At 59.4% G+C, this 57,671-nt stretch carries 51 protein-coding genes and 2 tRNA genes (1 of these 53 running past the window's edge); 45 read left to right on the forward strand and 8 right to left on the reverse strand.

The features are described 5' to 3' along the window. Positions 1-298: 298 nt before the first annotated feature. The 3 genes from DWZ22_RS06255 to DWZ22_RS06265 all read right to left on the reverse strand — a co-directional run bounded on the left by DWZ22_RS06255 (position 299) and on the right by DWZ22_RS06265 (position 3,389). Positions 299-1,309, reverse strand: coding sequence for an IS256 family transposase (locus tag DWZ22_RS06255; RefSeq protein WP_233546464.1), 1,011 nt, complete (start codon positions 1,307-1,309; stop codon positions 299-301). Between the two features lie 96 nt (positions 1,310-1,405). Continuing rightward, the gene (locus DWZ22_RS06260) at positions 1,406-2,524 is read right to left on the reverse strand and encodes a transglutaminase domain-containing protein (RefSeq protein WP_118405702.1); all 1,119 of its coding nucleotides are present in this window, start codon (positions 2,522-2,524) and stop codon (positions 1,406-1,408) included. A gap of 193 nt (positions 2,525-2,717) precedes the next feature. Next, positions 2,718-3,389 (reverse strand): hypothetical protein, encoded by a 672-nt coding sequence (locus DWZ22_RS06265; protein WP_118098460.1) that lies wholly within the window; start codon positions 3,387-3,389, stop codon positions 2,718-2,720. A 386-nt stretch (positions 3,390-3,775) separates the two neighbouring features. On the opposite strand from DWZ22_RS06265, the gene DWZ22_RS06270 reads away from it, so the two are divergent. Further along, on the forward strand, positions 3,776-4,708 hold the full coding sequence (locus tag DWZ22_RS06270; protein WP_118405703.1) for an Abi family protein: 933 nt from the start codon (positions 3,776-3,778) through the stop codon (positions 4,706-4,708). Between the two features lie 103 nt (positions 4,709-4,811). On the opposite strand, the gene DWZ22_RS06275 is transcribed toward DWZ22_RS06270, so the two are convergent. Continuing rightward, entirely contained in the window at positions 4,812-5,483 is a 672-nt protein-coding gene (locus tag DWZ22_RS06275) for a hypothetical protein (protein WP_118405704.1), read from the reverse strand. Between the two features lie 292 nt (positions 5,484-5,775). On the opposite strand from DWZ22_RS06275, the gene DWZ22_RS10140 reads away from it, so the two are divergent. Then, positions 5,776-6,714 (forward strand): hypothetical protein, encoded by a 939-nt coding sequence (locus DWZ22_RS10140; RefSeq protein WP_147352273.1) that lies wholly within the window; start codon positions 5,776-5,778, stop codon positions 6,712-6,714. On the opposite strand, the gene DWZ22_RS06285 is transcribed toward DWZ22_RS10140, so the two are convergent. After that, the gene (locus tag DWZ22_RS06285) at positions 6,711-7,412 is read right to left on the reverse strand and encodes a hypothetical protein (protein ID WP_147352274.1); all 702 of its coding nucleotides are present in this window, start codon (positions 7,410-7,412) and stop codon (positions 6,711-6,713) included. The genes DWZ22_RS10140 and DWZ22_RS06285 overlap by 4 nt on opposite strands. Before the next feature lie 187 nt (positions 7,413-7,599). On the opposite strand from DWZ22_RS06285, the gene DWZ22_RS06290 reads away from it, so the two are divergent. The 11 genes from DWZ22_RS06290 to DWZ22_RS06340 all read left to right on the forward strand — a co-directional run bounded on the left by DWZ22_RS06290 (position 7,600) and on the right by DWZ22_RS06340 (position 19,723). Further along, positions 7,600-8,592, forward strand: a complete 993-nt coding sequence (locus DWZ22_RS06290) for an Abi family protein (protein ID WP_118405707.1) — start codon at positions 7,600-7,602, stop codon at positions 8,590-8,592. An 880-nt stretch (positions 8,593-9,472) separates the two neighbouring features. Then, positions 9,473-10,954 carry an AAA family ATPase gene (locus DWZ22_RS06295; RefSeq protein WP_158573307.1) on the forward strand — a complete coding sequence of 494 codons (1,482 nt, stop codon included), beginning with the start codon at positions 9,473-9,475 and terminating at the stop codon, positions 10,952-10,954. Next, positions 10,954-11,700 carry a hypothetical protein gene (locus DWZ22_RS06300; RefSeq protein ID WP_118405709.1) on the forward strand — a complete coding sequence of 249 codons (747 nt, stop codon included), beginning with the start codon at positions 10,954-10,956 and terminating at the stop codon, positions 11,698-11,700. Before DWZ22_RS06295 ends, DWZ22_RS06300 begins: the two co-directional genes overlap by 1 nt. Before the next feature lie 105 nt (positions 11,701-11,805). Further along, the gene (locus DWZ22_RS06305) at positions 11,806-12,177 is read left to right on the forward strand and encodes a hypothetical protein (protein WP_118405710.1); all 372 of its coding nucleotides are present in this window, start codon (positions 11,806-11,808) and stop codon (positions 12,175-12,177) included. A 260-nt stretch (positions 12,178-12,437) separates the two neighbouring features. Further along, on the forward strand, positions 12,438-13,142 hold the full coding sequence (locus tag DWZ22_RS06310; protein ID WP_118345396.1) for a hypothetical protein: 705 nt from the start codon (positions 12,438-12,440) through the stop codon (positions 13,140-13,142). Positions 13,143-13,363: 221 nt separating this feature from the next. Continuing rightward, complete coding sequence (locus DWZ22_RS06315; protein ID WP_118405711.1) at positions 13,364-13,717, forward strand: hypothetical protein; 354 nt, start codon at positions 13,364-13,366, stop codon at positions 13,715-13,717. 40 nt (positions 13,718-13,757) lie between these two features. After that, positions 13,758-14,057: a helix-turn-helix transcriptional regulator gene (locus DWZ22_RS06320; RefSeq protein WP_118405712.1), complete on the forward strand. Its 300-nt coding sequence runs from the start codon at positions 13,758-13,760 to the stop codon at positions 14,055-14,057. Between the two features lie 372 nt (positions 14,058-14,429). Then, positions 14,430-15,401: a LacI family DNA-binding transcriptional regulator gene (locus tag DWZ22_RS06325; protein WP_233546468.1), complete on the forward strand. Its 972-nt coding sequence runs from the start codon at positions 14,430-14,432 to the stop codon at positions 15,399-15,401. A gap of 184 nt (positions 15,402-15,585) precedes the next feature. Next, entirely contained in the window at positions 15,586-16,986 is a 1,401-nt protein-coding gene (locus tag DWZ22_RS06330) for a PTS transporter subunit EIIC (protein WP_117762896.1), read from the forward strand. Between the two features lie 107 nt (positions 16,987-17,093). Next, positions 17,094-18,635 carry a glycoside hydrolase family 32 protein gene (locus tag DWZ22_RS06335; RefSeq protein WP_118405714.1) on the forward strand — a complete coding sequence of 514 codons (1,542 nt, stop codon included), beginning with the start codon at positions 17,094-17,096 and terminating at the stop codon, positions 18,633-18,635. A 95-nt stretch (positions 18,636-18,730) separates the two neighbouring features. Then, entirely contained in the window at positions 18,731-19,723 is a 993-nt protein-coding gene (locus DWZ22_RS06340) for a PLP-dependent transferase (RefSeq protein ID WP_158573308.1), read from the forward strand. A gap of 100 nt (positions 19,724-19,823) precedes the next feature. On the opposite strand, the gene DWZ22_RS06345 is transcribed toward DWZ22_RS06340, so the two are convergent. Continuing rightward, a complete protein-coding gene (locus DWZ22_RS06345; RefSeq protein WP_118405716.1) occupies positions 19,824-20,168 on the reverse strand; it encodes a winged helix-turn-helix domain-containing protein in 345 nt (114 codons plus the stop codon). A gap of 193 nt (positions 20,169-20,361) precedes the next feature. Here DWZ22_RS06345 and DWZ22_RS06350 point away from each other — a divergent pair, with 193 nt between their 5' ends. From DWZ22_RS06350 to ffh, 27 genes are all read left to right on the forward strand, one after another. Then, complete coding sequence (locus tag DWZ22_RS06350; protein ID WP_117758167.1) at positions 20,362-21,873, forward strand: IMP dehydrogenase; 1,512 nt, start codon at positions 20,362-20,364, stop codon at positions 21,871-21,873. 370 nt (positions 21,874-22,243) lie between these two features. Beyond that, positions 22,244-24,820 (forward strand): leucine--tRNA ligase, encoded by a 2,577-nt coding sequence (gene leuS / locus DWZ22_RS06355; protein ID WP_118405717.1) that lies wholly within the window; start codon positions 22,244-22,246, stop codon positions 24,818-24,820. 258 nt (positions 24,821-25,078) lie between these two features. After that, positions 25,079-25,573: a ribosome maturation factor RimP gene (gene rimP / locus DWZ22_RS06360; protein ID WP_117742809.1), complete on the forward strand. Its 495-nt coding sequence runs from the start codon at positions 25,079-25,081 to the stop codon at positions 25,571-25,573. A 1-nt stretch (position 25,574) separates the two neighbouring features. After that, the gene (gene nusA / locus DWZ22_RS06365) at positions 25,575-26,822 is read left to right on the forward strand and encodes a transcription termination factor NusA (RefSeq protein ID WP_006234042.1); all 1,248 of its coding nucleotides are present in this window, start codon (positions 25,575-25,577) and stop codon (positions 26,820-26,822) included. Between the two features lie 91 nt (positions 26,823-26,913). After that, complete coding sequence (gene infB / locus DWZ22_RS06370) at positions 26,914-29,628, forward strand: translation initiation factor IF-2 (RefSeq protein ID WP_118405718.1); 2,715 nt, start codon at positions 26,914-26,916, stop codon at positions 29,626-29,628. An 11-nt stretch (positions 29,629-29,639) separates the two neighbouring features. Further along, complete coding sequence (rbfA, locus tag DWZ22_RS06375) at positions 29,640-30,050, forward strand: 30S ribosome-binding factor RbfA (protein WP_006234038.1); 411 nt, start codon at positions 29,640-29,642, stop codon at positions 30,048-30,050. After that, a complete protein-coding gene (locus DWZ22_RS06380) occupies positions 30,043-31,086 on the forward strand; it encodes a bifunctional oligoribonuclease/PAP phosphatase NrnA (protein WP_118273416.1) in 1,044 nt (347 codons plus the stop codon). Before rbfA ends, DWZ22_RS06380 begins: the two co-directional genes overlap by 8 nt. Before the next feature lie 15 nt (positions 31,087-31,101). Further along, positions 31,102-32,034: a tRNA pseudouridine(55) synthase TruB gene (gene truB, locus DWZ22_RS06385; RefSeq protein WP_117762904.1), complete on the forward strand. Its 933-nt coding sequence runs from the start codon at positions 31,102-31,104 to the stop codon at positions 32,032-32,034. Beyond that, positions 32,031-33,038: a riboflavin biosynthesis protein RibF gene (gene ribF, locus DWZ22_RS06390; RefSeq protein ID WP_233505046.1), complete on the forward strand. Its 1,008-nt coding sequence runs from the start codon at positions 32,031-32,033 to the stop codon at positions 33,036-33,038. The genes truB and ribF overlap by 4 nt, the downstream gene beginning before the upstream one ends. Beyond that, positions 33,031-35,160: a DNA primase gene (dnaG, locus tag DWZ22_RS06395; RefSeq protein WP_118405719.1), complete on the forward strand. Its 2,130-nt coding sequence runs from the start codon at positions 33,031-33,033 to the stop codon at positions 35,158-35,160. Before ribF ends, dnaG begins: the two co-directional genes overlap by 8 nt. Positions 35,161-35,270: 110 nt before the next feature. After that, the gene (gene rpoD / locus DWZ22_RS06400) at positions 35,271-36,620 is read left to right on the forward strand and encodes an RNA polymerase sigma factor RpoD (RefSeq protein ID WP_117742812.1); all 1,350 of its coding nucleotides are present in this window, start codon (positions 35,271-35,273) and stop codon (positions 36,618-36,620) included. A 165-nt stretch (positions 36,621-36,785) separates the two neighbouring features. Continuing rightward, positions 36,786-36,860: transfer RNA gene (locus tag DWZ22_RS06405), tRNA-Asn, on the forward strand. Positions 36,861-36,894: 34 nt separating this feature from the next. Beyond that, positions 36,895-36,969: transfer RNA gene (locus DWZ22_RS06410), tRNA-Asn, on the forward strand. A 161-nt stretch (positions 36,970-37,130) separates the two neighbouring features. Continuing rightward, positions 37,131-37,520, forward strand: coding sequence for an Asp23/Gls24 family envelope stress response protein (locus tag DWZ22_RS06415; protein ID WP_195919456.1), 390 nt, complete (start codon positions 37,131-37,133; stop codon positions 37,518-37,520). Between the two features lie 27 nt (positions 37,521-37,547). Then, a complete protein-coding gene (locus DWZ22_RS06420) occupies positions 37,548-39,209 on the forward strand; it encodes a DAK2 domain-containing protein (protein WP_118405720.1) in 1,662 nt (553 codons plus the stop codon). Between the two features lie 10 nt (positions 39,210-39,219). Then, a complete protein-coding gene (locus DWZ22_RS06425) occupies positions 39,220-41,397 on the forward strand; it encodes an ATP-dependent DNA helicase RecG (protein ID WP_118405721.1) in 2,178 nt (725 codons plus the stop codon). Further along, positions 41,394-42,050: a 16S rRNA (guanine(966)-N(2))-methyltransferase RsmD gene (rsmD, locus tag DWZ22_RS06430; protein ID WP_118405722.1), complete on the forward strand. Its 657-nt coding sequence runs from the start codon at positions 41,394-41,396 to the stop codon at positions 42,048-42,050. Before DWZ22_RS06425 ends, rsmD begins: the two co-directional genes overlap by 4 nt. Further along, a complete protein-coding gene (coaD, locus tag DWZ22_RS06435; protein ID WP_117742816.1) occupies positions 42,043-42,540 on the forward strand; it encodes a pantetheine-phosphate adenylyltransferase in 498 nt (165 codons plus the stop codon). The genes rsmD and coaD overlap by 8 nt, the downstream gene beginning before the upstream one ends. 68 nt (positions 42,541-42,608) lie before the next feature. Then, entirely contained in the window at positions 42,609-43,106 is a 498-nt protein-coding gene (locus DWZ22_RS06440) for an ATPase (RefSeq protein ID WP_040358176.1), read from the forward strand. Continuing rightward, the gene (locus DWZ22_RS06445; RefSeq protein WP_118098498.1) at positions 43,106-43,660 is read left to right on the forward strand and encodes a DUF177 domain-containing protein; all 555 of its coding nucleotides are present in this window, start codon (positions 43,106-43,108) and stop codon (positions 43,658-43,660) included. Before DWZ22_RS06440 ends, DWZ22_RS06445 begins: the two co-directional genes overlap by 1 nt. Positions 43,661-43,724: 64 nt before the next feature. Next, a complete protein-coding gene (gene rpmF / locus DWZ22_RS06450; protein WP_022094017.1) occupies positions 43,725-43,904 on the forward strand; it encodes a 50S ribosomal protein L32 in 180 nt (59 codons plus the stop codon). A gap of 87 nt (positions 43,905-43,991) precedes the next feature. Further along, positions 43,992-45,011 carry a phosphate acyltransferase PlsX gene (gene plsX / locus DWZ22_RS06455; protein ID WP_118405723.1) on the forward strand — a complete coding sequence of 340 codons (1,020 nt, stop codon included), beginning with the start codon at positions 43,992-43,994 and terminating at the stop codon, positions 45,009-45,011. Positions 45,012-45,135: 124 nt separating this feature from the next. Further along, on the forward strand, positions 45,136-45,378 hold the full coding sequence (locus tag DWZ22_RS06460) for an acyl carrier protein (RefSeq protein WP_055309519.1): 243 nt from the start codon (positions 45,136-45,138) through the stop codon (positions 45,376-45,378). A gap of 3 nt (positions 45,379-45,381) precedes the next feature. Further along, positions 45,382-46,107, forward strand: a complete 726-nt coding sequence (gene rnc, locus DWZ22_RS06465) for a ribonuclease III (RefSeq protein ID WP_117742819.1) — start codon at positions 45,382-45,384, stop codon at positions 46,105-46,107. A 10-nt stretch (positions 46,108-46,117) separates the two neighbouring features. Next, entirely contained in the window at positions 46,118-49,654 is a 3,537-nt protein-coding gene (gene smc, locus DWZ22_RS06470) for a chromosome segregation protein SMC (RefSeq protein WP_118405724.1), read from the forward strand. Further along, entirely contained in the window at positions 49,654-50,571 is a 918-nt protein-coding gene (ftsY, locus tag DWZ22_RS06475) for a signal recognition particle-docking protein FtsY (RefSeq protein ID WP_117794254.1), read from the forward strand. The genes smc and ftsY overlap by 1 nt, the downstream gene beginning before the upstream one ends. Positions 50,572-50,581: 10 nt before the next feature. Continuing rightward, complete coding sequence (ffh, locus tag DWZ22_RS06480; protein ID WP_117794255.1) at positions 50,582-52,057, forward strand: signal recognition particle protein; 1,476 nt, start codon at positions 50,582-50,584, stop codon at positions 52,055-52,057. A gap of 115 nt (positions 52,058-52,172) precedes the next feature. Here ffh and DWZ22_RS06485 read toward each other — a convergent pair whose 3' ends face one another. Continuing rightward, positions 52,173-52,937 (reverse strand): NifB/NifX family molybdenum-iron cluster-binding protein, encoded by a 765-nt coding sequence (locus DWZ22_RS06485; protein ID WP_118405725.1) that lies wholly within the window; start codon positions 52,935-52,937, stop codon positions 52,173-52,175. Between the two features lie 209 nt (positions 52,938-53,146). Here DWZ22_RS06485 and thyA point away from each other — a divergent pair, with 209 nt between their 5' ends. The 4 genes from thyA (at position 53,147) to DWZ22_RS06505 (ending at position 57,022) form a co-directional block, all read left to right on the forward strand. Further along, positions 53,147-53,995 carry a thymidylate synthase gene (thyA, locus tag DWZ22_RS06490; RefSeq protein ID WP_117735047.1) on the forward strand — a complete coding sequence of 283 codons (849 nt, stop codon included), beginning with the start codon at positions 53,147-53,149 and terminating at the stop codon, positions 53,993-53,995. 9 nt (positions 53,996-54,004) lie between these two features. After that, on the forward strand, positions 54,005-54,523 hold the full coding sequence (locus DWZ22_RS06495) for a dihydrofolate reductase (protein ID WP_118405726.1): 519 nt from the start codon (positions 54,005-54,007) through the stop codon (positions 54,521-54,523). A gap of 109 nt (positions 54,524-54,632) precedes the next feature. Next, positions 54,633-55,547 carry an RNA methyltransferase gene (locus tag DWZ22_RS06500; protein WP_118405727.1) on the forward strand — a complete coding sequence of 305 codons (915 nt, stop codon included), beginning with the start codon at positions 54,633-54,635 and terminating at the stop codon, positions 55,545-55,547. A 125-nt stretch (positions 55,548-55,672) separates the two neighbouring features. Beyond that, positions 55,673-57,022, forward strand: coding sequence for an MATE family efflux transporter (locus tag DWZ22_RS06505; protein WP_118405728.1), 1,350 nt, complete (start codon positions 55,673-55,675; stop codon positions 57,020-57,022). A gap of 32 nt (positions 57,023-57,054) precedes the next feature. Here DWZ22_RS06505 and DWZ22_RS06510 read toward each other — a convergent pair whose 3' ends face one another. Beyond that, positions 57,055-57,540: a cob(I)yrinic acid a,c-diamide adenosyltransferase gene (locus tag DWZ22_RS06510; RefSeq protein WP_118405729.1), complete on the reverse strand. Its 486-nt coding sequence runs from the start codon at positions 57,538-57,540 to the stop codon at positions 57,055-57,057. Positions 57,541-57,631: 91 nt separating this feature from the next. Between DWZ22_RS06510 and ftsH the strand changes: the two genes are divergently transcribed. Continuing rightward, positions 57,632-57,671 carry the start of an ATP-dependent zinc metalloprotease FtsH gene (ftsH, locus tag DWZ22_RS06515; RefSeq protein WP_199407087.1) on the forward strand. The gene runs 1,853 nt beyond the window's last position, so only the first 40 of its 1,893 coding nucleotides appear in the window; the start codon lies at positions 57,632-57,634; its stop codon lies off the right edge, out of view.

Consider the following 57,671-nt stretch of genomic DNA (forward strand, 5'->3'; position numbering starts at 1 on the left):
CTCGGCCGACTATATTTGGCTAAAATAATCCGACGCTAACATCGCCGAACGCGACCTCTCGGTGTATCATCTTCGCGCGATGGCGGGGCCGCGGACAGTGCACCGACGGGACGCAGGATGTGAGCGCGTTTCTGCCCCATGCTTCTATCAGGTCACGCAGGCTCCGCCTCGTGCGCGCAGGCAGCCGGGACAGGTCAGGAGAAAGACAGCCTGAACGTCAGATCGTTGTGGGGTCACCGGATGCCTAAGCGCATGCTATGTCCGGAATGACAGGCGTGTAACCCCGGGCAGGTTCGAATTATCGGTGCACGTTGTTGGTGCGCAACCGCTTCCAGTGGGTCGGAGGGAAGTCGAGGTAGGCCAGGGCGTCGGGCTCGGCCTCCTCAAGCACCGCCGCGGCCCTCGGGCAGCACCCCTCCAGCATGTCGCACGCCGCGTGGTACATGGCCGCCACCGTGGCGGCGTCGCGGGCGCGGAACACCTGCGACACGATCCTGCCCACGCGGCGCCTGAGCTGCCAGGAGCCGGCCTCGCGCATGCAGTCGCGCATGAGGTGGACGGCGCAGCGCCGCCACGCGGCGCCCTGGAAGACCTCGCCGAGGGCGCGGACGAGGCCCGGGTGGGCGTCCGAGACGACGAGCTCCGCCCCGGAGACGCCGCGGCCGCGGACCGTCCGCAGGAAGGCGAGCCACGAGTCGTACGACTCGGTATCCACCACGTCGACGCCCAGGACGCGCCTCCAGCCGCCCGCGTCGCAGCCGATGGCGGTGACAACGGCGGTGGACGCCACGCGGCCCCCGCGGCGGCACTTGACGTAGGTGGCGTCGAGCCAGACGTAGGGCACCGGCGAGCCGCCGAGCGGCCTTCCGCACAGGTCCTCGATGTCTGCGTTCAGGCTAGACGCGATGGCGCTCACCTGGTCCTTGGAGAGCCTGGAGACGCCCATCTTCTCGGCCACCCTCTGCACCTTGCGGGTGCTCGTGCCCGTGGCGTACATCTCGGCCACGGCGGCGACGAGGGCGCGGTCGACGCGCTGGTAGCGCTCGAGCACGTCCTCAGGGAAGAAGCTGCCGGAGCGCAGCTTGGGGATGCGCAGCGTCAGCGTGCCGACGCAGGTGGCGAGCGACCTCTCGCGGTAGCCGTTCCGGCTGTTCGCCCCGCCGCCGCACAGCTGGTCGGCCTCCGCGTCCATCACGGCGTTCACGACCTGCTCGGCGAGGCGCCTGAGCAGCTCCTGCATGTCGATGGCGCCGTCGTCGAACCGGGGCATGGCGAGCATGTCCGGCGTCGGGTCTGATAAGATTTCCATAGCGGCCTTCGTCCTTTCCTAGAACCTGTTGTTGTGGTGATTTCAGATTCTAGGACGAAGGCCGTTCTTCGTTAAACGGGCGCTAGGGCGCCGCCCTTACACCAACATTTTCGACGCGATCTCTCCGTACCAGTTGTCGCTGGTGTCGTCCCAGGTTAGGTCCATCTGGCACCATTTGCCGTCGATCTTTACGGCGTTCCAGGTGTGGCCGTTGCCGGTGATGCGGCCGTTGGCGATGCCCGCTGCGTCAAGGAGCTTGGAGTAGATGCGCTGGTAGCTCTCGCAGGTGCCCTGGTGGCGCGTGAGGCCGCTTTCGGCCGAGCACCAGTCGAGGCTGTGGTCGTACCCCGGCTGGTCGAGCGTCCAGTCGTGGAGCCACAGCGCCATGTCGTATTCCGAGCCGTTTGTCTGTTGCCTGCACTGGGCCACGGCGTCGTTGACGATCTGCGTGACACTTGGGCGGGCGGCGTCGTTTACGGTCACCTCCGCCGTGGTGCGCAGGTAGTAGATCCCCTTGTCGTTTTGGGGGTCGTATCTGTCGTTGTCCATAAAGTAGAAGTAGATGCGGTACGTGCCCGATGCCGTGAAGTCGAAGGTAAAGTCGTGGCCTGCGGTGCCCAGGCTGTAGTAGCTGGCCCATGCCGGGCGCGACGGGTCGCAGACGCTTTCCTGACTGCCGCCGTCCCAGTAGGTGGGCACGTCCATGCGCGCCTTGGCCTGGGACGAGCCGTTGGTTTGGGTTACGTGGAAGGTCGTCGCGGTGCCCGCGGGGGCATCGTTCCACGAGACGGTGAAGGTGACGCCGTTTTGGGTTGCGGTGGCGGAGTGGGCGTAGCCGGTTTGTGACGTGGTGGAGATTGCCTCGGGTGTGCCGTTGGCTTGGGCGCGGAGGGATGGTTGGGGGGTAGGGGCTGCCGGGGTGGCTGTGTCTGTTGCGGCGGCGGTGCCGTCATTGGTGCCGTCGGCGCTTTCCGTGTTGACGGCGCTGGTACCGGTGGACGTTGCGGTGCCGTTCTCTACGGTATCTGCTGCCGCATTTGTGCTGCTGTCGTCTTCAGCTTTGGCTGTGTCGCTGTTCGTGGCGTCGGCTTGTGCCTGCTGCTCGGCGGCTGCTTGAGGCTGGATGGCTTCCGCGATGGCTGCCATGGGCATCGTCGCGCCGATCATGGACGTGCACGCGATCGCGCAGAGCAGGTAGTAAAGGGGTCGTTTCATAGCGGAGCCTCTCGGTGAGCAGCCAATAGGGTCCGAAGGCAGCTCCAGGCCAGCACTCCGCACATATTTTGTTGAGTTTATTTTACGGGAACCCCAGTCTACATCAGCGAACTTTTTGGGGGATGTTGGGGAGGGGAGGGGCGGTGGCTTTCTGTTTCCCCATCTGGCGGCTATGCGGCATGCGTTGGGTTGTCTATGCGTGCTGCGGAAGCTTCAGTGCGAGTCTGTGTTGTTCCTCCGTGAGGCTCGACACGGGCGTCTTCCAAGAAAAGCCTGTGAGTTGGCTACCCAGATCCAGCTCTGCGTGGCCATATTCTTCGATTTTGCATCCAGGGTGCTTGGTATCGGGCCTCAGGCGGCACTCGACCGGGTTCGACCCGATGATTCGATATTCCTGCTGGTAAGCGTACTTGGGTGTTTTGATAAGTAGGTTGCAGATCGTGCCTTGGAAAATTTCCTCGATCCGCTTTGGTCCGGGGATGCCATAGGAGATGGCGCCGTGGGCGTATACCTCCTCGCCGCCGGTGGTGTGGCTGTCTATAAGGCGCGCGAAGCTGTCGTACCGCAGGATGCCGATCCATCCGTCTGCACATCCGAACTCCCGGATCATGCGCTTCGGGATTTGGACAGAACCGTCGACGATGTCGTTCTCGCGGACCGTGTACATGCAGTAGATGGGCAGACGGTAATTGCCGTAGATGCATGCCGGGAGGACCATGGACGCCTCGAGCGGATCGCCCTGTTCGCCAGGCAGGCCATGATAGTAGCCGGCTGCATTCATATAGAGATGTCCGTTCAGCAGGTCGTCGATGTACACCTCCTTGGATGCGAACTTTAGTAGGTAGGCGATGTTGTTGTTGGACATGGTGTTTCCTTTCTTGGGTAGTGATGCTCTGGGTCGCTTTGTGTGTCCGGGTTGCTTGCTACCAAGGTAAGGGTGTCAGGCGGGGCCCTCGTGCGGGAATGGTGCGCGCCTGGCGCTTGCTGGGGTTGTGATCGCCCTCGGCGCCGGGGTTGCATGTCTGTGGAGCGTTCCGGGGGCTGTTTCCGGGCAGGGGAGTGTCGGCTGCTGTCAGCTAATAACGACCTTTCAGCGCTGACATATGTCGGTCCCGCTCAGATTGGCGATATCAGATTGACGAACCCCGAGTTCTCCCTTAAAGTAATCGTTGTGATGAGGCCTTGCGACGGTACGTCCGGCTTGGTCCGTGGGAACCGCCGAAAGGCGGTTTTCGCGTTTAAGGGGCCCAAATGGATAAACCATTTAAATCTATTGATGAGCAGATTGCTATTCTTGAAAGCCGTGGACTCGAATGCGATAACAATACTCGTTTAGTTTTGGAACGCGAGGGATACTATCCGGTTATTAACGGCTACAAGGATTTGTTTCTCGACCAGTGTGGAGATTCTTGCCACGAGCTATTCGTAAAAGGTACGAAGTTTTCTGATATATATCGTTTATTCGAATTTGACCGTTCATTGCGTCTGCTCATGTTTGAGTACTTTAACAAGGCGGAAGCAGTGCTTAAAACCGTCTGTTCTTATCGTTTCGCGATGGCCCATAAAGATAGCCCGGAAGCATATCTGGATAGAAGATCCTACCGTGCCGATGCTAGTTATCGAAAAAAGATCGACACGCTTATTGGTGATTTCGAGAAGGTGCTATGTAGGTCTCAAAAATGGAAAAGCGATTATAAAAGGGACTACATTCGGCATTATGAGAATAATCATGACAATACGCCGGTATGGATTCTTATGAATTATTTGATGCTTGGTCAGACGTTCAAGTTTTACGAGTTTCAACCAGAAAGCATGAGAAATTCCATTGCCAAGTCGTTTTCCGATCTCTATTCCGAGACGCATGAAGTCGATAAGCGCATCAGCCCCCGAAGGCTAAGGCTCGCATACGATCACATCAAAGATTTTCGAAACATCTGCGCGCATGACGAGCGTCTGTTCTGCGCGAAGGTGTCTCCGTCTCGCGATGTCAATCTAGTAGGGGTTTTAAGCGATCTTGAGCTAGTGCTGACTGAGGATGACTATAAGATGTTACGCCGAAACATACTGCTTGATGCACTTAAGTTGAGTGACGAGCTCAGCAACGATGCCAGCGCAAAGGTGCTTTTCGCTATGGGCGTTAACGATTTGCCGAGCGTGTTTCCTAAGGAAATATTGGGGTCGTAATCGACGCGAGTGATGAATTTACCCTACAAGTTGGATGCGCATGAGATCGCGCAGAGCGGGCGGGACGTTGCCCATTGGTGGCGTCCCGCCCGCGCTTCGTTGGCTATACGCGATGCGGGAGCTCCAGCATGAGGCCGTCTTGCGACTCTTCGAGGCTCGGCACCGAAGCCTTCCAGGAAAAGTCTGCGAGGCTGCTGCTTAGGTCAAGCTCTGCATGGGCGTAGTTTTCAATTCTGCGGTCGGTGTGATCCTCGTCTGGTAAAAGGGGACATTCGACCGGTCGCGACCCGATGATTCGATACTCCTTCTGATATGCGTACTTGGGCGTTTTGATAACGAGATTGTGCGGGATGCCCTCAAAGATCTCGCGGATCAGTTTTGGCCCGGGGACGCCGTAGGAGATGGGGCCGTGAGCGTAGATGCTTCCGTCGTCGGCTATGTGTCTGTCGGCGAGGCGCGCGAAGCTGTCGTACTGCACAATACCGATCCGCCCGTCCGCGCACCCGAACTCCTGGATCATGCGCATCGGGATTTTCACGGTGTTGTCGACGATATCGTTCTCGCGGACCGTGTACATGCAGTAGATGGGCTGGCAGGCATTTCTGTAGAGGCACACCCCGGGAGCTATGGAAGCCTCGAGCGGATCGCCCTGCTCACCAGGCAGACCATGGTAGTAGCCGGCCGCGTTCATGTAGAGGTGACCATTCAGCAGGTCGACGATGTATGCCTCCTTGGGGGCGAACTTTAGCAGGTAGACGATGTCGTTGTTGGGCATGGTGTTTCATTTCTTGGGCAGTGATGTCCCGGGCCGCTTTGTGCGTTCGGGGTGCTTGCTACCAAGGTAATGGCGCTAGGCTGGACCCTCGTGCCGGGAGTGGTGTGTGGCGTTTGCCCGGGCTGTGTTATTTCGAGTTAACTGGGTGGTCAAGAAGTTAAGACCCGCGTCGACTCCATTTGTCATGTCCACAAAACCGTTGGCGTTTGGTGTTAGCATCCCTAGTGTTCGCCTTGCTAGGGACATTGTTAATTGCCGCAGGTATGGCTATTGCTCTATTGGGGGGATTCCCTTGGCAGATCTAGTCCATGTTTTGCCGTTCAAATCGGTGAGTGTCGAAGCTCAGAAAGCGCTCTCAAAGATTGAGTATCTCGAGGGGGATTCTGTAACCATAGTGAAAGAGTATGACGACGTTGTGCGGTCATTTTGGGAGGTTAACCAACTGTATGAACAGTTTCGATGGAACTATGGTGAACTGAGGCGCTTGGTTCCATGCGATCAGTTTGACTTCTTACCTGACGGCTTTGCCAATGGGGGTTTTGGCGAGAGGACTGTCGTTAACGCTGCCTTTGGAAATTATGTTTCCGCAGCCCGTGGTCTTGTCGATAGAATGCAGGCAGTTATGCGGAAGTATGACCGAGGTTCAAATAAAGAACTATATAAAGACTATTGGAAACTACCTTCTTCTTGGTATGACCAAGGTGGCCTCTATGTTTTTATGTATGAGATTCGAAATCCAGTTCAGCATGGTCAAACCGTTGTTTCGCTTGTCAGGGAAAATGATGCGACTAGGGTCAGATTTGATCTTGATCAAATTGTTGATATGCGCGAATACAATACCTCGCCAAAACTTCGCGCTTTTCTAAACAAGACAATTTCGAAAATCAAAGATCATGATTCATCCGATTGTCCGTATCTTTGTTTTCGATATACAAACATGAGGTACAATGAACTTGTTATTGAATTATTCTGTCATTTCCTGAAATGTGCTGAGCCTAGAATGCGCGCCGCTCGTAAGGATATGCAAAGTTTGCTATTACAACACAGCAAAGCAGTCGGCAAGCTGGGCGGCTCTTCCTTTGTTGCATGTGTTGATGGCGATATGACCCATGTTTATGATGAAGTTGATGTTGATCCAGTTAAGCAATTAAAAGATATACACCGAAAGGCACAGAAGCATCTAAAGGATGCTCGAAATGCAATTGCGGTTGAGCGAAGGTTAATTCGCTAGAGAAGATCACGCTCATGTTTCGAAGTTTTTCTTAGTCGACCGAGATGTCGATCGAGTTCGTATAATGCATCAATGTAGACTTGAGCTGAGTTGCGGATATCGCACATGTCTAGGCAACATTTTTCAAAATGTAGCTTGCCTATTTCTGCTTGAGTGCTGCGACAAGTCATTAGCGCGATTTCGTTGTCCTTGACATTGTCGGTTTTTTCGAATCCTCTTGGTGTGATGCGATAGATTACTGCGCCCGGATATGAGTCGAGAAAGCTTTTCCTTCGCACATCAATACAAATTCGCCCCGCTGGACCAAAGCCGTATTCTTCATGCCTCGTCGAATTTAAGGGGTGTGCAATTACGATTGAGCGAACCGCCTCAAGATAATTACGCGCCTCTGTGAGTTCATTCTGTCTTGAGAACTCGAATTTGGTTTTAATTTCTTCTTTCAAACAAGTGCAATTAATCTGCCAGTATGCATCTTTAATCCAGGTGGCGAGTGCTACCAGAAATACGGTGTCCTTAATGTTGGGAGAAAACCCGTCTTTGATGGCATCATTAAAGTCCTGAATGCTGTAGTTAGCCTTAAGAATAAGATCAGACATTAATTCATAGTGATCTAGGTCTTTCCAAGGCCACTTCTTCCAAATGCCGCCTTTGCCTTCGCCAAGATCGTCCGTGGTTTTTAGAGGTTCGATTGATTGCACGTTGTTCCCGTCTACTTGAGTTCTGCTCGGGCTCCTCATTGTTGTACGTTGTCAATTATCATAATGACACGACGGCAAAGCGAGGGGTTGGGTCACATTTTCGTTTTGCTGTAATTTTGTTGTGAGTGCCCACGTCTGTCTCCTTTTGCTTCATCGATTTAGCGCGTTACTATTAAGGTCCGAGCCTATGTATGAGATTGGAGATCTGATGACCGACGCCAATAGAAAGCCGTGGCTTACGGCGTCCGAGCAGATTGATCATCTCAAATCGAGAGGTGTCCATTCCTCGCTGATGAGCGAAGACGATGCCAGAGCTTATCTGGAGAAGAACAGCAACTATTTTCGTCTGCGCGCGTATCGACTTGGGTTTCCTAAAGTCGAAGAAGGAACCCGCAAAGGAGAGTATGCAAATCTAGATTTCAAGATGCTGGTCGATTTGTCGATTGTAGACATGCTTCTTCGTTATGAAATGTTGCCGCTTACGCTTGATGTGGAGCATTTTGCAAAGGTTAAACTCTTGAAGTGTATCGAGACGGAGGGGGAGGACGGCTATGCGGTCGTTTCGGATTTCATTTCCTCCTATGATGGCACGAAACCTGATGGAACGCCGTGCAATTCGCTCGAGGACGAGATTCTTAGATGCAAGAACAGCCCCTACACTGGTGGGTTGATTGCCAGGTACGCTGATTTCGAATTCCCCGCATGGGCTTTTATCGAAGTCATCTCCTTCGGCTCGTTTCTCTACTTCTATAAGTTTTGCGCCCAAAGGTTCAATGACCGCGAGATGCGTAACGAGTTTTATATTCTTCAAGCGGTAAAGTCATTGAGAAATGCCTGCGCTCATAATAGCTGCATTCTAAATAACCTACGTGCCGATAAGCCTCTTCATAAGCCAAGCTACGTTGTAACGCGGGAACTGTCGACCATACCCGGCCTTGGTCTCGACCAGCGAAAATCAAAGATGAGCAATGATCGTATTCAGCAGATTGTTACTACGCTCTATGCGCACAGGAAACTTGCTTCACAAGGCGTTTCGGAACATCGTGCAAAGAGCTTAGCGGTATTCGTTAAAAGAATGAATAGGCATGTCGATTACTATCGGGGCAATCTTCAGGTGTCTACTGGATTTGACTTCCTCACGAAGGTGATTAGTGCGTGGTTTCCAGTGGACGCTGATTAACGATGAATCTGTGACGAGCTTTGTCGCAACGCCTTAGATGCCTAAATTGATCTAAACTAAACTCACAACAAAAAACGGAAGCCTTTCATTGGCCGAAGTTTTGCAAGGGGGTTCCTTCCTAAGGGAGGGCATCCCCTATTTTTTATGATGCTGTTATTGGTGGTTCCACCTATGGCCGGCCTGTCGACAAGCAATTGTCTCTGACTAAAACAAGGTCAATTACGGTGGAAGCCTTCGGGCGACACCTGAAGAGCGTTGATGCGTCGGCCCTCTTTTTTTGTTTGTATGTAAGATTCGGCCTGTCTAAACTTACATCTCAATTGAGAAAAGACGAAATTGCGTGTGGTTTTCTGCTCACACGTAACTTTACTGACGCGTTGTTGCTCAGCCCTAATTCGCGACGGTTCCCCGGTAAAGGAGGAACTGGGATTTGCTTTTCCCTAAAGTCCCAACTCTGAAGAGGCCTTGCGACGGTACGTCCGGCTTGGTACGTTGGAACCGCCGAAAGGCGTTTTTTGCGTTTAAGGGACTGTTTTTGGTAAAGACTTCGTTGCGCTTTCCTGCTTAGAGCGCTCGGTTTTTTATCGTAGCTTTCGAAAGTATGCGGCAAATTCCGGAACCCCCGAGCACACCACCTTTATCGCACAAAGAAACCGCAGGTAAACGCGTTGTCGCCACTTGGCGTGGTCGACCTGTCTTGATTTTGCCGCATACTTCTGGTTTTAGCCATCTTTGCGGTCGATCGACCGTCAAAACAATTCGTTAAGCAAGACTTTCGAGGATAATCATTTCTAGATTTCGGAATAATTTATAACTAATTCGCAAAAATATATCGATATCTAGTATGATTATCAGCAACTTCCACGCTAGGAGACTGCTGATGGTTCGTATTGTTCAGATCGCGTTGCATGATTTTAAGAATATTGGCTTTGGCGAGATTGCCTTTACGAAATCGAAGCCCGGCTCTGCCTTTGTGCCCGGGGCGGACGTTATAGGCATTTATGGTCAAAATGGCTCCGGTAAGACTTCTGTAATTGAAGCGATTGATCTGGTCAAAACCCTGATGACGGGTGCCGCATATGACAGGCAGAAAGTCCTCGACTACTTTTATCCTGGCAAAGACTCTTTTTCAATAGACATTGAGTTTAACATTGATACCACGGATGAATCATTTCTTACGTTCTACACCGTCACTTTTTCGCGTAGAGCAGCCTCGGTCTGGATTTCGCACGAAAAAATGGCTGTAAAACAATTTAATGTCGATAAAGACAAATGGGGGTCTAAGAGGACTCTCATAGAGCTTGTTCAAGAGGCACCCGAGTCTGCCACGGCGGTTCTGCCCAGAAATCGCTGGTCCCATCTTTTGAACGCGAATCAGCAGCTCAAGATGTCAATGCTTGTCTCGTTGGGTGTTCTTCAGCGGGGCAACATGTCTCCCATGCTTTCCATACAGACTGTCAAATATATGATTTCGCTTTATGCCTGCGATTTCAATCTATATTTGCAGGAGGAACCTCCGGAGCAATTGCAGATTAATGAGGCTGTGTACAAGCTGCAATCGGCTTCTTTCAAGAGTGCTCATCAAGAGATTCTCACTCCGCTTTATTGTCTACTCGCCGAGCTTGGGTTTTATTTCCGTTACCGAGTCAATGTGTTTACGACGTTGGCAAATGCAACTTGCAGCTTAAACGTGCTATCGATGGATATTATCGATAATCGCGTGTTTGGGCAGAAGGGCCATCTTTCTGTCAATCTTTTTAAGCCCGCTGTTATAAAGGATGATGATTTCCCAGCCGTTTCGTCTGCGATTAAGCGTGTGAGCGAATTGATCGGTACGCTTGTACCGGGCCTTTCCATCAAGGTTAAAGTTGTCGGCTCTCAGCTTCTTGATAAGGGCGATTCACCTGCTAAGCAAGTCGAGTTTCTTTCTTGCCGCAATGGGGTCGAGATTCCACTGCGCTGTGAATCTGAGGGCGTAAGAAAACTCATTTCTTTCTCGCTGTGCCTTATGGAAGTCCATTCGTACTCCGACGCATTCCTTGCAATTGATGAGCTCGACTCGGGCGTATTCGAATTCCTCTTGGGGCAGCTTCTTTCCGTGCTTGAGTCGTTTGGCAAGGGCCAGCTCTTGTTTACTGCCCACAACCTACGTGTTCTTGAATTGCTGCCGGCATCGGAGATTCTTCTCACCACTGCAGATCCTGATAATAGGTTTGTTCGCTTTAAGGGCGTTAAGCCCACCAATAACATGCGTGATCAGTACTTGCGCGCGATTAGCCTTGGCGATAGCGGACAGCGTTTGTACGATTCTACGGACAGGTACTCGATCGATGCCGCGCTCTGCTTGGATGGAGACGAGTAATGGGTGCTACCAAGTTCGTTCTCTTTATCGTTGAAGGTGAAACTGATGAGCTCGCATTGGGCCGTGCTCTTACAAGTTTGTTTGCAAGCGGGGAACATCCTGGTCCTCGTTTTGGGATTGTGCGCGGCGACATCACATCGGTACATGCTCTCGGTGCGGGAAATCCCGCTTCGACTATTAAGAAGCGGCTGGTTGATGCTGTAAAGGAATTTCTCGCTAAGGACAAGCTACGTGTCACCGATTTAGACGCCATTGTGCTGCTGTCCGATACCGATGGTGCATTTATCGATGATTCGCTGGTTGTCTTTGATGAAGATGAGCCTCGTTGTTCCTATTTTGAAGATAGAATCGAAACGTCGAACGTCGCCTCGCTGCGTCAGAGAAATCAATGTAAATCTTCGTGTCTTAAGACGTTATCTAGGACGCATGAGCTGACCTGTAATAAAAGGAAGATTCCTTTCAAAGCTGCATATATGTCACGCAACCTTGAGCATGCTTTGTCCGATTGTTCGGGTAGGGTAACGCAGCAGAAAAAGTATGATCTGGCGCGCAAGTTTTCTAAAAAATACGGTACGGACGTTATTGGTTTCTTGGAGCTCCTTACGTTCCTTGCTCCCGTTGGCTCATATCAGGATAGCTGGGTTTATGTCGCGCGGGACAATAACTCTCTTTTGAGGGGTTCCAACATGAAGCAGACGCTCGAGGCTTTGCCCTCTAGTCCAATCAAAGCTGTCTCCTCCCTCTAAAGATGTTCTTAAAACAGCCTTAAGGATTTTGGACATATGCGTTGGCAGCGTACAATACGCGTGTTTGACTTTGGCAAAAGTAAGAATTTTGGGGAGGGGAACGCCATGGAGGTGCTGGTTGTTGGCAACACCGCATATGTTGACAATGACTTTTGCGCCAAGGCATTCCCCGGGGACCACGTTAAGGTTGTAGCCGCCAAGGATGCGCACCGCGATGAGTCGTCGCCTCATGCCTCGTGGAAAGAGCTGCTTCAGCACTTGGAGCAGGCCTACGAGTTCGACCGCGTGGTCTACCTGTCTAATTACCTTACCCCGCATACCGATACCGTGGGCGATATCGAGCTGCTGAGTTCGGTCTTTCGTACGTGCGCGGGTCGCCGGGTCCAACTGCTGTATGTAGCGGGGCCCGCGGGTGCCGAGGGTGCCGCCGATGCCGCGGGGCGAACGGGCAAGGGCGCCTCTATTGGCTTTCCGTAGGGATTGGGGCGGTCATGTCAGTCGTTTTGTCCAGTCATCATCGTCATCAGATTCTGTTTGCTGCTGTGGCCTGCCTATGCGTTTTGCTGGGCGGGTCTTCTTAGGCCGCGGGTGCGGATAGCCTCACCATCGCGGGCCAGACCTATGACGAGCCGGGTGTCTCGGGCCCCGGCTGGGCCTGGATTGATGCTGACCATCTGCAGCTTAATGGCTACGCGGGCGAGGCCATTGGCGCGGAAGGCGATCTGGCGGTAACGCTGGTGGGCCAAAACGTTCTGGACGAGGCGCAGGCCGAGGATGCGGACATGTGCACGAGCGGTCTTGAGGTGTGGGGCAACCTTACGCTTTGCGGCACGGGCTCGTTGCGCGCGACGGGTTCGCAGTGCGGCGTCTTTACACTGGGCGCGCTGGTAATCGACGGATGTTCGGTCGAAGCTTGGGCAGACGGCAAGGGCATGAACGATGCCTCGGTAGCCGGCGTGCGCGGGGCTACCGTTACCGTGCGGGGTGGCGCGCATGTCGTTGCTGCTAGCAGTGGATCGGGCGATGACTGCCGCTTCTTTGGCGTGTACGCCTCCGATGGCCAGTTTGCCGTGGACGCTTCTTGGGTGGGTGCGACCGGCGCCAGCGGGGGTGTTGCCTGCGAGAGCGGCTCACTTACGTCCGCGCAGTTTATGGCGCCGGCGGGCGGGGCCTTTGGTGCCGCCTGCGTGATGGACGCCAGCGGGGCCGTAGCGCAGCATGTGGTAATTGAACCCACAAGCGCCCAGCCGCCTGCGGGGGAGACTCAGCCTGGTACCGATGAACCCACTGGCGGTAATCCCGCGGGCGACACGAAGCCTGGCAGCGAAGAAAAGCCTGGCGATGAGACCAAGTCCGGCGACGGTGACTGGGCGGTTGCGTGCCTTGCCTTCGTCTATCTTGGTATGTTGTTGGTCACCATAAAAGTTTGGGCACTTCGCTGAGGGCCTTATTTGCCAATGTAGTTTCTGCCGCTTCTTTCCTACATTTCTCTGAGTCAATAATGCAGATTGCTTGAACTCGGCTTGGGGCTTGCCATGTATTTGAATTTGGCTAAACTTAACCTATAAGTTAACCACATTTGGTTTTATCTGAGGCGGAGGGGGTGGCCTTTGGTTAGTGACTATGAACTTGTCGAATATGCTGATCCCGAGGGACGACCTTTTTGGAACTAACTACCTCCCCTGAGAACTCTCAATTTCAGAAGATGATGTCTGATCCTAAAACGAAGTTTACCGCCCGTAAAATGATCAATCAGATTTCAAAAGTCTATGACTACGGGCTAAAGGATGTCAGTGGAACGTCAAAGCTTCGATGTATCGATCCTAAGATTGGACTATACGAACTCAAGGGTTTTGATGGGGTTAATCGAGAAATGGTCTACGCGATTTGCCAAGGCGTGGACAAGATTGTTTTGCTTTTTTGGTTTAAGGGCCATCAAGGCTCGGTAAATATTTCCAAAGAAATTAAACGCGCAAAACAGTTGGCCCCGATAGCAAAGCAGCTTTTGGAGTCATAGCGTCGGCTTTTTTTGCCCGCTTACGAAACGGAGACTTGTAATGGTTAAGGTCGATTTATCAGACTTTTACGCGGAAACGGAAACGAGCGAAACCCGTGCCTATGAGCACGCACTAGATATTGAGTTTATTGTTCATCGCGAGATGCAGCGCTCGGGCTTGAGTAAAAGTGAGCTGGCAAAGCGTATGGGCGTGAGTCTTCAGTCGCTTTCGAAATTGTTGAATTCTCAGCCCAACATGACGCTGAAAACAATCGCAAAGTTTGAGCTTGCGTTGGGTATCAAAATCATTCCTCAGGTCATTTCCAGTTATTCGAATGAGGCGCCGTTATCTTCTCTCTAATGCGATTTCCATGGCGTATGGTCACGCTAAGAGCTATCTGATGGTCGTTACTGGACTTTCGCCCATGGGGGCTTTGACGCTGCCGGCAATTCTTCCTTCGGAATTGGCAGCGGACAGCGATGCGTCTTTCCAAAGTGAGTAAGTTGTTCTCGAGTTGGATTTTGCATGCCACCTCTTGCAAATGTAACGGGGCGTCGAATCGGTAGTTTGACTGATTCGGAACTTATATTTCGACGTTTCTAGTTGAAGCCCTGCGATGCCCGTGCTGCGACAGCTAAATTGACCGTGACGTCCCGTCTTGCGACACGCATGTAGCTCCGCACGGGTATTATGGTGAAAGCGATTTCAACGACAGGGGTACTCGTGGTAAAGATGAAAGATGTGGCCGAGTTGGCGGGCGTTTCGAGCGCCGCCGTCTCGCGCTACCTCAACGGTGGCTACATATCGACGGACAAGGCCGAGCGCATTAAGCAGGCGATTGAGCTGACCGGATACGTGCGGTCCAGCCAGGCTCGCGCGCTGCGCACCGGTTCCACCAAGCTCATCGGCGTCATCGTACCTAAGATTAACTCGGAATCCGTGAGCCGCATTACCGCCGGCATTGGCCAGGTGCTCGGTCGCCGTGGCTACCAGATGCTGCTTGCCAATACCGACAACGCGGCCGATCGCGAGCTCGAATACCTCGATTTATTCCAAAACCACCCGGTTGATGGCATTGTGCTGGTGGCAACCATGGTTACCGACGAGCATCGCCGGGCGATTGAGTCGTGCCGCGTGCCCATCGTGCTGATCGGTCAGAATGTTGAGGGCGCGGCGTGCGTCTATCACGACGATTACGAGGCCGCCTTTGAGCTGGGTCATGCGCTTGCGGGTCGCGTGGATGGCAAGATTGCCTACATTGGAGTTACCGAGGAGGACCGCGCTGCTGGCTATGACCGCCGTCGCGGTTTTGAGGCTGGCTTGCGCGCCGCGGGCGTGGCGCTTGATCCGAGCCTGATTCGCCAGGGGTCTTTTACGCTCGACTCGGGCTATGGTGCGGCGCGTGAACTGCTTTCCGCCGCTCCCGATGTTTCGTTTATCGCCTGCGCGACCGACACCATGGCGGCGGGTGCGCTGCGTGCCATCGATGAGGTTCGCGGCGTGGGCGAGGGCATGCACCGCGTAAGCGGTTTTGGTGACAACGCGTTTTTGCGCGCGCTGACGGGCGGCATTCCCACCGTGCACTATGGCTACCTGACCAGTGGCGTCGAGGCGACCAATATGTTGCTCAACACGCTCGATGGCGTGGAGGGGGAGAGCGGTCTCAAGACGCTCAAGCTCGGCCATCAGCTTATGAATGTCTAGGTTTTGGGCACGTCTGTCTGCCTCTGAGTCGCCTGTTTTTGCCTTAAAACTACCTTTCGCCGGCTTTTTCCTACCGTTCACCCTATTATGAAAACGATTACAGAATTATGAAACTGAAAACGATTACAGTATAAGTGTCAAAGATGGCCGGGTGCGAATGCACCCGTTGGAGGAAAGGGAAGTCATGGACTACCGCAAATCAGCCCAAGAGGTGCTCGACAACGTCGGTGGCGCCGACAACGTTGTTTCGGCCGCGCACTGCGCTACGCGTCTTCGCCTGGTGATCGCCGATAACGCCAAGGTTAACAAGGGGGCCATCGAGAACGTCGACGGCGCCAAGGGCGTCTTTGAGGCTCAGGGCCAGCTTCAGATTATTTTTGGCACCGGCACTGTCAACAAGGTCTACGAGGAGTTCATCGCGCTTAGTGGCGTCGAGGCTGCCACCAAGGCCGAGGTCAAGGAGGCCGCGGCGCAGCAGCAGAACATCTTTATGCGCGCCATTAAGGTACTCGGCGACGTCTTTGTCCCCATCATCCCCGCCATCGTGGCTTCGGGCCTGCTGCTGGGAATCATGAGCGCCCTCAACTTTATGGCCTCCAACGGCTTTATCGCGCTCGACACCAATAACTTTATCTACAAGATCGCCGACCTGGTCTCGGGAACGTCCTTCGGCATTCTGCAGATTCTGATCGGCTACTCCGCCGCCAAGGCCTTTGGCGCCAACCCGTACCTGGGTGCCGTCGTCGGCGGTGCGTTCATCAACTCCTCGCTGCAGAGCGCCTACACGGTTGCCTCCGAGGGCGTGCAGACCATGGTCACCGTCATCCCCGGCGTGTACAGCTTTGAGTGGGTCGGCTATCAGGGCCATGTGATTCCCATCGTTATCGCCTGCGCCATTCTCGCCTTCCTCGAGAAGCGTCTCCACAAGGTTGTCCCCGAGATGTTCGACCTCTTTGTGACCCCGCTTGTCTCGGTGTTCGTGACCGTGCTCGTGACGCTCGTTGCCGTCGGCCCCATCTTTGTTTGGGCCGAGAACGCCATCCTCGGTCTGATCCAGACCCTGCTGACCCTGCCCTTCGGCATTGGTTCCTTTATCGTCGGCCTGTTCTATGCCCCCACGGTCGTTACCGGTATCCACCAGATGTACACCGCCATCGACCTGGGCCAGCTCGCCCAGTACGGCGTGACCTACTGGCTGCCCATCGCTAGCGCTGCCAATATCGCCCAGGGTGGCGCCGCGCTTGCCGTTGCCTTTAAGACCCGCGATGCCAAGATCAAGGGCCTGGCGCTTCCTTCGGCTCTGTCCGCCTTTATGGGCATTACCGAGCCTGCCATCTTTGGTGTGAACCTGCGCTTCTTTAAGCCCTTCATCGCCGGCTGCATCGGCGGCGGCTGCGGGGCCCTGGTTTGCGCGCTCACCTCGCTGGCTGCCTCCGGCACGGGCGTTACCGGTATCTTCGGTATCCTGCTGTGCCTGGCCCAGCCCGTGCAGTACGCGATCATGTTTGCGGTCGCCGCGCTGGTTTCCTTTGGCGTCTCGTTTGTCCTGTACAAGGACGAGCCCAAGGCTTCCGAGCAGGCCTAAGGGCTTTTGATTGAGGGGGTGCCCGCGGGTTGTATGCTCGCGGGCGTTTCCCGTATTTGGTGCCGATATCTGGTGCCTTGTAACTTTCGATCCGTTAGGACTTTGATATGTCTAATGCACTTGGTCGCGACCTTGCAAAGCTGGTTGCCGCTGTTGACGCTGCCGCCTCTGAGTGCGGTCATGGCGCGTATGGCCAGCACTTCCATATTATGCCGCCGGCGGGTTGGCTCAATGACCCCAACGGTCTTTGCCAAGCGGGCGGCGTGTTCCACGCTTATTTTCAATATGCGCCGTTTGATGTCGAGGGTGGCGTTAAGGTCTGGGGTCATGCGACGAGCCGCGACCTTATGACGTGGGACTACGTTGGCGCCCCGCTGCTGCCCGACGAGCCGTTCGATTGCCATGGCGTGTATTCGGGCTCCGCGCTTGCTGAGGACGGCCGCATTCGCGTGCTGTACACGGGCAACGTTAAGCTTTCCGATGCAGACGGCACGTACGACTACGTCAATACCGGTCGACGAGCCGATACTGTTTATGTCGAGAGCATTGATGGTCTTGCCGGTCGGGAGTTCAGCCAAAAGCGTGTGGTGCTGGCGTCCGAGGATTATCCCGAGGATTTGACCTGCCATGTGCGCGATCCCAAGGTGTGGCGTGACGTGGACGGTCGTTACCACATGGTGATGGGCGCGCGTCGTCGCGTGGACGGGCCGCATGTCGAGAGCCGTTTTTGCGCCATGCACGGCGAAGGTGCCGGGCGCGATGTGGGTGAGATCCTGGTGTATGGCTCGGCCGATATGCTGAGTTGGGAGCTCGAGAGCCGCGTGTCTACGCCCGAGCGTTTTGGCTTTATGTGGGAGTGCCCGGGATACCTTGAGCTTGAGGCGGATGGCGGCGCACCGACGAAGTGGCTGTCTTTCTCGCCTCAGGGCCTTGAGGGCGGTCGTTGGGATCGCGGCAATGTGTATGCCGCTGGCTACATGCCTGTAACGGGCGACATTACCGGTGGTGACGGTGCCTATGAGCTGGGCGAGTTCCGCCTGTGGGATGCCGGTTTTGACTTCTATGCTCCGCAGGAGTTTACGGCGGAGGACGGTCGCCACATTCTGATCGGCTGGATGGGCATGCCCGATGAGCCGACCTATGACAACGCGCCTACCGTGGCGTGCGGCTGGCAGCACTGCATGACGGTGCCGCGCGAGCTTACGGCCGGTGACGGCGGCGTGGTGCTGCAGCAGCCGGCGTGCGAGATTGAGCACCATTATGCCTCGGTGCGTGTGGGGGCGGGCTCGTTGGAGGTTGCCGGTGATACCTGCTTTGACGTTGTTGTCGACGGTGTCGACGGCGCGTTTACCGCGACCGTTGATGGCGAGCTGAAACTGGCGTTTGTGCCCGCCGAGGGCGAACTGCCCTCGTGCTTTGAGATGCGATTTACCGATGAGGGTCGCGCTTCTGCCGGCTGCGGTCGTACTGTGCGCTGGGAGCCCGTCGACGAGGTTCGTAACGTGCGCATTGTTGGTGATGCCTCATCGGTCGAGGTGTTTGTGAACGATGGCGCGCTCGTGTTTTCGACGCGCATCTATCCCGAGACCTATGGCGTGACCGTTGACGCTCCGGGTGCGAGCGTGACCTATCACGCGCTCAATATCTAGGCGATTCGTCGCTTATCGGCGCTATACTGCAGCCGTTGCCCACGATGCGGGAAACATCCGCATCGTGGGTTTTTGTTTTGAAGGGACGGTACCGTATGGGCGTACAGCAGCTAGAAGAGGCCTGGGCTTTGAGGGCCGGCGCGCGTGAGGCGCGGTTGCTTGCGGCCCCGCATGTGCCGGCAGCGCTGTCGCAGCTGGGGATTGTGCGTCCCGGTGACCGCCTGGTGGCCTTTGCAGATGACTTTGCCGATGCGTTTACGCGCGGCTTTGATGGCTGCGACGTTGTGCTCGTGGGAGATCCTTGCGCCGAGGTGTTTGCTGCCGCGTCCGAGGGCTTTGCCGGTTCGTTTGACGTTGAGGGCCCGCACCTGTGGTGGTTCGTCAACTCCATCGGCGGGTTTGGTCTTCGCGTGCCCGATCTCCGCGCTCTGGGTCGCGCGGCTCGCGAGGCACGTGCGCTGCTCGTGGTGGATAACACCGTGGCTTCCATCTTTGGCTGCGATCCCCTGCGGCTGGGTGCCGTGCTGTCGCTCGAGGCGCTCGACCGCGTGTGTGCTGGTAAGGCGCCGCGCAAGCTCGTTGCCGCTTCGGTGGCGCGCTCGCAGCTCAAGCGCCATCGTGTGGATGCTGCTGCCGAGTGCGCGCATGCCCTGCTTGAGGGCTGTGGCTTGGCCAAGCTTGATATGCCTGCTGACGAGGCCGATGTGCTGGAGCGTGGGCTTTCCTCGCTCGACGCTCGCATTCAGGCTCACTTCGATCGCGCCCGTGCGCTGGCCGAGTACTTGGCCGCAAACGAGATGGTGCGCAACTTGCGCTATCCCGGGCTGACCTCGCATCCCGACCATGCGGTTGCAACGGGAATCCTCGAACACGGCTTTGGTCCGGCAGTCGAGTTTGACCTTATCGACCGTACGGCTGGCGAGCTATTCGATGCCTTGCCGGGGGAGTTTCGCACATCGCCTGCCGGCGGCGCCGCGACGCGCCTTTCTGCTCCACGCGGCAAGCAGGGGAGTACCATCTGCCTTTTCGCCGGCATCGACGATCCTCTGGCAGTAGCGGCCACCCTAGACCACGCCCTCCGCAAGTAGCTAATTTGGGACGGGGCTTTTTTAGCTACCCAATGTCTATTTTTGGCTATGAGTCAAGAATGCTCTGGATGGGTAGCTAAAAAGCCCCGTCCCAAATTAGCTACGCTTTGATGCTGGCGATGAGGTCGTTGGCCTTGGTGGCGATCGCTTGGTTGATTTCTGCTTGCAGGCCCTCGTAGACCGCTACGGCTCGCTCGCCGGCGGGGGTGAGCGTGGATCCGCGGGCGCCGTCGCGCTCGATGAGCTTGCAACCCAGCTGTCCTTCGGCCTCATTTATGATGCGCCAGGCCTTGGAATACGCTATGCCCATGCTTTTGGCGGCGCGGTTGAGCGAGTGCTCGCGGGCGATACCCTGCAGCAGCAAGACGCAGCCGTGGCCGAACGCGCCCGGCAGATCGTTGTCGCACGATTGAATGACCAGTCGCGCCGTCGTCTTGTACTCCATGTGCCCCACGTCTTCCCGCTAAAGTGTTTGCTGGGCAAACGCAATGCCTGCGTCAAGCCCTCGTGTGCTCTTCTTAATTCATGCTTTGTAGCAGTCAAAGTGCGTTAAGATACTTCCCCAGTATTGGGCGCCCAAGGTTGGGCTGGGTCCTACGAGGCCTGCAGCCGACCGGTCGCATGGAAAAAGGAGAAACATGGCTACGTTCTTTCCCGGTGAGTCCCACACGTTTTCGGAGTATCTGCTGGTCCCTGGTTACTCGTCCTCGCAGTGCATCCCCAACAACGTCTCTCTTAAGACGCCGCTGACCCGTTTTAAGCGCGGTGAGAAGCCGGCAATCACCCTGAACATCCCCATGGTTTCCGCCATCATGCAGTCCGTCTCGGGCGTCGACATGGGTGTCGCGCTCGCTACCGAGGGTGGCCTGTCCTTCATTTACGGTTCCCAGACCCCCGAGTCCGAGGCCGCCATGGTCAAGGCCGTCAAGGATCACAAGGCCGGCTTTGTCCAGTCCGATTCCACGCTGACTCCCGACATGACTATGGAGCAGGTTATCGCCCTCAAGGAAAAGACCGGTCACTCCACTATGCCGGTTACCGACGATGGCACCCCCAAGGGCAAGCTCGTGGGTATCGTCACCAGCCGTGACTATCGCCCCAGCCGCGATGATCACCAAAAGAAGGTCTCCGAGTTCATGACCCCGCGTGAGCAGCTCATCGTGGGCGACAAGAACATCAGCCTCAAGGTTGCCAACGACGTCATCTGGGACAACAAGCTCAACGCTCTGCCCATCGTCGACGACAACGATCACCTCATGGGCATCGTCTTTCGCAAGGACTACGACAGCCACAAGACCAACCCCAACGAGCTGCTCGACGGCGATAAGCGCTACATGGTCGGCGCCGGTATCAACACCCGCGACTATGCCGAGCGCGTGCCGCTGCTTATCGAGGCCGGTGCCGATGTCCTGTGCATCGACTCCTCCGAGGGCTTCAGCGAGTGGCAGAAGCGTACCATCGAGTGGATTCGTGCCAACTACGGCGAGGACGTCAAGGTCGGTGCCGGCAACGTCGTCGACGCCGAAGGCTTCCGCTTCTTGGCCGACTGCGGTGCCGACTTCATCAAGGTCGGTATCGGCGGCGGCTCCATTTGCATCACCCGCGAGACCAAGGGTATCGGTCGTGGCCAGGCCACCGCGCTGATCGACGTCTGCCGCGCCCGTGACGAGTACTACGAGGAGACCGGCGTCTACGTGCCCGTGTGCTCCGATGGTGGCATCGTCTACGACTACCACATGACGCTCGCCCTTGCCATGGGTGCCGACTTTATGATGCTGGGCCGCTACTTCGCCCGCTTTGACGAGAGCCCGACCGAGCGCGTCAACGTCAACGGCCAGTACATGAAGGAGTACTGGGGCGAGGGCTCTGCGCGTGCCCGCAACTGGCAGCGCTACGACCTGGGCGGCGCCGCGAAGCTTAGCTTCGTCGAGGGCGTCGACTCCTACGTTCCCTACGCCGGCTCCCTCAAGGACGGCGTGGGCGGCACGCTCTACAAGGTCAAGTCCACGATGTGCAACTGCGGTGCCCTCTCGATCCCCGAGCTCCAGGAAAAGGCGCGCCTGACGCTGGTAAGCTCGACCTCGATCGTCGAAGGCGGAGCCCACGACGTTGTTGTCAAGGATTCCCAGCAGAGCGTCACGTACCGCTAGGCGGCTTTCCCAGGCACCGCATCTTGGGCCTCAAACCGTCGCTCGCGTACCAAAGTACGCGTCGCTCCTCTTTCGGCCCAATCTGCGGCACCTGGAAAACCCGTTCATACTAGGACGGGTAACAAATAACGGTTGACTCGCAACCACGTTATTTAGATAAAGCGAGATGCCTGCAAGTCGCAGACATCTCGCTTGTTGTATTTGCTATCATCAACCAAGTTAACCTTAGGGTCGGGCGGCTTAGCTTTGTTCGCTACAAGTTCCGCACGCAAAGAAGAGCACTTAATGTGCTCTTCGTCTTGCGCAGGACTGTCCGCAGTAGCGAATAAAGCTAAGCCGTCCGACCCCAGCTAAGATTAAAGGAGCTGATATGTGCGATTGCACAGATCATAAGGACGAGATCCCTGCTTACGACGCGCAGGCCATTGAGTCCCGGTGGATGAAGGCGTGGGACGACGAGAACCTCTTTGCCGTCGACACCGACGCCACCAAGCCCAAGAAGTACGTGCTCGAGATGTTCCCGTATCCGTCGGGCGACCTGCACATGGGCCACGCGCGCAACTACACCATCGGCGATGCCATGGCCCGTCAGGCCCGCATGCGCGGCTTTGACGTGCTGCATCCCATCGGCTTTGACGCCTTTGGTCTGCCCGCCGAGAACGCCGCCATCAAGCACAACACGCAGGCTGCCGCCTGGACGTATAAGAACATGGACCAGGCGCTCGCCACGATGAGGCGCATGGGCTTCTCCTACGATCTGGATCGTACCGTTAAAACCTGCAGCCCCGACTACTATCGCTGGGGTCAGTGGATCTTTGAGAAGATGTGGGAAAAGGGCCTGGTCTACCGCAAGAAGAACCCGGTCAACTGGTGCCCCACCTGCAAGACCGTTTTGGCCAACGAGCAGGTAACCGAGGGCAAGTGCTGGCGCTGCGGCACCGAGCCCGAGAAACGTGACCTCGAGCAGTGGTACTACAAGATCACCGAGTACTCCCAGGAGCTGCTCGATGACTTGGAGAAGCTCCCCGGTTGGCCCGAGCGCGTCAAGCAGATGCAGGCTAACTGGATTGGCCGCTCCGAGGGTGCCGAGGTCGACTTTACCCTGTGCGATGCCGATGGCGAGCCCATTGAGGGCGACGAGGGCAAGATCACCGTCTTCACTACGCGCGCCGACACGCTCTTTGGTGTTTCCTTCTTTGTCCTCGCTCCCGAGTACGCTCGTCTGCACGAGCTCGTCGAGGGCACTCAGTACGAAGAAGCCGTCACTAAGATCGTCGAGGACTCCAAGCATATCTCTGCCGTCGAGCGCGCCCAGGGCACCCTCGAGAAGCACGGCGCCTTTACGGGTCGCTACGTGGTGAACCCCGTCAACGGCGAGAAGATCCCCGTATGGGTTGCCGACTACGTCGTGGCCGACTACGGCACCGGTGCCGTCATGGCCGTTCCCTGCGGCGACCAGCGCGATTTTGAGTTCGCCCGCAAGTACGATCTGCCGATCGTGCCGATCATTCTGGACGATGAGGATCGCGCTGCCGTCGAGGCCAGCGGCGAGACCATCGACACCTTCCATGCCGAGACCGTCGACTGGGATTGCGCCCATGCCGCCGAGGGCACGCTGGTGCAGTCGGGCAAGTACACCGGCATGCGCGGCGGTAAGCACTCCGAGGGCGAGTCTGCCATCGTTGCCGACCTCGAGGCCATGGGCTGCGGTCGTCGCAAGGTCGAGTTCCGCCTGCGTGACTGGCTCATTAGCCGTCAGCGCTATTGGGGCAACCCCATCCCGGCCATCCACTGCGAGCACTGCGGTATCGTGCCCGTTCCCGAGGATCAGCTGCCGGTGACGCTGCCTGAGAACCTGGACCTGGGCGCCGGCGAGACCCTCGCCGAGTGCAAGGACTTCTACGAGACCACCTGCCCGGTCTGCGGTCGCCCGGCCAAGCGCGAGACCGATACCATGGACACCTTCACCTGCTCCAGCTGGTATTACCTGCGCTACACCGACCCGCACAACACCGAGCTGCCCTTCTCCAAGGAAGCTGCCGACCGTTGGATGCCCGTCGATAACTACATCGGCGGCATCGAGCACGCCATTTTGCACCTGCTCTACAGCCGCTTCTTTACCAAGGCACTGCGCGACCTGGGCCTGCTGAGCGTGGACGAGCCCTTCACCAACTTGCTGTGCCAGGGCATGGTCAAGGACGAGAACGGCGACACCATGTCCAAGTCCAAGGGCAATGTTGTGCCCCCGAGCTCGGTTATCGAGCCCTACGGCGCCGACACCATGCGTCTGGCGATCCTGTTTATCGCCCCGCCCGAAAAGGACTTTGACTGGGATCCCAAGGCCGTTGAGGGCGCCAACCGCTTCATCAAGCGCGCCTGGCGTATCGTTTGGCAGCTCGTCCAGTCCGGCGACGCCAATGTGGCCTTCGACAAGTCCGCGCTCGACGAGGCCGCACTCAAGCTCTATCGCGAGCGTCACCGCACCATTGCCAAGTGCACCGAGGACTTTGACCGCGGCCAGTTCAACACTGCCATCTCGGCCGTCATGGAGCTCGTCAACGCGGCGAGCGCCTACCTCAACGCCACCGAGGGTACCGCCCGCGACAAGGCGCTGTGCTACGGCGTGGCTAAGGATATCGTGAGCGTCCTTGCCCCCATCTGCCCGTTCTGGGCCGACGAGCTGTGGCACGAGGCGCTCGGCTGCGAGGGCAACGCCTACACCGCCGCCTGGCCCGAGTTCGACCTGGCCGAGTCCGTTGAGGACACGGTGCAGATCGTCGTCCAGGTGCTCGGCAAGGTCCGTGGCCGCATCGACGTGGCCCGCGATGCCTCTAACGAGGAGATGCAGGCTGCCGCTGAGGAAGCCGTTGCCAAGTGGCTTGAGGGCAAGACGGTCGTCAAGGCCATCTGCGTGCCCGGCAAGCTGGTCAACCTGGTGGTCAAGTAAACGCTGCATGCATAGCTGACGCATAAACGACGAGGGGCGATCCGGCTGGGTTGCCCCCCGTTTTGTTTTGTCTGCCCAAAGCGCCTGCGGTCAATTGTCTTATTCTTGTGGAGATGCTGTGGGCACGCTGACCTGCGGGTTTCTGTGGCACTTGCGTGTTTCCGCAGGTATTGGTATAGTTTGCTTGCAAATGAAGTTGTAATTGAAAGAAGTGGGGTTTCGGCCCCGCTTCTTTTTTGTATGGATGGAGGTGCCGCAATGGTCAAGACCAAGACCGAGCAGGCGATCATCGACGCGCTCGAGGCCGTCGCTCCCCAGCACGATGTCGACATTGTCGACGTCGAGCTCGTGGGTGCCACCAAGGCCCCCTGCGTGCGTGTGCGTATCGAGGGTGCCGAGGGTCAGAGCCTGTCCCTCAACGACGTCACGGCCAACACCAAGTGGGTCGGCGATGTGATTGAGGAGCTCGACCCCATCTCTTCGAGCTATACGCTCGAGGTGTCGAGTCCAGGCATGGCGCGCCCGTTGCGCCGCCCGTGCGACTTTGCCCGCTTTATGGGCGAGGACTGCGAGCTCACCTCCACCGCCACCGAGGGCCGTCGCAAGTACGCCGGCAAGATTGCCGCCGCCACCGAGACGAACGTGACCCTCGAGCTCGAGGACGGCGAGTCCGTCACCCTCGATTTCACTGATGTTAAAAAGTGCAAGTTGAAGCCCACCTACGACTTCAAGCCCGCGAAGGAAGGAAAGTAAGATGGCAGCATCCGACATGATGTCCGCCCTGATGGAGCTTTGCCAGGAGAAGCACATCGACCAGCTCTACCTGATCGACCGCCTGGAGCAGTCGCTCGCCAAGAGCTACGCCGAGATCCTGCATCTTGAGTGGGGCGCCAAGGTGACCATCGACCGCACCACCGGCAAGATCTATGTCTACCGCCTGGAGCCGATCGACGATTCCATGGACGAGGAGGGCAACTTCACCGAGTTCGAGGAGATCGACGTCACTCCCAAGAACACGAGCCGCATCGCCGCCCAGCACGCCAAGGCCGAGATCAACGCCATCGTTCGCAACTCCGCCCGCGAGCAGATCTACGAGGAGTTCTCCGGCCGCATCGGCGACCTCATCAGCGGTACCGTGCTGCAGTCCACCCCCGACTTCACGATCGTCAAGATCCGCGAGGGCGTCGAGGCCGAGCTGCCGCACTTTGACCAGCGTCGTTACGAGAACGAGCGCAACGAGCGTCCGATGGGCGAGCGCTACCTGCACAACCAGCACATCAAGGCCGTGATCATCGACGTTCGCGACCCCAACTCCAACCTGCAGCCTGTTCGCGGCGAACACAGCCGTCCGCCGATTGTCATCTCTCGTACCCATCCCGAGCTCATGCGTCGTCTGTTTGAGCAGGAGGTGCCCGAGATCTATGAGGGCACCGTCCAGATCAAGTCGATCGCCCGCGAGCCCGGCCAGCGCTCCAAGGTCGCCGTCCACTCGCTCGACGATCGTCTGGATCCCGTGGGCGCCTGCGTCGGCCCCAAGGGCAGCCGTGTTCGCGCTGTCGTGGGCGAGCTCCGTGGCGAGCGCGTCGACGTCATCCTGTGGGATGCCGATCCTGCCGTCTACGTCGCCAACGCCCTTTCGCCCGCTAAGGTCACCCGCGTCCTCATCGACGAGGAGAAGGCCTACGCCGGCGTCATCGTGCCCGACGACCAGCTGTCCCTCGCTATCGGCAAGGAGGGCCAGAACGCCCGCCTCGCCGCGCGCCTGACCGGCTGGCACATCGACATCAAGTCCGAGACGCTTGCCGCCGACATCCTCAAGAACGTTCCCGTTCACGAGGAGCCCGCCGCCGACCTGATCGGTGACGAGGAGGACGAGGACGTCCGCCGCTGCGAGTACGTGTCCGAGGACGGCATCCAGTGCCGCAACCAGGCTCGTCCCGGCTCCCGTTTCTGCGGTGTCCACGACACCGACGCCTTCGATGATGCGGAGGACCTGATCTAGCGCGCGGTCGCGCTGGGCGGGTCCCGGCGCATCTCCCACGCTCGTTCAGTCTCTAGGCACCCAAGGTGCCAGAAAGGGTAGGTGAAGTCATATGGCAAAAGTCCGTGTGTCCACCCTGGCCAAAGAGTTCGGCATGACCTCTAAGGAACTGATGGGTCATCTCGCCGATATGAAGATTCCCGCTAAGTCCGCTTCCTCCACTCTGGAGGACGCCTACGTTGCCATGGTCCGTAAGCAGCTCGCCTCGGTGATCGAGGCCCGCGCCCAGGAAGTCGAGGCCGCCAAGCAGGCCGAGGAGGAGGCTGCCGCCGCCGAGGAGGCCGCTCGCGCCGCCGAGGCCGAGCGCGAGCGCATCGCCGCCGAGAAGGCCCGCGAGGAGGAGCGCCGCCAGTTTGCCGCAGCCCAGGCTGCCGAGGAGGCTGCCCGCGCCGAGGCCGAGGCCAAGAAGAAGGCCGAGCAGGAGCGCCTTGCCCGCGAGAAGGAGGAGGCTGCCCGCGAGGCCCAGCGCCGCGCCGTTCCCGCTTCCGACTCCGGTTCGCGCTTCCGCTCGCTGCTCGATCAGATCGCCGCACAGGAGACCGTGCTCAAGGAGAAGAAGGACGCCGAGGACAAGGCCAAGGCCGAGCGCGCCGCCGAGCGCGGTAACCGTCGTGGCGGTAACAACGACCGCCGCGGTGGCCGTCGCAACGACCGCAACGCCTCCGACAACAACTCCGAGCGCAACGTCTCCGAGAGCCGCCCGCACAGCCATCGCACCAACGCCAGCAACAACGTCGCTGCCGGCATGGACTTCCCCAACCCCGACAAGCAGGGCAAGGGCAAGAAGCGCAAGGGCGGTCACAACAACGAAGAGGACCACTACAGCCGCATGGCTCGCGAGGCCGAGGAGTACAGCCGCGAGAAGGTGCTCGAGGAGGCCCGTGCCGCCGTCGAGGAGGCCTCTCGCGAGTCCACCGGTCGCCGCAAGAAGCGAAAGGAGAAGCGCGAGCGCGAGGCTGCAAAGGCTCAGGAGGAGCGCAAGATAGAGGAGGCATTGGCCCAGGGCGTGAACCCCGAGGAGCTCGATGCCATCAAGGTCTCCCAGGGCGTTACGGTCCAGGAGCTCGCCGAGGCGCTTGACGTTCCGGCCAACGATATCATCAAGCGCCTGTTCCTGCTGGGTACGCCGCTCACCATGACGCAGTCCATGTCCGACGACCTCGTCGAGCTCGTTGCCGACGACCTGGGTCGTCAGATCAAGATCATCACCCCCGAGGAGGAGAACACCTTCTCGTTCTACGACGATCCCGCCGACCTTAAGCCGCGCGCACCGGTCGTCACCGTCATGGGCCACGTCGACCACGGTAAGACGTCGCTGCTCGACGCTATCCGTCACACCGGTGTCGCTGCCGGCGAGGCGGGCGGCATTACCCAGGCCATCGGCGCTTCGCAGGTCATGATTAACGACCGCAAGATCACCTTCATCGATACCCCGGGCCACGCCACCTTTACGGCCATGCGTGCCCGTGGTGCCAAGGTGACCGACATCGTCATTCTGATCGTGGCTGCCGACGACGGCGTCATGCCCCAGACCATCGAGTCGATCAACCACGCCAAGGCCGCCGGCGTACCCATCGTCGTCGCCGTCAACAAGATCGATAAGCCGGGTGCCAACCCCGACCGCGTGCGCCAAGAGCTCACCGAGTACGGCATCATCCCCGAGGAGTGGGGCGGACAGAACATGTTCGTCAACATCTCGGCCAAGCAGAAGATCGGTATCGACGACCTGCTCGAGACCGTGCTGCTCCAGGCCGACGTGCTCGAGCTCAAGGCCAACCCCGACACTTTTGCCTCCGGTAACGTCCTCGAGGCTAAGCTCGACAAGGGCCGCGGTTCGGTTGCCACGGTGCTCGTGACCCGCGGTACCCTGCACGTGGGCGATACGCTGGTCGCCGGCCTTACCTACGGTCGCGTCCGCGCCATGCTCGATCCCAAGGGCAACGCCGTCACCGAGGCCGGTCCTTCCGACGCCGTCGAGATCCTGGGCTTGCAGTCCGTGCCCAACGCCGGTGACGAGTTCCGCGTGTTCGAGGACGAGCGCGAGGCTCGCGCCCTTGCCGACGAGCGTTCGCTCAAGGCCCGTATCGAGGAGCAGAGCCGCGTCAAGCACGTCACGCTCGAGAACCTCTTCGAGACCATCGCCGACGCCGACGTCAAGGAGCTCAACCTGATCATCAAGGCCGACGTCCAGGGTTCCATCGAGGCCCTTCAGGACTCGCTCGACAAGATGGATCAGTCCGAGGTCCGCATCAACACGATCCACTCCGCCGTTGGCGCCATCAACGAGACCGACGTCGTCCTGGCCGACGCCTCCAACGCCATCATCATCGGCTTTGGCGTCCGTCCCGACGGTAAGGCCCGCTCCGCCGCCGAGCGCGAGGGCGTCGAGATCCGTTGCTACGACGTCATCTACAAGTGCCTCGAGGAGCTCGACGCCGCCCGTATCGGCATGCTCAAGCCCACCGAGGTCGAGGTCGCCACGGGTACCGCGACCGTCCTGGACACCTTCAAGGTGCCCAAAGTCGGTATCGCCGCCGGTGTCCGCGTCGAAGAGGGCGAGATCGCCGCGACCGATTCCGTGCGCCTGGTGCGCGACGGTATCGTGGTCTTCAACGGCAAGATCGCCTCGATGCGCCACTACAAGGACGAGGCCAAGAGCCTCAAGAGCGGTTCCGAGGGCGGCATTGGCCTGGAGAACTTCCAGGACATCAAGCCCGGCGACCAGATCGAGGGTTACCGTATCGACCAGGTTGCCCGTACCGAGTAGGGGGTAGCGCTATGAAGCAAACGCAGGCAACCCGCCGTCTGGGCGAGCAGCTTCGCGAGAAGCTCGGTTATATCCTGCTCTTTGAAGTTTCCGATCCGCGTCTCGACCTGGTTACTTTGACCGCGGTCGAGGTCGCGGTGGACCGTTCGTTCGCGCGTGTGTACGTGTCGTGCGATGCGAGCCGCTACGACGAGGTCATGGAGGCGCTCGCCAGCGCTAAGGGCCGTATTCGCAGCCTGTTGGCTCGCTCGCTCGATTGGCGTGTTACGCCCGAGCTCGATTTTCGCATCGATCGCTCGACCGATGAGGCCGAGCGCATCACGCGTGCGCTGGAAAACGTTCCCGCCACGCTTGCGATCGAAAAGGACGAGGACGGCTATCCGATAGCGGATGCCGCCCAGGAGGCAGCTTTAGATGACTAATTCCGCCGACCTCGCCTCGTGCGAGTCTGCAGATATTCAGCGACGCATCCTCGAGCTCATCGAGGGTGCGTCCTCCATTGCGATTTCGGGACATACTTCTCCCGATGGCGACGCCTTGGGCTCCGTGTTGGGTCTGGGTCTCTCGCTTATGAAGTTTTTCCCCAACAAGGACATTGCGCTGCTGCTGGCAGACGATGACCCGGTTCCGCGTATCTACCGCTTTATGGAAGGCTCCGATCGCCTGGTTCCGGCATCTGCGTACACCGGCAATCCGGACCTGTTCATCTCGGTGGACGTACCGGTCGTCGAGCGTCTCAATAATTCCGCCGAGGTGCTTCGTCGCTCCAAGCATGTGGTGTGCTTCGATCACCATCCGGCGCGCGAGGAGTTTGCCGAGCTGAGCCTGAGGCGCGTCGAAGCCGCAGCCTGCGCTATGATCATCGACCGCTTCTTGGACAATTGTGGCATTGTCGCACGTGATGGCGTTGCGACCTGTCTGCTGTGTGGCCTGGTCACCGACACCGGCCGTTTTCAGTACCAAAACGCCGATGCCGCTGCGTTCCATGCGGCCTCGCGTCTGGTTGCCCACGGTGCCGATCCGGCGCGTGTGGCACTCGAGGTATATCAGAGCATGCGCGTTGAGTTTTTGCACCTCAAGTCCATCGTTATGGGCCGCATCAAGACGGTGGCCCACGGGCGCGTCGCGTATAGCTACGCGTACCAGAGCGACCTTGAGGCTTGCGGTGTCACCTCGGATGAGTGCGACGGCCTGGTTGACGTGGTGCGCTCGGTGATGGGCGTCGAGGTCTGCCTGTTCCTGAAGGGCATTGAGGGCGATACCAAGGTGCGCGGCAACCTGCGCTCCAAGGGCGACCTCAACGTGTCCGAGATCGCTGCTTCTTTTGGCGGAGGCGGACATCCCGCTGCCGCCGGTTTCTCCAACAACGGAACGATTCTCGAGACGCTCACCGTGGCACTTCCCATGCTCGCCGAGCTGGTAGGGGAGGATCCCGCTTCGGTGACCGTCGAGCTTTAACTTTTTGGATGGTACATGGCTCGTCGTACGCCTTCTCAATTGAATATGCTGCTCGCCGTCGATAAGCCGGTGGGCTGCACGTCCCACGATGTGGTCTCGCAATGCCGGCGCGCCCTCCATGAGCGGCGCGTCGGCCATGCCGGCACGCTCGACCCCATGGCTTCGGGTGTCATGGTGGTGGGTGTAGGCCAAGCCACCCGTCTGCTGGGCATGCTCACGCTCGATACCAAAAGCTACGTCGCCGACATCTCGTTTGGTGCCGAGACCAATACCGATGATGCGGAGGGCGAGGCGGTCCGCACGGTGCCCGTTGCACCCGAGCTGCGCGATCCGGCTTATGCCCGCGAGCGCTTGGTCGCCATGTTGGGCCCGCAGATGCAGGTGCCGCCGGCTTTTTCGGCTATCTCGGTAAATGGCGTTCGCGCCTACAAGTCTGCTCGAGAGGGCAATGCGGTGGACCTACCTCCGCGCCCTGTCGAGGTCTATGCCGCCGACCTGATCGCCGTGGGCGGTGAAGGTGATACATGTGTGTGGACCGTGGCGTTCTCGGTGAGCAAGGGCACCTACATTCGTGCGCTAGCTCGCGACTTGGGCCGCGCCTGTGAGAGCGCCGCGCACATTTCCGCGTTGCGCCGCACGGCCTCCGGTGTTGTTTCCATTGGCGCTTGTCATGCGGTCGAGGAGCTTTCTCCCGAGTCCGCGGCTGGCTTTGCCCTGGATCCCATTGCGGCCCTGGGCGCCACGCGTGTTGACTTGCCGGGCAATCTTGCCGACGACCTGCTCTGCGGCCGACGCATTCCCGTTGAGCGTGCGCTTGCCGATTTCGATTCCTCGAAGGCGCCGTTCGCGCTGGTGCTCGATGGCGGGCTCAAGGCGCTCGCCCGCATTGAGAGTGGCCGCTTTGTCATGGATCACGTGTTTCCGCAGGCAATCGGCGGTGTTCGATGATGTTTTCCGCTCGCGAGCTCGCGCGTATCTTTTTCGCGGGCGAGTCGGACGAGGCTCGCATCGTTACTGCCGATGTGTTTGATGAGTGCGAGCACTTGGGTGCTGCCTCCATCGCCATCGGTGTGTTCGATGGTGTGCACCGTGGACACCAGGAGCTTATTGCGGCGCTCGTCCGTGATGCCCGTGCCCATGGCTGCAAGGCGGTCGTAGTTACCTTCGATCCCGACCCGGACGTTGTCGTGAGCCCTTCACCCGCTCAAAAATTGATGACGACGGCCGACCGTCTGCATGCCCTGGCTCAAATCGGGGTCGATGCAGTGGTGGCCGTTCCCTTTACGCCTGAGGTTGCGGCACTCGACCATGTCGGTTTTCTCGCACTGTTGTCACGCGTGGTCGACATTCGTTCGATTCGCGTTGGCAGCGACTTTAGGCTGGGTCGCGGCGGTGCTTCTGGTGTTGCCGAGATGCGCGTTTGGGGTTCCGAGCGCGGCGTTGACGTGTATGGTCACGACCTGCTTTGCGAGGGCGGTGAGGCCATTTGCGCCACCCGCATTCGTCACGAGCTGGGACAGGGCCATGTGGGGCTTGCTGCTGGGTTACTCGGCCGCCCGTATATGGTGCGTGGCGGTGTTATTCGCGGTCGTCACGAGGGTTCTGGCATGGGCTTTCCCACGGCAAACCTGCAGGTTCCCAGCGGCATTCAGGTGCCTGCCGATGGCGTGTATGAGGGTCTGGTGCTGGTCGATGACACCGTGTGGCCCGCTGCTGTCAACGTCGGCCTGCCGCCAACGTATGCCGACGATGCGGCATCTGCGCATCTCGAAGCCAACTTAATTGGGTATACGGGCGACCTGTACGGCGCTTCCGTTTCGCTGGCGTTTACGCGCTGGCTGCGTCCGTCACGCGTGTTCGATTCCCTGGACGAGTTGATCGCGACCGTCGAGGGTAATATCGATGATATCCGTCATAACTTGGGTGAGCAGGGGGTGAGTATCCGTGATTAGCGATGAGGAGAAAGACCAGGTCCGCGCTGCGTCCGATCTGGTAGCCATCGTGCAGGAAACGGTTGAGCTCAAGCCCCGCGGCCATGAGTTTTGGGGCTGCTGCCCCTTCCATGGCGAAAAGACCCCGTCGTTTCACATTATCCCTGCCACGCAGGTGTGGCACTGCTTTGGATGTGGCGAGGGCGGCGACGTCTTCACCTATATCATGAAGCGCGAGAACCTGAGCTTTCCCGAGTCAATCCGTTATTTAGCCGATCGCGCGGGTATTGAGCTGCACGACACCGGAGACCGCCGCGAGCGTGGTACTAAGCGTGCCCGAATCTATGATCTGTGCGCCGAGACCGCCCAGTTCTACCACACCATGCTTATGCGCGGTAAGGACGGCCGTCCACGTGAGTACTTCGCCAGCCGCGGCATGGGTGGCGACGTCTGCCGCCGCTACTGCCTGGGCTTTGCACCGGGTCGTAACATGCTGGTGGCTCATCTGTCGCAGGCGGGCTTTACTCCGCAGGAGATGATCGACGCCAACGTGGCTGTGAGCCGCGGGCGCGGGCAGCTTGCCGACCGCTTCTACGACCGCGTGATGTTTCCCATTTTTGATGAGCAGGGGCATAACATCGCCTTTGGCGGTCGCATCATGGGAGACGGCCAACCTAAGTACCTCAACACCGCCGAGACGAGCGTGTTTCATAAAAAGCGAAACCTCTACGGCTTTAATTGGGCCAAGGAGTTTATCGTCGCGCAGGATACCGCTATCGTGGTAGAGGGCTATACCGACTGCATCGCCTGTTGGGAGGCGGGGATTAAAAACGTCGTCGCCACGCTGGGCACTGCGCTCACGGAGCATCACGTCAAGACGCTCACCCGCTTTGCCAAGCGCATCGTGTATATGTTTGACGGCGATGCCGCGGGCCAGAAGGCCGCCCGTCGCGCGATACAGTTTATCGAGCAGGATTCGATGGACCTGCGCTGCGTGGTGCTGCCCGACGGCAACGATCCCATGGAGTTCATCACGGCGCACGGCGGAAAGGAGCTGCAGGCGCGCATCGACGCCGCCGAGCCGCTCATGGACTTCGTGTACCGTTCGCTGCAGGAAGCGAGCGACATCACCACGCCGGGCGGTCGCGCCAAGGCGCTCGAGGATGCGCTGACGCTCATCTATCCGCTGCGCGACAGCTATATGATCGACACATACTTTATCCAGATTGCCGACCTGTTAGGTTTGGACCTGGAGACCGTGCGCGCGAGTTCGGGCCGTGTGTTTCGCGATGTCGCCAAGCGCGAGGATGCCGAGCGCCGGCGTGAGCAGAGCTACGAGCGTCAACGCGCGCAAGCTGAGCGCGCGGGCGGTTCGCAGGGTCGAGGCTCGGGCGGCGGTGCGGCTGGCGCGCGCAGTGCCGGTCGCGGTGCCTGGGCCGCGGGTGCGACGCCACCGGTGTCCGCACCGGTCGAAGAGGACCCGTACGACTACGTTCCGGTTGATGCCTATGGGGCCGCGCCGGTGGAGGTCGACGAGGATCTGCCGCCAATCGATGTGCCAGCGGGGATGGAAAGCGCTGCGCCTGTTGCCGATAGTTCAAACGCGGCGGCAGCTCCTTCGATGCCGATTGTTTTGACCGATCTGGAGCGGAAATCCCTAGCGGGGGAGCGCGAGCTGCTGACGATGCTTACGAGCTACCCCGATCTGTTCCGCACGTATGCCGACCGCATTTGTTCTATCGAGTGGGTCGACCCGCGCCACGAGTCCATCGCGTGGGCCGTGCTGGCAACGCCGCCGGGTACCGATCCTGCGACCTGCATGGATGCGGCGCGCTCGGTGTGTCCCGAGGCGGCAACGCTTGTGAGTGCCGGGCGCATCTCCGCGACGAGCAAACACCCTACCGAGACGAACATCGTATTCATGCTCGATACGCTCGAGCTCTACACCATTAAGCGCCGCATGCGTGCCGCACAGGCCAAGCTGCGCCAGGATCGATCGCTCGATGATGAGGCCCGCCGCGCGCTGACCGTGCAGGCCGCGCAGTATTCGCAGCGTCAACGCGAGCTGCAAAAGTCTATCGGCGGCGTGGCGGACCCGTTCCGTTTGATCGGTTTGGAGACCGCGGGCACCGAACAGGCCTAGATGTTGTGGTCAACCAGCGTATTCTCGCCTATATCCAGTTCTCTTTTTGGGTATAGACGTCTATGTGTGTGCTAAAGTATTGAGTCCTGTGGACTATGAAGGGAGAATCTGTGCCAAAAAAGACTGAGAGCACGGGTACTGGGCTGGAATCCTGCGTTGCAAAGCTCATGGGCAACGGCTCAAACAGGACTTCGGTAACCGAGGACGAGATTCAGGTCGCCCTGAAGGATATCGATGTTTCTGACGAGCAGCTCACCGCGGTGTATTCCGCGCTGCGCAACAGCGGCATCCAGATTATCTCCGCGAGCGGTAACGACGACGCCCCCATGGACGTCGACGATGACGATAACGATACCGATACCGACGATTTCGATGACGACGACGAGCACGATTCCGGCTCGCTCGACGATCATGAGCTCAAGATGGCCCGTCAGGCCGACGCCGAGATGGGTTCTTCCAAGAGCAAGAAGAAGCGCACCGTGCGCACGTCCCGTTCACGCTCCCGCGTGCGTGGCATCGATGCCTCCACGGTGATGCTGACTGGCGATCCGGTTCGTATGTACCTCAAGGAGATCGGCAAGGTCGACCTGCTTACCGCCTCCGAAGAAGTCGATCTGGCCATGAAGATCGAGGCCGGTCTCGAGGCCACCGAGAAGCTCGAGGCTGCCGAGGCGGGCGAGCTTGAGCTCACGCGTGCCGAGATGCGTCGTCTTACGCGCATTGAGAACGTGGGCCTCGAAGCCAAGCAGGCACTCATCAGCGCAAACCTGCGTTTGGTCGTCTCCATCGCCAAGCGCTATGTCGGTCGCGGTATGCTGTTCCTGGACCTGATCCAGGAGGGCAACCTCGGTCTGATCCGCGCCGTCGAGAAGTTCGACTACCAGAAGGGTTTTAAGTTCTCCACGTACGCCACGTGGTGGATCCGTCAGGCCATCACGCGCGCTATCGCCGACCAGGCCCGTACCATCCGTATTCCCGTGCACATGGTCGAGACCATCAACAAACTCGTCCGCGTGCAGCGGCAGCTTCTCCAGGACCTGGGTCGCGACCCGACCCCCGAGGAGATCGGTGCCGAGATGGACATGAGTGCCGACCGCGTCCGCGAGATCCAGAAGATTTCGCAGGAGCCCGTGTCGCTCGAGACTCCCATCGGCGAGGAAGAGGATTCCCAACTGGGCGACTTCATCGAGGACTCCCAGGCCATCGTTCCGCCCGATGCGGCCAGCTTCTCCATGCTGCAGGAGCAGCTCACTCAGGTGCTCGATTCGCTTGCCGATCGTGAGCGCAAGGTTATCGAGCTGCGCTTTGGCCTTGTCGACGGACATCCCCGCACGCTCGAGGAAGTCGGCCGCGAGTTTGGTGTCACGCGCGAGCGTATCCGCCAGATCGAGTCCAAGACCCTGGCCAAGCTCCGCCACCCGAGCCGCTCGAGCAAGCTCAAGGACTACATTGAGTCTTAGTAGTCACGGCGTTTCCGTTCCGGCAGTTAGGGACGTTCCTTTTTTGCCGGCACTTTGGGACACTCCTTGCCGCAACGGTTGGGTCGGAAAATTTCTTAAAAAAGTTCTTGCCCTGAGCTGATTCGTCCGTATAATAAACTTCGTTGCTTGAGAGCACGCACCTATTCCTCGGTAGCTCAATGGTAGAGCACGCGGCTGTTAACCGCGCTGTTGTAGGTTCGAGTCCTACCCGGGGAGCCAGAATTTTTCAGCCCAATCCGCTGGGCTTTTAAATTCCTCGGTAGCTCAATGGTAGAGCACGCGGCTGTTAACCGCGCTGTTGTAGGTTCGAGTCCTACCCGGGGAGCCAGGTTGTAAAACCCGTCGCTTATGCGGCGGGTTTTTTCATACCGCGATCGCCTGGCGCGAACGTTACCATATCAACATTTCGTGTCGAGGATGTAATCCCGCGACCCACCACCTCAACATGGCGCGCTCGTTGTAGAATATTGCAATGATTGCTCCCACGAGATGGTGCCGCGAGCACCAGATAAGGAGATTCTTGTGTCTGAGACCATTAACGGCAGCCTGAGCGTCTCGAACGACGTTATTGCCGATATTGCCGGTTATGCCGCGATGACGTGCTATGGCGTTGTCGGTATGGCCGAGCAGCTCCAGGGCGCCGAGAGCGTGCGCCTGCTTGCCGGTCAGCGCCTCCGCAAGGGCGTGCTTGTCTCCGCCGACGAGAACGGCCTCACGGTCGACCTTCACGTCGTGCTCGAGAACGGCGTCAACATGAAGTCCGTCTGCCACAATCTTTCGAGCTCCGTTGCCTTCACTCTGCAGGAGGTCGCCCAGATCGATCCCGCCAGCCTTAAGATCGGCATTCACATCGACGCGCTCAAGAGCCGTCTGAACTAGCATCCGAAAACGGAGATTCAAATACCCATGATTGCAAAGACCATTCGCACCTGTTTTCCGATCGCTGCGGCTGCTGTTTCCGACAAGGCCGAGGAGATCAACAAGCTCAACGTCTTCCCCGTACCCGACGGCGACACCGGTACCAACATGTCGCTCACACTCGCCTCGGTGACCAAGGAGCTTTCCGCCCTTCCTGCTGACGCCGACATGGAGGCCATCGCCGGCGCCATCACTCACGGCTCCCTGATGGGTGCCCGTGGCAACTCCGGCGTCATCACCTCGCAGATTCTGCGTGGTGTGGCCGAGGGCCTTGTCTCTGCCGATGAGCCCATCACGTCCGCCAACATCGCCTATGCCTTCCGCCGAGCCGTCAAGGTTGCCTTCCAGGCAGTGCGTAAGCCCATCGAGGGTACGATCCTCACGGTGTTGCGCGACGTCTCGACCAAGGCAGACGAGTGCGAGAAGAAGAAGTTCTCGGCCGAGGAAGCGCTCGACGCCATCGTCGTCGAGGCCTATCAGTCCGTCGCCCGTACGCCCGACCTGCTGCCTGTTCTGAAGGAGAACGGCGTGGTCGACTCCGGCGCCTTTGGATTTGCCATTTTCCTTGAGAACTTTGTTGCCGCCGCGCTTGGTCGCAGCACCGTTGTCGAGGATTTCTCCGCCATGTTTGACTCCGCTGGCTCTGCCCGCGACGCGGCCCTCGACCGCGTTGAGATCGAGGCCAACGACGACTGGGAGGGCTCGGAGTTTCGTTACTGCAACGAGTTCCTCTTTAAGGCCGATGCCCCGTTTGATGAGGACGAATGCCTTAAGTTCCTGGGCTCCATGGGCGACTGCGAGCTGCTCGTGGGTGCTTACCCCGATTACAAGATTCACGTGCACTCCAACACCCCCAACCTGGTGCTCGAGCACATGCTGCAGCTTGGTCAGATCTATGAGGTCTTTATCCACAACATGGAGATGGAGGCCCACGACCGTACCGCCAAGATCCATGAGGATCAGGAGAAGGCCGCCGAGCCCGCCAAGGCGCTGGGCTTTGTCGCTGTTGCCGCCGGTTCCGGCGAGGCCGATATCCTCAAGTCCCTCGGCGTCGACGTGATCGTGTCGGGTGGTCAGACTATGAACCCCTCGACTGCAGACCTGCTGGGCGCCGTCGACCAGGTCAACGCGACCTCGGTCATCATCCTGCCCAATAACGGTAACATCCGCATGGCCGCCGAGGCTGCCGCTTCTGCCTGCACCGACAAAAAGGTTGCCGTCGTTCCCACCAAGACCGTTCCGCAGGCCTTCTCCGCGCTGTTCGCGGTCCTGCCCGATTCCGAGCTCGAGGACGCCGTCGCCGCTATGGTCGACGCCATCAGCGAAGTCCGCGATGGCGAGGTCACCCGCGCTGTGCGCGACTCCAGCGCCTCCGACGGCTCGCCGATTCACTCCGGTGACGTTATGGGTATCATTGCCGGTTCCATTGACGTGGTCGGCTCCGATGTGAAGCAGGTCACGCTCGATTGCATCAACCGCATGCAGGAGGAAGAGGAGGGTGACGCGCTGACGATTCTGGCCGGCGAGGAGCTGTCCGATGAAGCCTTCCAGGAGATCGTCGACGCCATTGAGGAGGCTCAGCCCGATCTGGAGATTGACGCCCATCGTGGCGAGCAGCCGCTCTATCCCGTGATCTTCTCGATCGAGTAGGCAACTGCCCATGTCCGAGCTGTGCTCCGTGCCGCGCGTCTCGGAGCGCTTTGCCCAGAGCAATGCGCTCGACGAGGATATCGCGCGACTCAAATATGTTTCGGGTAAACGTGAGGAGGCCCTTCGCCGTCTGGGAATTCGGACGGTGGGGGACCTCCTTCTCCATATCCCTCATCGATACCTCGACTTTACCCGCTCGTGGTCCATCGAGATGGCGCCCATCGGTACCGTGTGCACCATCATCGCCACGGTTGACCGTATCGTCCAAAAGCAGCCGCGTCCGCGCATGCAGGTGACCGAGGTCTCGCTCGTTGACGAGACGGGCGTGCTGCAGGTCGCCTTTTTCCGCCAGCCCTGGATTGCCCAGCAGCTTAAGCAGGGCGACCGCCTGGCCGTGATGGGCAAGGTCGAGTTTGCCTATGGTTTTAAGCAGATGGCCTCTCCGCCTTTCGAAAAGCTCGAGGACGGGCGTGCCGCGGGCACGATCCTGCCGGTCCATTATGTGAGCGATGGGGTGAGCCAGGCATGGATGCGCCGCATTGTAAGCGGCGCGCTCGAGGTTGTCGGCAATCCCTTTGATCCCATTCCGGCACCGCTGCGCGCAAAGCGGAAGCTCATGAGCAATGCCCGTGCTTTGCACTCGATCCACTTTCCCTCGAGCATGGCTGAGCGCGATATCGCGCGCGCACGGCTTGCCTACGAGGAGTGCCTCTACCTGCAGCTGGCGCTGCGCCTGCGCAACGACGGCGGCCTGGTCGATGTGGTGCCCTATGCCCATACCGCGGGCGATCACCTGGCCGCGCTCAAGCAGGCCCTGCCGTTTTCGCTGAGCGACGAGCAGGAAGCCGCGTTCCAGGATATCCTGCGCGATATGTGTGATGGCGGGCGCGTGATGAACCGCCTGCTGCTGGGTGATGTCGGTACCGGTAAGACCGCCGTCGCCGCCTGCGCACTGGCTGTCGCGGCCGATTCGGGCACCCAGGCCTGCGTTATGGCGCCCACGGGCGTGCTGGCGCGCCAATATGCCGATAAGACTGGCCCTCTGCTCTCGCAGGCCGGCATGTCCTGGGCGCTTCTGACGGGTGCCACGCCGACCGCAGAGCGCGAGCGCATCCATGCACAGCTGGAATCGGGCGAGCTTGACGTGCTCTTTGGCACCCACGCGGTGCTTTCGGATGACGTTGCGTTCAAGCACCTGTCGCTCGTGGTCATCGATGAGCAGCACCGGTTTGGCGTCGGCCAACGCAACGCCCTGCGCGCGAAGGGCCCCGGTGCCGATCTGCTCGTAATGACGGCAACGCCCATCCCGCGTACGCTGGCGCTTTCGGTCTATGGCGATCTGGACACGAGCATCATCCGCCATCGGCCCGTCCCTGGCGCTGGCGTGACGACACGCGTGCTGACCGATTCGAGCCGTGACCTCGCCTATGGCGCCATCCGTGAGGCGCACGAAAAGGGCCAGCAGGCTTACGTGATCTGCCCGCTCGTGGAGCCGAGTGACTCGGCCGATGAGCTGGAGGACGTGCCCGGTATCGCCCGCGACGACGAGGGCTGCGTGACGGTCCCCGTGCCGCTGCACGATACGGCAACCGAGCTCGACCGACTGCGTCTTGCGTTGCCGGGGCTTACCGTCGAGCGCCTTCACGGCCGCATGCCGGCGGGGGAGAAGGACCAGGTTATCGATGCCTTCAAGCGTGGCGAGATCGACGTGCTCGTCTCGACTACGGTGGTCGAGGTGGGCGTTGACGTGCCCAACGCCACCGTCATGGTCATCGAGAACGGCGAGCGTTTTGGTTTGGCTGCCCTGCACCAGCTGCGCGGCCGCGTGGGCCGTGGCGGCGTGTCGGGCACCTGCCTGGTCATGACGCACTCCAAGGGCAACGGCGGCGCATCGGCGGCGCAAGATCGTCTGCAATCGCTCGAAAAAACCTCGGATGGCTTTACGCTCGCCCAGATGGACCTGCGCCTTCGCCATGAGGGCGAAATCCTGGGGTACCGCCAGCATGGTGGTGTGACCCTGCGCTTTGTCGACCTGGATGCCGACGAGGAGCTGATCGAGTGGGCCCATTTGGACGCGGTCGAGCTCTTGCGGTATGCTTGCAACCTTGACTCCGTGGCGACGCGTCCCTTGCGCGACGCGGTCGCCATGCGTTATCGACATATCTTTAAGGAGGTCAGCGGAGGATGAGAATCATCGGCGGCGAATGGCGCGGTCGTAAGATCGAGGAGCCCCGTGGTCGCGATGTCACCCGCCCCACGACTGATCGCGTGCGCGAGGCGTGCGCATCTATGGTCATGTCGGCATTCGATTTCGATTTGGACGAGGTTCGTGTGTTGGACGCCTTTGGCGGCTCCGGTGCCTTAGGGTTAGAGATGCTCTCTCGTGGGGCCCGCTCGCTCACGACGTTTGAGATCGATCGCAACGCCGCGCGGCTCATTACCAAGAATATTGAGTCGCTCTGCCGTGACAGTGCGCGTTGGCGCGTGGTCACGGGCGACATGCTGACGAGTGCCTCACGCGGTCGTGTACCGGGCGGCCCCTTTGATCTGGTCCTGCTCGACCCGCCCTATGCTTTTGGTGCCGAGCCGGTCGAGGAACTGCTGCAGAATCTGGCCCAGCAGGGTCTGCTTGCGTCTGGCGCTTACGCCCTGTTTGAGCATGCCGCCGCCGATGCGGGCGCGCATCCGGCAGGTTTTGAGACCGTGCGTGAGAAGCGTTATGGCATCACCTCGGTCGATCTGCTTCGTTGGGTCGGCGATGACGATGGTGAGGGTGATAACGCCGGCACCGATGCTGACAACAACGATGCCACGACGTTTCAGGAGGACGCCCATGAGTGACACCATTAACCGCGTCATCGTTCCGGGCACCTTCGACCCCATTACGTTTGGCCATATCGATGTAATCCGCCGCGCCCGCCGCATCTTTCCCAGCGTGATCGTCGCTGTTGCCGAGTCGCAGGGTAAAAACGGTGTGGGCACGACGTTTATGCTCGATGAGCGCGTGGCGCTGGCCCGCGAGGCGCTCGGCGATATCGACGGCGTCGAGGTCCTGCCCTTCACCGGCCTCTTGGTCGACTTCGCTCGTGAGCAGGGGGCGGGGGCCGTGGTCAAGGGCCTGCGCGCCATGACCGACTTTGAGTACGAGCTGCAGCAGGCAGATCTCAACTATCGCTTGGATAACGAGCTGGAGTCCATCTTTGTCATGAGTGCGCCGCAGTACGGCTACATCTCGAGCTCGGTCGTTCGCCAGATCGCCTCACTCGGCAGCGATGTATCGACGTTTGTCCCGCCCAACGTGGTCGAAGCGCTCAGACTTCGCTTTTCGTGACGTTTCTTATTGCCTGGTGGCATGTGGTAAACTAGCACGATGATATGTTACCTATGAAAGGAGATCGGATGCCGGGCGAGAATTTTCCTGGCGATAGGATCGTCAGCTTGGTCGATGAGCTCGAAGGGCTGATCGAGGAAGCCAAGCCGCCTTTCGGCAAGAACGCTCAGTTCAAGGTCATCGACGCCGACGTGTTCTTCAACATCCTCGACGAGATCCGCATGAGCTATCCCGAGGAGTGGCAGAAGTCCCGCCGTATCCTTAAGGAGCGCGAGGAGCTTATGGCTTCCGCTGCCGCTCAGGCCGATTCTATCATCGCCGACGCTCAGCAGCAGGCCCTTACCATTGCCGGTGAGCAGGAGATCGTCCGCTTAGCGCAGCAGCAGGCCGACGACATCCGTGATCGTGCCCAGCAGTACGAGCGCGAGACGCGTTATGCTGCCGAGGACTACGCAGAGCAGGTCTTTACGCACCTGGAGGAGAACCTCAAGAGCCTGACCGGCACCGTTACTCGTTGCCGTCAGCAGCTTAACGAGGGTGCCGCCCAACAGAATGGTCAGTGGTAATGGCTGAGTTCCCGAGCGTTACCGTCGATCTATCTGAGCAGCTCGAGTTTCCTGGAGATTCGTATCCGCTGACCGGTAAGGTCGATGTCGCCACCTACACGGTGGGCGAGAAGGAGTACCAGCTACAGGACGGCATCGACTACGACGTTGTCTTTACCAACGCCGGTACCGGTGTCTTGCTCACGGGTATGGTCCGCGCGCACGCCACCGGCGAGTGCGACCGTTGCCTGGAGCCCGCTTCGTTTGATATCGCCGGCGAGATCGAGGAGTTCTACCTCTTTGAGGAGCCCGAGGACCCCGAGGCCTACGAGGACGGCTACGAGCTCCTGGGTGAGGACCGCATCGTCGATCTGGGTGAGCCCATCAATGACGCGGTCGTCATGGACACGCCGTTTGTGGTGCTCTGCAAGCCCGATTGCCACGGTCTGTGCCCCACTTGCGGTTGCAATCTCAACGTCGAGCAATGCGATTGCGCCGCCCAGACGGAGGCCGAATGGGCCGCTGCCACGGAAAATCCATTTGCAGCATTGAAGAATCTCAAGCTTGACGAGTAAAACTGTGGTAGTATCGCTACTTGCGCGTAATCGCCACACTGGATAGTTCATAAGGAAGGTCACTATGCCCGTACCTAAACAAAAGCAGGGTCGTATCCGCACTCACACCCGTCGTTCCGCCAACATGAAGATCTCGGCTGCGGCTCAGTCCACGTGCCCCCGTTGCGGCGCCGTCAAGCTCCCGCACCACGTGTGCCCCAGCTGCGGCTTCTACAAGGACCGCGAGGTTATCGTTACCGAGTAACGGTATACTCTGGATGCGATGCCGTTCCAAATGGAACCACAATGGCCGGCTCAATGAGTCGGCCATTTTTGTATAAGGAGCATGTATATGAGTAACGTTCGCGTTTGTGTAGACGTTGTGGGCGGAGACGAGAAACCTCAGGTTGTTCTCGATGGTATCGAGGCTGCGCTTGCCGCCGATCCCGATATCGAGGTCTTGGCAGCTGGCCCCGCCGAAATCGTCAATCCCTTTGCAGCTTCCCATGCACGTGTTGAGGCCCTTGAGGCACCCGACGTTATCGCCATGGATGACGATCCCATTCGCGCCGTGATGACCAAACGCAAGTCGTCGATCGTGTTGTCGTGCCGTGCCATCAAGAAGGGAAATGCGGACGCGTTCTTCTCTGCCGGCTCGACCGGTGCCATGACCGCCGCCGCCACCGCCTATGTGACGCCGTTTAGGTATCAGGCCGAAGGCAAGAAGCAGCCGGTGCGCCCCTGTCTGACCAATGCGCTGCCCAATCGCGCCGGCGGTCTGACGGTGCTGTGCGATATGGGCGCCAACCCCGATGTCGAGGTCGATGACATGGTGCGTTTTGCTCAGATGGGTAGCGCCTATGCCCGCGTCGTCCTGGGCATTGAGCATCCCCGCGTGGGCCTGCTTGCTAACGGCACCGAGGACGAGAAGGGCTCCAACTTTACCAAGGCGTGCTTCCCGGCCATGAAAGCCGTCGTTCCCGGCTTTGTTGGTAACTGCGAGGGCACCGATCTTACGTCGGGCAATTTTGACGTCGTGGTCGCCGACGGCATGTCGGGCAACATCGCGCTCAAGGCCACTGAGGGCGCTGCTAAGTTTTTGCTGCAGGAACTCAAGGGCGTCTTTATGTCTTCACTTGGCACCAAGATCGCCGCGCTGCTTATTAAAAAGCAGATGCGCAAGATCAAGGCTAAGCTCTCTGGCGACGCCAAGGGCGGCGCGATTCTTTTGGGCCTGCGCGGCGTGGTTCTGATCGGCCACGGCGCCACGTCGGTCGAAGCTGTCAAAAACGGTACGCTCGCGGCGGCCGAAGCCGTGCGCGCCGGGCTGGTCGAGAATGTCGCCAACTCTATGGACGGTATCGTTTTATAAGAGCGAGTTAGAGCGCTGTTATGCGCCTCGGGGCGTGCGTCGTGGGGTAGAATCAGAACCGTGTCTTGGTACCGCCCGGGCGGTACCATTCTTTTGGTATTCATGCACTATGAGAGGAAGCGCTATGGACCGCTCCGAAATCTTCGACAAGATCGCCGAGGTCGCTGCTGACGTTCTGGGCGTCGATGTTGCCGAAATTAGCGATGAGACCACCTTTGACGACCTCGATGCCAACTCGCTCGAGCGCCTGCAGCTGGTTACGGCTATCGAGGACGAGTTCAACCTCGAGATCGATGACGAGACTCTGCTTTCGCTCAACTCTGTCGCCGACGCCGTCGACGCGATCGAAAACGCCAGGGAGGCCTAGGTCTTGGCTTTGTCTGAACGACTTACGCGCGCCCAGGAAATTCTGGGCCATGAGTTCAATAATAAGGTGCTGCTGCGCGCGGCGCTTACGCATCCCTCGGCAGTCGAGGGCCAGCCGGTTTCTGCCAGCTATGAGCGCCTTGAGTTCTTGGGCGATTCCATTTTGGGCGCCGTGGTCGCACGCTCCCTGTTTGAGTCCTATCCGGAGTTTGACGAGGGCAAGCTCACGCGCCTGAAGGTGTCGCTTGTCTCGGGCGCCACGCTGTCCGAGGTTTCTAACGAGCTGGGCATCGACGACATCATCATCTTTGGTGCCTCCGAGACCGGTACGGGTGCGCGCGGCCTGCATTCGGCGCTCGAGAACGTCTACGAGTCGCTCGTGGGCGCGCTGTACCTGGATGCCGGCTGGGATGCGGCGGCGGAGTTCATCCACCGTACGCTTAAGCCGCACCTGGCTTCCGAGCGTGCCGAGCACCCTGCGAACCCCAAGTCGTTCTTGCAGGAGTGCGTGCAAGCCGACGGTCACGAACCCCCGGCGTATAAGCTCGTTGGCTCCGAGGGCCCGGCGCATGCGCCCACCTTTACCGCCGTGGTGTTGATCGATGGTATTCGCCAGGGTCGCGGCTCCGGCTCCTCAAAGAAGGAAGCCGAGGGGGCCGCTGCACTCGAGGCACTTGACCGCATGGGCTACACCACTAACGGCGTGATTCTCAACAAGAAGCCTGTGTAAGCGAGGAACCGTGTATCTCAAGTCCCTCACGCTCAAAGGGTTCAAGTCGTTTGCCGACCGCGCCCATATGACGTTTGAGCCGGGCCTGACCGTCATCGTCGGTCCCAACGGCTCGGGAAAATCGAACATCTCCGACTCCATCCTGTGGGTTCTGGGCGAGCAGAGCGCCAAGCAGCTGCGCGGCCAGGCCATGGAGGATGTCATCTTCTCGGGCTCGTCGGCTCGCAAGCCGGTGGGTGTCGCCGAGGTCACGCTGGTGCTCGATAACTCGGACCATGTGCTACCCGTCGATTTTGACGAGGTCGCCATCACCCGTCGCATGTATCGCTCGGGCGAAAGCGAGTACCTCATCAACTCGAGTCCGTGCCGCCTGATGGACATTCAGGACATCCTGCACGATTCGGGCCTGGGTAAGGATACGCATTCCATCATCAGCCAGGGCAAGCTCGACGCCATTTTGCAGAGCCGCCCCGAGGAGCGCCGTGCCCTCATCGAGGAGGCCGCCGGCATCTCCAAGCACAAGCGCCGCAAGGAGCGTGCGCTCAAAAAGATCAAGTCGATGGACGAGCACCTGACGCGTGCCCGCGACATCAATAAGGAAATCGCCCGTCAACTGCGACCGCTGGAGCGTCAGGTCGATCGCGCGCGCAAGTACAAAGAGCTGTCCTCGCGCGCGAATGAGCTTACGCAGATGCTGGCTGTCGACGAGCTGCGTTCGCTGCAGTCGCAGTGGAACGACTTGGAGAGCCGCTCCAAGGAAGGTGCCGCCGAGCTGGAGCTTGCGCAGTACCGCATGGGCGAAAAGGAGCGCGAGCTCGAGAAGCTCCAGGTTATGCTCGAGGAAAAGGGCCTGTTTGTGGGCGATCTGGGCGAGCAGCGCCGCCATATGCAAGACGTGGTCGGCCGCATTAACTCCGATATGCGCCTGCTCGAGGAAAAGGGCCACAACATGGTGTCGCGCCTGTCCGACATGCGCGGCCAGATTTCGAGCTCCGAGCATCAGCGTCGTCGCGTGGTCGAGGAGCTCGAGGACGCGCGTGCGCAGCTTGAGGAAGTGACTGGTGCGCACATGCAGGCCCAGGAGGACGTTGACGCCGCTGGTCCTGCTGCCGCCGAGCTCCACGAGCGCCGTGTGGCGCTCGACAATCAGATTTCGCAGCTTACGCGTGAGCAACGCGATGTGCAGCGCGTGGCCGATAACGCCGCGCTCGAGCTCGCTAAGGTGAAGGATTCCTTGAGCAATGCCGAGGTCGAGGACAACATGTACGCCTCGCGCCTGGAGCAGATCGATGAACAGCTCGAGGAGGTCACGGCTTCGCTCGAGAGCCGTCGCGACCGCGCCGAGGAGCTTGAGTGCGCTCTTGAGGAAGCGCGCCAGGCTCAGGTCGATGCGCGTGAAGCCACCGAGACGGCACGCGCGGCCCTGAAGGACCTGCGTGCCCGCGAGAGCGAGGCGCGCAACAAGTTATCCGAGGTGCGCTCGGAGCTTGCCAGCCAAAAGAAACTCGATGCCCGCATGGGCGACAGCTCGCCGCTCGTGAGTCGCCTGGTGGGCGCGCTGGGCGACGATATCTCGGGTCGTCTGGGCGACGTGCTCGAGGCCCCGCGTGAGCTTGAGGGCCTGGTTGAGCAATTGCTCGCCGGCGATATCGATGCGCTGCTGTTCGACGATACGTCCGCGCTTGAGCGTGCCGGTCGTGCGGCCCTGGACCAGAAGAAGGCCTCGGGCGAGGCGCTGCTGGTAGCGCGCGGCGTGAGCGGCTCTACCGCCGCTGAGGGCGCCTCCGGTACCCGTCTGGTCGATCGTCTGTCCGTGCGCGCAGGCTACGGTCCCGTCGTTGAGGCGCTGCTCGGCGGCTATTACGTCGTGGACGATCTTGCTGCTGCGCTGTCGGCACCGGTCGTTGACGGCGTGACTTACGTGACCCCCGATGGCGCCCGCGTTGCCTGCGGCGGCTTGGTGCGCGTGGGTCTCGATGCCGGTGAGGCATCGGGTGCCTTGGAGCGCAAGCGCCGCATTCGTGAGCTCGAGGGCTTGGAGCCCGATCTGGCTGCCGTGTTTGAGCATGTTTCTGATCAGGTCGTCGAGGCCAATGCGGCCGTTGAGGAAGCGCGTGCCGCCGAGGGCGATGCCGCCGGCGAGATTGCCCGCCTTGAGGGCGAGCGCCGCTCCCTGTTGTCCGAGATCGGCCGCTTGGAGCAAAGCGCCGACAATGCCGAGGTCGAGCGCGTGCGCATCTCCAAGCGCCGCGAGCAGGCCTCCGAGGCCGTTCGCGCTGCGCGCCCGCGCGTGGACGAGCTTACTCGTTCGCGTGACGAGGCTCGCGCGCAGGCAAGCGATCTGGGCTTGCAGATTGCCGAGGCCAACGACGAACTTGACCGCGTTCGCCGTGACGATTCCGAGGCTGCCGGCAAGCTCGCCGACGCCAAGGTTCGCCTAGCCCAGACGAGCGAGCGCCTGCGTTCGCTGAAGGGCCGCGTGCCCGACCTGGAGCATCGTCTTGAGGGCATCGACCGTCGTATCCGCGGAACACGCCAGGCTTCGCGCTCGCTCGAGCTGCTGCGCCTGCGCGTCGACCCCATGTACGAACGCTATTCTGCCCTGTTGGAACGCGCGTCGGATTGGGCAGCGCGCCTGCGTGACCAGGCCTCTCTGGAAGAGGCAGACTCCGCTTCGCTCAAGAAGACCATCGAGGATGCCAAGGCAGAGGTTGCCCGCGCTAAGGAGCGGGTCGATACCGCCACCGCCACGCAGAATGAGTTTAAGGTCGCGCGTGGCAAGCTCGAGGTGCAGGTAGAGGCCGCCATTAAGGCCATTACCGCCGATGGCACCACGGTACTCGAGGAAGCGCTCATGCTTCCCGCGCCCACGGATCGCGATGCCGCCGAGCGCGAGCTCAACCAGCTTGTGCGCCAGATCAACAACCTGGGCCCTGTGAACCAAGTTGCCATGGAGGAGTACGAGCAGCTCAAGCGCCGCGCCGACTACATCGAGGAGCAGCTGGCCGATCTGGAGAGCGCGCGCAAGGCGCTCACCAAGATCACGGTGGCGATCGACCGCAAGATGCGCAAGGCGTTCCTGGTGACGTTTGAGAAGGTCGACGCGAACTTCCGCGAGATCTTCGCCATGCTCTTCCCGGGCGGTCAGGCTCATCTGGAGATGACCGATCCCGAGCATCCGGCCGAGACGGGCATTGAGGTCGTGGCGCAGCCGCGCGGCAAGCGCATCACCAAGATGATGCTCATGTCGGGCGGCGAGAAGAGTCTGACGGCGCTCGCCCTGCTCTTTGCCGTGTACCGCACGCGCACGGTGCCGTTCTATGTGCTGGACGAGGTTGAGGCGGCGCTTGATGACGCCAACCTGTCCAAGCTCATCGGCGCCCTCGATGTGCTGCGTTCCGATACGCAGCTCTTGGTCATTTCGCATCAGCGCCGTACCATGGAGGACGCTGACGTTCTCTATGGCGTCTCGATGCAAGCCGACGGCGTCAGCCGCGTCGTCTCGCAAAAACTCGATCGCGAAACCGGAAAGGTCGTGAATGCATAATGGGATTCTTTGACGCACTCTCGCGCGGACTTGAGCGCAGCCGTGAGGCTCTCAACGAGGTCTTCTACTTTGGCGGCGAGGTCGACGAGGATTTTTGGGAGGACCTGGAGGACACCCTCGTCATGGGTGACATGGGCGCCGAGGTCGCCATTCAGGTCTCCGATGACCTGCGCGATGCCGCGGCAAAGAAGAACCTCAAGACCGCTCCGCAGCTTCGCCGTGCCCTGGCCGAGCAGCTCGAGCAGCACTTTGTGCCCATCGAGCGCGATCCGTTTTCCGATACGCCGAGCTGCGTGCTGTTTGTGGGCATTAACGGTGCCGGCAAGACCACGACGGTCGGTAAGATCGCGAGCGCCATGGCCGCCCGCGGCAAGAACGTCGTGATCGGTTCGGCCGATACCTTCCGCGCCGCCGCCATCGAGCAGCTCGATGTGTGGGGCCAGCGCGCCGGCGTCCCCGTCATCAAGCGCGACCGCGGCTCCGATCCGGCGAGCGTGTGCTATGACGTGCTCGACGAGGCCGATAAGCGCGGCAGCGACCTGGTGCTGATCGACACCGCCGGTCGTCTGCACACAAGCCCCGAGCTCATGCGAGAGCTTGCCAAGGTGGTCAACGTGACGCGTAAGCGCGCCGCCAATATGGCCGCCGGCCCCATGCCCGTCTCGGTTGTCCTCGTGATTGATGCCGCCACCGGTCAGAACGGTCTGAACCAGGCGCTCGAGTTTAACGAGGCGCTGGGTCTGGACGGTATTATCATGACGAAGCTCGACGGCACGGCAAAGGGCGGTATCGCCATGGCCGTGGCTGAGAAGCTCAAGCTCCCGATCCTGCGCATCGGCGTGGGTGAGCAGGTCGATGACCTGCAGGAGTTCAATGCCAAAGATTTTTGCCGCGCCCTGGTGGGCGAGTCCAATTAAGGAGTGACTAGTGTTTGATTCCCTGAGCGATCGCCTCAACGACACATTTGACCGCCTGCGCGGCAAGGGCAAGCTGACCGAGGCCGATATCACCTCGGCCATGCGCGACATCCGTATGGCGCTGCTCGAGGCCGACGTCAACTTTAAGGTCGTCAAGGAGTTCGTCGCCAAGACCAAGGAGCGCTGCATGACCGCAGAGGTCATGGAGTCGCTGTCGCCGGCGCAAAACGTCGTCAAGATCGTGCTCGACGAGCTCACCGAGATGCTCGGCTCTACCGAGAGCAAGCTCGTCTTTAGCAACCGTATTCCCAACGTCATTATGCTTGTGGGCCTGCAAGGCTCCGGTAAGACCACGGCGGCCGTAAAGCTGGCCTACCTGCTCAAGAAGCAGGGCCGCTCGCCGCTGCTCGCCGCGTGCGACGTCTACCGCCCTGCCGCTGCCGACCAGTTGGCAACGCTTGGCGGCGAGATTGGCGTGCCGGTCTTCCGCGGTGACGGTGCGCATCCGGTCGACATTGCCACGGGCGCCATCCAGGAGGCCGTCGACCACCTGCGTGACGTGGTCATCGTCGATACCGCCGGTCGCCTGCAGATCGACGAGCAGATGATGCAGGAGGCCGTGGACATCAAGAAAGCCGTCAAGCCCGATCAGGTGCTGATGGTCGTCGATGCCATGACCGGCCAGGATATCGTCAACGTGGTCTCGACCTTTGCCGAGCGCACCGACTTTGACGGTGTGATCATCTCCAAGCTCGACGGCGATGCCCGTGGCGGCGGCGCGCTTTCCGTGCGCCAGGTGACCGGCAAGCCCATCAAGTTTGTGAGCATGGGCGAGAAGCCCGATTCGCTGGAGCCGTTCTATCCCGATCGTATGGCCAAGCGTATTTTGGGCATGGGCGACGTCGTCGGCATCATCGAGAAGGCCCAGGAGGCAGCCGATGCCGAGCAGCTCGAGGCTGCCGAGCGCATGCTGCGCGAGGGCTTCACCATGAACGATATGCTCGACCAGATGAAGGCCGTTAAGAAGATGGGCGGCATGAAGGGCATTCTGGGCATGCTTCCCGGTGGCCAGCGCGCGCTCAACCAGATGGGCGGCAACCTGGACGAGGGCATCTTCGATAAGAACGAGGCCATCATCATGTCGATGACCAAGGAGGAACGCCTGCGTCCCTCCATCATCAACGGTCAGCGCCGTGCCCGCATTGCCAAGGGAGCTGGCGTAACCCCAACCGAGGTCAACAGCCTTATGAAGCAGTGGGGCGAGATGAACAAGATGATGGGCCGCATGCGCACGATGGCCAATCAGGCACAGGCCGGCGGCAAGAAGGGCAAAAAGGGCAAGAAGGGCAAAAAGATGCGCATGCCCAATATTCCCGGCCTGGATGCCATGGGCCTGGGCGGCATGGGCGGCCTAGGAACGGGCGGCCCCAAGTCCGATATGGATCTGCTGCGCCAGATGGAAGCGCAGATGCGTAATAAAAAGTAGCGACTGGCTGAGTCGTGTATGGCGAAGGCCGCCCGGATGGTATTCCAGGCGGCCTTCGTCGTTGGTGCGTTATTTGTTGTGTGAGCAGGCACGTGATGGCATCGATTGCCTGCCGCTAGTGGCAGCCGCAGCTCTCATGGCCCTCGTGCTCGTGATGGCCGTGGCAGCCACAGGACTCGCCATGCTCATGGGAATGCTCGTGGTCATGGCCGTGGCAGCCGCAAGTGGCCTCGCCGTTCTGTGCGAGCGTGCCAGCGATAAGGGCTTCGACGCACGCATCGCAGCTGCCCTGGGCTCCCGCATAGACGGTGATGCCGGCTTGAGCAAGCGCGTTGATAGCGCCACCGCCGATGCCGCCGCAGATGAGCGTGTCGACGCCGCCGTTGGCGAGCAGACCCGCCAGCGCGCCATGACCGGTGCCACCGGTGCCCACGACCTGCTCGTCGATCACCTCGCCGTCCTGGATGTCGTAGATCTTGAACTGCTCGCTGCGGCCAAAGTGCATAAAGATGTTGCCGTTGTCGTACGTCGTTGCCACCCTCATAGTGTCAATCTCCTTTGCTGGCCATGCGGCCGTTGCCGTGGTAATGGGGGAGTACGCAATATTGCCGCCTTCGATGATGAGCGCCCGACCATTGACCAACGCGTTTGCCACCTTGCGATGTGCGCGGCTGCAGATGGCCGCCACGGTGGCACGGGCGATGCCTATGTGCTGGGCGACAGCCTCCTGATTGAGGCCTTCCAGGTCGCATAGGCGCAGGACCTCGAGCTCGTCGACCGTCATGTTGATGGCGTCTCCGCTGGCAAGGCCATCGGGGGTAAAACCGCGATATTCGGGGATGATCCCGACGCGGCGCAGTTTCTCGCGTCTTCCTGCCATATACACTCCAAATCTGACATATGTCAAAAATAGGATAGCGCACCTGCGGACCCGCGCAAGGCATTTTTGGCATATGTCAGAAAAAGGCAAAGCCGTTGCGACTGAGAGTGAGCTGCCGTGCATTGCGTGTGCCGGCCCAAGTGTCCCATCCGATGCTGTGCGCCTGGGCTACAATAAAAATTGCTTATAGGCGACTGACAGGAGGGTCAATGAGCAAAGCTGATCAACAGTTTGTAGCCATGTGCCGCGATATCTTGGACCATGGCACCACCACCGAGGGCCAAAAGGTCCGTCCGGTGTGGGAGGACGGCACCCCTGCCTATACCATTAAAAACTTTGGCGTTACGGCGCGCTACGACCTGCGCGAGGAGTTCCCCGCGCTCACGCTGCGCCGCACGGCGCTTAAGTCTGCCATGGACGAGATCCTGTGGATTTATCAAAAGAAGTCCAATAACGTCCATGACCTCCACAGCCATATTTGGGACGAGTGGGCTGACGAGACCGGCTCCATCGGTAAGGCCTACGGATACCAGATTGGCCAGAAGAGCCATTATGCCGAGGGCGACTTTGACCAGATGGACCGCGTGCTGTACGACCTTAAGCATACGCCGTATAGCCGTCGCATCATGACGAACACCTATGTGTTCAGCGACCTGTCCGAGATGCACCTGTATCCGTGCGCCTACAGCGTGACATATAACGTGACGCAGCGCCCGCAGGATGACAAACCGACGCTCAACATGATTCTCAACCAGCGCAGCCAGGACATTTTGGCCGCGAACAACTGGAACGTGTGCCAGTACGCCATTCTGCTCATGATGGTTGCGCAGTCCGTCGATATGATTCCCGGCGAGCTGCTGCATGTGATTGCCGATGCCCACATTTACGACCGCCATGTCGATATCGTCCGCGAGCTTATCGAGCGTCCGCAGTTTGCGGCGCCTAAGGTTTCGCTCAATCCCGACGTGCACGATTTCTACGCGTTTACGACCGACGACCTGATCGTCGAGGGCTACGAGCACGGCCCGCAAGTCAAGAACATTCCTATTGCGGTGTAGGTGGCGCTTATGACGTGTAAGCTTTCTGCCATCGTCGCCGTGTGCGATGACTGGGGCATTGGCTGCGAGGGCGACATGGTAGTGTCCAATCGCGCCGACATGCGCCATTTTGTTGCGTGCACCAAAGGCCATCCGGTCATTATGGGGCGCAAGACGCTGTTGAGTTTTCCCGGGGGGCGTCCGCTCAAGAACCGCCGCAATATCGTGCTCACGCGCGACGTGGACTTTGCTCCCGAGGACGTCGATGTGGTGCACAGTATTGATGAGGCGCTCGCTGCGGTTGCCGATGAGCCCGTTGCGTGGGTGATTGGTGGCGGCGATGTCTATCGGCAGTTTTTGCCGTATTGCGTCGAGGCCGAGGTCACGCACAACCATTGCGTGCATGTCGTGGATACGTACTTTCCCGATTTGGGAACCGATCCGGCGTGGGAGATTGCGCAGCGTAGCGGGGTCGCAACGATTGCCGCCGGTGAGGGTGACGAGGGCGTCGATTATGAGTTCGTGACGTATCGTCGCATCGAGGCGTAAAACCGATTATCCCTTCGGTATTATCGGGATGAAATGAATGACGGGGCGGCGCATGGCGTTGCCCCGATATTTGTATAGGTGCTGCAAAGAAAGGTGCGGGCTGGCTACTATGACTGATGCCGTTGAGGTGCTGCGAATCGATTCGCTCGAGGACGAGCGGCTCGATGCCTACGTGCGACTGACGGAGCGTGAGCTACGTTGCGTGCTGGAGCCGCAAAAGGGCATCTTTATCGCAGAGAGCGCCAAGGTCATCGAGCGTGCGGTACGCGCCGGCTACGACCCGGTGAGTTTTCTTTTGGGCGAGCGCTGGCTCGATCAGATGATGCCGCTGTTTGAGCGTCTGGTCGTGCGCGAGGGAGCGGGTCCTGTTCCGGTGTTCGTGGCCTCGATGGAGCTCATGGAGCAGCTGACGGGCTTTAATGTGACGCGCGGCGCGCTGGCGGCGTTTCGTCGCCCGCGGCAGATTCCGGTCGATGAGTTTCTCGGCGGCGTCGCTGAGGCGGCAGGGGAGCGTCCGGTGCGCGTGTGCGTGCTTGAGGGCATTGTTGATCACACCAATGTTGGCGCGATTTTTCGCTCGGCCGCCGCGCTCAATGTCGACGGTATTCTGGTGAGCCCTACGTGCTGCGATCCGCTGTATCGTCGCTCGGCTCGTGTGAGCATGGGCACCGTGTTTCAAGTGCCGTGGACGCGTATTGGCAGCGAGGCGCGGGTGTGGCCACATGATGGCCTGGCCGCGCTTCATGATGCCGGTTTTTCGTGTGCCGCTATGGCGTTGACGGACGATTCCGTTTCGCTGGACGACCCTGCGCTGCGCGAGATTGACCGTCTGGCGATTTTTATGGGTACTGAGGGTGCCGGCTTGGGCGCCAAGACCATTGCCGGCTGCGACCGAGCCGTGCGCATTCCGATGGCGCACGGGGTCGATTCGCTCAACGTGGCCGCGGCGAGCGCCGTCGCCTTTTGGCAGCTGTGCCCGCACGTGAGCAACGAGTACCACTACCAGCCGGGTTTGTATCACTAGGCAGATATTCTGCACCGCGCTCTGATTCGGGGCGTTTCGGTCGCCGCCAGTCGGTGCTAAGCTGGTTTTGGCTTTGGTTTTAAATTGCTGACTTGTTGTTTGACGTATACGAGTGGGGAGGGCTTGTGGCTAAGAAATCTACGGCTATCGATGTAACGCAAGGTGTCATTTGGCAGCAATTGCTGTCGCTGTGCGTTCCCATCTTTTTTAGTTCGTTTTTCCAGCAGGCTTACACGCTTATCGGTACGTATATCGTCGGTCAGTTTGGCGGCAAGCTTGCGCTGGGCGGCATTCAAGCCACGATGGTGCTCACGGAGCTCTGCATTGGTTTTTGCGTTGGCGTTGGCGCCGGTTGCGCCGTTATCACGGGGCAGTTTTTTGGCCAGCACGATGACGAGCGCTTGAGCCGTTCGATCCATACAGCCATGACGCTTGCGCTCGTGGGCGGTATCGTCGTTTCCATTCTTGGCATAGTGCTTGTCGAGCCCATGCTCGTTTTGATGAATACGCCGCACGAGCTTCTCGCCGAGGGCGTAGCCTATGCTCGCTGCTATTTTGCCGCCATGTTTGCGGCGCTGCTGCTCAATATGGGTACCGCGCTGCTGCGTGCCGTGGGCGATACGCGTGGCCCTGCCGTGATTATTGCTTCCGGCTGCCTCGTGAACGTGGTGCTCGATATCATTTTTGTTGCCGTGCTGCATTTGGAGGCCTTGGGCTGTGGTATCGCGGTGGCACTGACCATTTGCTCTAATGCCACGATGATTGTGATTCGCATGATGCGTGCTCCGGGCGCATGGCGTTTGTCGATATCCAAGCTCGGCATCGATCGCGGTATTTGCAAGAGCATGCTTTCGTGCGGTTTGCCGCTGGGTTTTCAATCGGCGGCGTATTCGATTTCCAACGTTCTGATTCAGGTATCGGTCAACTCGTTTGGCGCCGATGTTACGACGGCGTGGGGTCTTTCGGGCCGTCTCGACGGCATCATCTGGATGGTGACCGAGGCGCTCGGCGTATCCATCACCACGTTCTCGGCGCAGAACTTTGGCGCACGTAATTACGATCGCATGCGAAAGGGCTATCACACGTCGCTCGTGCTGTCGTTTTTGCTCATCGGCGGTCTGTCCGGTGTACTGTTGGTGTTCTCGGGTCCCCTGTCGCGCCTGTTTGTCGATGATGCCGCGATTTCTGGATACACCACGACCATCATTCATTTCATCGCACCGTTCTACGCCGTTTTTTCGATTATCGAGAACGCGTCGGGCTCCATTCGCGGCGCCGGCGTGAGTCTGCAGCCTATGATGCTCACCATCTTTGGTACGGTTGTGCTCAGGGTGATCTGGGTGTTTGCAATCATGCCCTTCGATCCGTCGCTCGAGCATCTACTGCTGGTCTACCCCGTAACCTGGCTCATCACCGCAAGCATGTTCACCATCTACCACCACAGCGGCAACTGGCTAGGCCGCGCCACCGCCTAGCCGGCAGAAAGGGAACGTCCCTAAGTGCCGAATTAGTATTCGATGCCTTGGCGGGCTAGGAGGCCTTCGTCGAAGTAGTGTTTGACAGGGCGCATTTCGGTTACCAGATCGGCAAGGTCGGCGAGGGGCAGCAAGCCTCGGCCGGTCAGTACGAGCTCCGTGGTGTCGGGCTTCATCGCGATCAGCGCTTCGACATCTTTGCGCGTCACAAAGCCCCGCCGCATGGCTTCTCCCAGCTCATCCAAGATCAACACGTCGACCTGGCTAATCTGCTCGCGCGCCAGCTCCATGACTTGTGCGGCACAGGCTTCGGGCGTGTCGCGGTCGGCTTGTACGATGCGCAGACCCAAACGGGGCGCCGCATCATGCTCGGCGCAGTGCAGCTTCTTTGCAAACTGCAGCATAAGCACGTTAAGTCCGTAGCCCGTCGCGCGCAAGGCGAGCCCCAACGCAGCCGTTGTCTTGCCCTTGCCGTCGCCCGTATAGATTTGAACCTTGCCGAATTCCAGTGATGCCATCTCTGTCCTTTCGTGCCCGGCGTCGGTTTATCGCCGTCCGGGTTGGGTATTCTAAAAACATTATCAACCCCAGTAGATGGAGTTCAAGCAGATGGAGATGGATGACAACAAACGTAGACGGAATATGATCC

The organism is Collinsella sp. AF31-11 (assembly GCF_003475605.1).
Classification (GTDB): domain Bacteria; phylum Actinomycetota; class Coriobacteriia; order Coriobacteriales; family Coriobacteriaceae; genus Collinsella.

Bases quoted from the DNA above. Each gene is read 5' to 3' on its own strand.
- rimP (WP_117742809.1), top strand. From the start codon at position 25,079: ATGGTCAAGACCAAGACCGAGCAGGCGATCATCGACGCGCTCGAGGCC.
- DWZ22_RS06350 (WP_117758167.1), top strand. From the start codon at position 20,362: ATGGCTACGTTCTTTCCCGGTGAGTCCCACACGTTTTCGGAGTATCTG.
- rsmD (WP_118405722.1), top strand. From the start codon at position 41,394: ATGAGAATCATCGGCGGCGAATGGCGCGGTCGTAAGATCGAGGAGCCC.
- infB (WP_118405718.1), top strand. From the start codon at position 26,914: ATGGCAAAAGTCCGTGTGTCCACCCTGGCCAAAGAGTTCGGCATGACC.
- DWZ22_RS06265 (WP_118098460.1), bottom strand. From the start codon at position 3,389: ATGTCCAACAACAACATCGCCTACCTACTAAAGTTCGCATCCAAGGAG.
- DWZ22_RS06335 (WP_118405714.1), top strand. From the start codon at position 17,094: ATGTCTAATGCACTTGGTCGCGACCTTGCAAAGCTGGTTGCCGCTGTT.
- coaD (WP_117742816.1), top strand. From the start codon at position 42,043: ATGAGTGACACCATTAACCGCGTCATCGTTCCGGGCACCTTCGACCCC.
- DWZ22_RS06510 (WP_118405729.1), bottom strand. From the start codon at position 57,540: ATGGCATCACTGGAATTCGGCAAGGTTCAAATCTATACGGGCGACGGC.
- DWZ22_RS06275 (WP_118405704.1), bottom strand. From the start codon at position 5,483: ATGCCCAACAACGACATCGTCTACCTGCTAAAGTTCGCCCCCAAGGAG.
- rbfA (WP_006234038.1), top strand. From the start codon at position 29,640: ATGAAGCAAACGCAGGCAACCCGCCGTCTGGGCGAGCAGCTTCGCGAG.
- DWZ22_RS06495 (WP_118405726.1), top strand. From the start codon at position 54,005: ATGACGTGTAAGCTTTCTGCCATCGTCGCCGTGTGCGATGACTGGGGC.
- DWZ22_RS06255 (WP_233546464.1), bottom strand. From the start codon at position 1,309: ATGGAAATCTTATCAGACCCGACGCCGGACATGCTCGCCATGCCCCGG.
- DWZ22_RS06340 (WP_158573308.1), top strand. From the start codon at position 18,731: ATGGGCGTACAGCAGCTAGAAGAGGCCTGGGCTTTGAGGGCCGGCGCG.
- DWZ22_RS06440 (WP_040358176.1), top strand. From the start codon at position 42,609: ATGCCGGGCGAGAATTTTCCTGGCGATAGGATCGTCAGCTTGGTCGAT.
- DWZ22_RS06305 (WP_118405710.1), top strand. From the start codon at position 11,806: ATGGAGGTGCTGGTTGTTGGCAACACCGCATATGTTGACAATGACTTT.
- DWZ22_RS06290 (WP_118405707.1), top strand. From the start codon at position 7,600: ATGTATGAGATTGGAGATCTGATGACCGACGCCAATAGAAAGCCGTGG.
- leuS (WP_118405717.1), top strand. From the start codon at position 22,244: ATGTGCGATTGCACAGATCATAAGGACGAGATCCCTGCTTACGACGCG.
- rpmF (WP_022094017.1), top strand. From the start codon at position 43,725: ATGCCCGTACCTAAACAAAAGCAGGGTCGTATCCGCACTCACACCCGT.
- DWZ22_RS06295 (WP_158573307.1), top strand. From the start codon at position 9,473: ATGGTTCGTATTGTTCAGATCGCGTTGCATGATTTTAAGAATATTGGC.
- DWZ22_RS06445 (WP_118098498.1), top strand. From the start codon at position 43,106: ATGGCTGAGTTCCCGAGCGTTACCGTCGATCTATCTGAGCAGCTCGAG.
- DWZ22_RS06415 (WP_195919456.1), top strand. From the start codon at position 37,131: ATGGTGCCGCGAGCACCAGATAAGGAGATTCTTGTGTCTGAGACCATT.
- DWZ22_RS06460 (WP_055309519.1), top strand. From the start codon at position 45,136: ATGGACCGCTCCGAAATCTTCGACAAGATCGCCGAGGTCGCTGCTGAC.
- DWZ22_RS06420 (WP_118405720.1), top strand. From the start codon at position 37,548: ATGATTGCAAAGACCATTCGCACCTGTTTTCCGATCGCTGCGGCTGCT.
- DWZ22_RS06330 (WP_117762896.1), top strand. From the start codon at position 15,586: ATGGACTACCGCAAATCAGCCCAAGAGGTGCTCGACAACGTCGGTGGC.
- nusA (WP_006234042.1), top strand. From the start codon at position 25,575: ATGGCAGCATCCGACATGATGTCCGCCCTGATGGAGCTTTGCCAGGAG.
- DWZ22_RS06380 (WP_118273416.1), top strand. From the start codon at position 30,043: ATGACTAATTCCGCCGACCTCGCCTCGTGCGAGTCTGCAGATATTCAG.
- DWZ22_RS06325 (WP_233546468.1), top strand. From the start codon at position 14,430: ATGAAAGATGTGGCCGAGTTGGCGGGCGTTTCGAGCGCCGCCGTCTCG.
- plsX (WP_118405723.1), top strand. From the start codon at position 43,992: ATGAGTAACGTTCGCGTTTGTGTAGACGTTGTGGGCGGAGACGAGAAA.
- DWZ22_RS06485 (WP_118405725.1), bottom strand. From the start codon at position 52,937: ATGGCAGGAAGACGCGAGAAACTGCGCCGCGTCGGGATCATCCCCGAA.
- ribF (WP_233505046.1), top strand. From the start codon at position 32,031: ATGATGTTTTCCGCTCGCGAGCTCGCGCGTATCTTTTTCGCGGGCGAG.
- DWZ22_RS06260 (WP_118405702.1), bottom strand. From the start codon at position 2,524: ATGAAACGACCCCTTTACTACCTGCTCTGCGCGATCGCGTGCACGTCC.
- truB (WP_117762904.1), top strand. From the start codon at position 31,102: ATGGCTCGTCGTACGCCTTCTCAATTGAATATGCTGCTCGCCGTCGAT.
- DWZ22_RS06500 (WP_118405727.1), top strand. From the start codon at position 54,633: ATGACTGATGCCGTTGAGGTGCTGCGAATCGATTCGCTCGAGGACGAG.
- DWZ22_RS06425 (WP_118405721.1), top strand. From the start codon at position 39,220: ATGTCCGAGCTGTGCTCCGTGCCGCGCGTCTCGGAGCGCTTTGCCCAG.
- DWZ22_RS06300 (WP_118405709.1), top strand. From the start codon at position 10,954: ATGGGTGCTACCAAGTTCGTTCTCTTTATCGTTGAAGGTGAAACTGAT.
- DWZ22_RS06270 (WP_118405703.1), top strand. From the start codon at position 3,776: ATGGATAAACCATTTAAATCTATTGATGAGCAGATTGCTATTCTTGAA.
- thyA (WP_117735047.1), top strand. From the start codon at position 53,147: ATGAGCAAAGCTGATCAACAGTTTGTAGCCATGTGCCGCGATATCTTG.
- ftsY (WP_117794254.1), top strand. From the start codon at position 49,654: ATGGGATTCTTTGACGCACTCTCGCGCGGACTTGAGCGCAGCCGTGAG.
- DWZ22_RS06320 (WP_118405712.1), top strand. From the start codon at position 13,758: ATGGTTAAGGTCGATTTATCAGACTTTTACGCGGAAACGGAAACGAGC.
- DWZ22_RS06345 (WP_118405716.1), bottom strand. From the start codon at position 20,168: ATGGAGTACAAGACGACGGCGCGACTGGTCATTCAATCGTGCGACAAC.